Raw genomic sequence first — 52,164 nt, 5'->3', positions numbered from 1 at the left:
AGCACCGGCCATTGGCTTGGCTCGTGGCCGTAGATGAGGGTCGCGCCGGGGGTCATCAGGGCCATGAGGCGGGCGGCGGAAGCCTGCGAGGCGGCGGGGTCCATCGAATCGGCGAAAGCCTCGTCGGGTTCGGAGGCGCGGTTGATGGCGTCGGCGGCCAGGATCACGCGGCGGCCATCGGGCAGGTCGACAAGGGCCGACAGGTGGCCGGGCGTGTGGCCGGGGGTGGGGATGAGGGTCAGGCCCTCGCAGACCGGGGTGTCGGCGTCGATGCAGTGGTAGGTGGCGTCGGGCCAGGGGATCGGGCGGGTGTTGCCAAAGTAGAGCGGCGCAGGCTCGGCCCGCTCGCGGGTGGTGAGGACGATGGGCGCGTGGGCGAACAGGGGCAGGGAGCCGACGTGGTCGATGTGGCCGTGGGTCAGGATGACGAGGTCGATGTCGGCGGGCGCAAGGCCCAGAAGGGCCAGCGCGCCCTCTGCGGTCTGGTCGGCGCTGAAGTCGATCAGGCGGCCAAAGCGGGGGAGGCCGTCCTTGTCGGCGCGGTCGGGGTCGGTCAGGTATTCGGGCGGAAAGCCGGTATCCACGAGGATGTTCGCGCCCCGGTCGGTCTGCATCAGGTAGGCCGGGATGCCGATTATGCGCTCTCCACCCCGGACGTCGAAGAGGCCGAGATCAAGGATGTAAAGGCGGGCGATCTTGCCGGGAAGGATCACAGGGGCAACTCTTCCAGGGTGAAGCCTTCCTTTTGCAGCAGGTTCAGCACGCCGTCCTTTCCAGACAGGTGCAGGGCGCCGAAGGCGGTAAAGACGGGACCCTGGGCGGCGGCCTCGGTCAGCACCGGAATCCAGGCGCGGTTGCGCGAGGAGGAGACGAGTTCCTCCATCCGGGCGAAGTCGGCGTCGATCTGCTCGCGGGTATAGCCCGGCATGTCATAGCTGAGAAAGCGCATCAGCTCCCACGCCTGGCGGCTGTCGCCGGCGAAGTAGCTGTCGACAAGAGTGGTGAAGTAATCCTCGCTCATGTCCTCGATGGACAGGGTGGAGACCAGCATCTCGGTCAGTTCTTCGGGCGTCATGCTGTCGAAGATGGTGAAGAGGGTGTCGAAGGGTTCAAGGCCCCGGACCGGGACGCCAGCCTCCAGGGCGGTGTCGATCACCGCGCCGTCCAGACCCTTGGGCTTTTCCGTCATTCCGGCCATCGCGCAGGGCGGGATCGACAGGAGCGTCAACACGTACCAGGGCTGGAACTTGGCAGTCATGAAGGGCGGGATGCCGCGGTCGGACAGGGCCTCGGACAGAGGATCCCAGACCTCGGGCGGGAGGCGCTGGTTCAGGGGAAGACCCTCGGTGATGACCATGGTCGAGGGGTCCTTGGCGATATGCGCCATGAGGGCCTTTTCCTCGTCGGGGCCAGCTTCGACGAGAACGGCGGTCGCTGCAGTGATGTGCGGGGCAAGTGCGGCGAGGTTCGAGGCGTGGCGACTGTCGTCGAAGTGGTAGGTCCCGGCGATGGTGATGACCTGATCGCCCCGGGTCGCGCGCCAGAAATTGCCCGACGCAAATGGGACCGCAGCGGTGGCGGCCTCGATTTCGGCGCGTTGGACCGGATCCATCTCGGCAAAGAGGTTGCTGCCCGCGCACATGGCCCAGGTCGGGGCCGTGGGCAGGCAGGTGAGGACGAGGGCCGAGATGGCGGAGAGAAGACGGGACATGCGACCTTGCGAGGCTTGGATGGTTCTCCGCATCGTGGCATCGGCAGGCAGAAAGGCAAAGCGAAAAGCCGGGTCAGGGGTGTTGACTCACGCTAGGGCATCGCCTACCTGAGAGCCGTTAGCACTCGGGCAAGCTGAGTGCTAATCAAGATCAAACCTGGAAACTCAAGGGAGTACCCCAGATGGCTTTCAAACCACTGCATGACCGCGTTCTGGTTCGTCGCATCGAAGGCGAAGACAAGACCAAGGGCGGGCTTATCATCCCGGATTCCGCCAAGGAAAAGCCCGCTGAGGGCGAGATCATTTCCGTGGGCGAAGGCGCCCGCAAGGATTCGGGCGAGCTGATCGCCCCGTCGGTCAAGGCTGGCGACCGCGTCCTGTTCGGCAAATGGTCGGGCACCGAAGTGAAGCTGGACGGCGAAGACCTGCTGATCATGAAGGAAAGCGACATCCTCGGCATTATCGCCTGAGCTTGTCCGCATCCGTAACCCATTCAAGGAGCTATCATAATGGCTGCTAAAGACGTCAAATTCGACACCGACGCCCGCGACCGCATGCTGCGCGGCGTGAACATTCTGGCTGACGCTGTCAAAGTGACCCTCGGCCCCAAAGGCCGCAACGTGGTGATCGACAAGTCGTTCGGCTCGCCCCGCATCACCAAGGACGGCGTGACCGTTGCCAAAGAGATCGAGCTTGCCGACAAGTTCGAGAACATGGGCGCGCAGATGGTGAAGGAAGTCGCTTCCCGCACCAATGACGAGGCCGGCGACGGCACCACCACCGCGACCGTGCTGGCGCAAGCCATCATCAAGGACGGCCTCAAGGCCGTTGCCGCCGGCATGAACCCGATGGACCTGAAGCGCGGGATCGATCTGGCCGTGACCAAGGTCGTCGCTGCCATCAAGGCCGCCTCGCGCCCCGTCAAGGACAGCGCTGAAGTGGCGCAAGTCGGCACCATCTCGGCCAACGGCGAAGCGGAAATCGGTCGTCAGATCGCGGACGCGATGCAGAAGGTCGGCAACGAGGGTGTCATCACCGTCGAAGAGAACAAGGGCCTGGAGACGGAAACCACCGTCGTCGAAGGCATGCAGTTCGACCGTGGCTACCTGTCGCCCTACTTCGTGACCAATGCCGACAAGATGGTTGCCGAGCTGGAAGACGCCTACATCCTGCTGCACGAGAAGAAGCTTTCGTCGCTGCAGCCGATGGTTCCGTTGCTGGAAGCCGTGATTCAGTCGCAGCGCCCGTTGATCATCGTGGCTGAAGACGTCGAAGGCGAGGCTCTGGCCACGCTGGTCGTCAACAAGCTGCGTGGCGGGTTGAAGATCGCTGCCGTCAAGGCCCCCGGCTTCGGCGACCGTCGCAAGGCCATGCTGCAGGACATCGCCATTCTGACCGGTGGTCAGGTGATCAGCGACGATCTGGGCATGAAGCTTGAGAATGTCACGCTGGACATGCTGGGCCGTGCCAAGAAGGTCATCATCAAGAAAGACGACACCACCGTCATCGACGGTGCTGGCAACAAGGCCGAGATCGAAGCCCGCGTCGGCCAGATCCGCGCGCAGATCGAGGAAACCACCTCGGACTACGACAAGGAAAAGCTGCAGGAACGTGTGGCCAAGCTGGCTGGCGGCGTTGCCGTCATCCGCGTCGGCGGCATGACCGAAGTCGAAGTGAAAGAGCGCAAGGACCGCGTCGATGACGCCCTGAACGCGACCCGTGCGGCCGTTCAGGAAGGTATCGTCGTCGGTGGCGGTGTTGCTCTGATCCAGGCTGGCAAGGTGCTGGAAGGCATGACCGGCGCGAACAGCGACCAGAACGCGGGTATCGCCATCGTGCGCCGCGCGCTGGAAGCTCCGCTGCGCCAGATCGCCGAGAACGCTGGCGTCGACGGCGCTGTCGTCGCGGGCAAGATCCGCGAATCGAACGACGTGACCTTTGGCTTCAACGCGCAGACCGAAGAGTACGGCGACATGTTCGCCTTCGGTGTGATCGACCCGGCCAAGGTGACGCGGACGGCTCTGGAAGATGCGGCTTCGGTCGCCTCGCTCCTCATCACCACCGAAGCGATGATCGCTGATCGTCCGGAGCCCAAGTCGGGCGCCGGTGCCGGTGGCGGCATGGGCGGCGGCGGCATGGGCGGCATGGACTTCTGATCCACGCCAACCAGACCTTTCGGAAAGGGCGCCTTCGGGCGCCCTTTCTTTTTGTCCGGTGGCTGCGACGTCCCGTGGTAATCTGCGCTTGGGTGGATCGGGGGATGGGATGGGAAGCCTGGACTTCTTCTACTTCTTCGGCAGCGTCTATGCCTACCCGTCGGTCCTGCGGATCGGACCGATGGCAGAGAAGGCCGGGGTGCAGGTGCGCTGGCGGCCGATCAATGTGCGGCCGCTGATGCGTGAGAACAACGTGGCCCTGCGGGATGAGGCGCAGAAGGTGCGCTACATGTGGCGCGACATCCAGCGGCGGGCGGCGTGGCACGGGTTGCCCTTCGTCAAGCCGCCGATCTGGCCGACCGAGCCGGACTTGCTGGCCAGCCATGTGGCAATGGTCGCGGCGACCGAGGGATGGGTCGAGGCCTACAGCGTCGAAAGCTTCCGCGCATGGTTTCTTGCGGGCCTGCCGCTGGGAACTCCGGATAGCCTTGCGGTGATCCTGCCCCGCCTTGGGCAGGAGCCCGAACGGGTGCTGGCATTGGCGCAGGACCCCGCGGCGGCGGCGCGGCTGGACGCAGAGACTGACGCTGCGCGACAGGTGGGCGCGTTCGGGTCACCAAGCTTTGCGGTGGGCGGCGAGCTTTTCTGGGGCGACGACCGGCTGGACGAGGCGGTCGCCTGGGCTGCCGGGACGCATCCAGCGCAGCGCTGACCAAGGCGCACTTGTGGAACCGTGACGAAGCGGCCCATGGTGGCGGCCATGCGCCTGTTCGTTTTGACCGCCCTTACCATGCTGGCCTTCGCGGCCAATTCGGTCCTGAACCGTTGGGCGGTCGGGTCGGGGCATATCGGGGCGGTGGAGTTCGCCTGTGTCCGGGTGCTGGCCGGGGCGGTCATGCTGATGGCGCTGGTCTGGTGGCAGCGCGGCGGCATGGGATGGCCGGGTCTTCAGGGACGTGTCGCAGGGGTGGGCGGGTTGTCAGCCTATCTGATCGGGTTTTCGCTGGCCTACCGGGGGCTTGATGCCGGGACCGGGGCGCTGGTGCTGTTCGGGACGGTGCAGGTGACGATGTTCGCCGGGGCGCTGGTGTCGCGGGAGGTGGTGCCGGCGCGGCGCTGGGCGGGGGCGGGGCTGGCCCTGGGCGGGTTGGCGGTCATCGCGGCACCTGGCGCGGTGGCTTGGGGGCCGCTGGCGCTGATGGCCGTGGCCGGGTTGGGCTGGGGGATCTATTCGCTGGTCGGCCGTGGGGCGGTGGACCCGCTGGCGGCGACGGCGTGGAATTTCCTTTTGTCGGTGCCTCTGGTGCTGGCTTTGGGCGCGGCGGTCGGCGTGGCGCGGCCTGATGCGGTGGGGGTCCTTCTGGCGGTGGTGTCGGGGGCGGTGACCTCGGGGCTGGGATACGCGCTGTGGTATGCGGTGCTGCCCAGACTGGGTGCGGCGCGGGCGGCGGTGGCCCAGTTGACGGTGCCGGTGATCGCGGCGCTGGGCGGGGCGGTGCTGTTGGCCGAACTGCCGGGCCTGCGGTTCTGGCTGGCCTCGGCTCTGGTGCTGGGCGGGGTCGCGTTGGCGAGCCTGCCTTACAGGAGCTTGACCAGCCGGTAGGTCGTGTGGCCGGTCAGTGCGTCCTTGCGCGAAAGGCCGGTGGAGGTGAAACCCTCGCGCTCCCAGAACGCCAAGCCGCGGGGGTTCACGTCCAGCACGGCGAGGTAAAGGCGCGCGGCGTGGCGTTTGCGGGCGAGGGTTTCGACATGGGTCAGGAAGGTGCGGCCATGTCCCGCACCTTGCGCCCAAGGGCCGAGGATCATGAGGCCCAGGTAGGCGTCGTTCGGTTCGGGGAAGCCGTAGGACAGTTCCGCCACGCCCGAGAGGCGCTGGTTCAGGAACAGCCCCAAGCGGTCGCTTTGTGCCGGATCGCAGTTCGGCGGGGCATCGGTGAAGAACTCTTGCGCATGACGTTCGGCGTCGGCGCGACCTTCGGCGAGCAGCCAGTAGTCCGGCGCCTCGCGGTAGAATTGGGTGACGAGCGCGGTCTCCGACGGGAAGAGTTCACGGATGCGCATGGGCGATCCTGACGACTTCCAGCTCGACTGCTCCGGCGGGGCGAGGCCAGGTCACAACGTCGCCGACCTGCGCGCCAAGGAGGGCGCGGGCGAGGGGGGAGTTCGGGGCGATGCGGTGGTGGGGTGCGTCGGCCTCGTCTTCGCCCACGATCTCGTAAGTGGTTTCCTTGCCCGCTTCGTCGGCCACGGTGACGGCAAGCCCGAAGGCGACTTCGGTCAGGTCATGCTGTGCGGGGTCGATCACCACGGCGGCTTTCAGGCGCGCCTCCAGCCAGCGCAGGTCCCTTTCGGCGGCGGCTTCGGGAAGCTTGTCGAGACGGTCGGGCCGGGCCTTGAGGCCGCCCAGGTCAGTCTGGCGCTGGGCGATCTTCGCGTGCAGGGCCGCCAGTCCGCGCGGGGTCACGATGTTCGGACCGGGGGGGACCGGAAGCTCGGGCAGGTCGGGACGGTCGTTCCCGGCATCCTCGTTGACGAAGGCGCGGCTCATTTCAGGATCACTTCCAGGGCGTCGTAATGGGCGCAGGCCGATCCCCAGGCGGCGTCGGGGAGGCTGTCGGGCTTGAACCGGATGTGGCCGGCGGCAAGTTCGGTGCGGCTGAAGAAGCGCCGGTCGGTGACGACGCCTTCGGGGTCCACCCAGGCATCGTCCAGATCGCCGGAGACAAGGGTGCAGCGGAAGAACAGGTCGACCTGGTGAAAGCCGGTCTCGGGGTCGTGGAATTCGTTAACCAGGACCGGGGGGCCGACGGCGATGGTCAGGCCGGTTTCCTCCATCACCTCGCGGACGAGGTTCTGGGGCAGCGACTGCCCCGCCTCGCAACCGCCACCCGGGGCGCACCAAAGGCCGAGATGCGCATCGGGGTAGGCGTTGACCAGCAACAGCCGATCCTGGTGCAGGATCAGCGCGCGTGCAGCGAGGCGGGGTTTGAGGCGGGCCATGCCGGGAAGCCTGTGACGCTGCGTCGGCTTTGTCCAGTGGCGGGAATTCCGGGCTTGCTGCGGGGCCAAGGCGGGCAGAGAGTCGTATCATGTGGCTGACCGGACCGCTTGCCCGCTTCCTGCCCGCCCCCGCGACCGAAGAGGGCGCGGGTGTGGCAGACGTTGTGGTGCTGCTGCATGGCTTAGCACGCACCGATGCCTCGCTTGCCCCGATGGCGCTGGCGTTGAAGGCGGCGGGCTTCCGGGTGGTCAACTGGGCCTACCCCTCGACCAAGGCGGCGCCGGAGGACCTGATCAAGGAGGTGGACCGCGCCGTCGCTGCTGCGGGGCCGGGGCGGGTACATTTCGTCACGCATTCGATGGGCGGCATTCTGCTGCGGGACTGGCTGGCACGCAGCCGACCCGCGCAGTTGGGTCGGGTGGTGATGCTTGCCCCGCCGAACCACGGGTCGGAGCTGGTGGACAAGCTGGGCGACAACCCGGTGTTCAGCATCATGAACGGCAAGGCCGGGCTGACGCTGGGGACCGGGCCGGACAGCTGGCCCAACCGCCTGCCGCCAGCGGATTATCCCTTGGGTATCATCGCGGGGACGCGGTCGCTGAACCCGGTCTGGAACACCATGCTGCCGGGGCCGAACGACGGCAAGGTCACGGTGGAAAGCACCCGGCTGGAGGGGATGGCGGACCATCTGGTCCTTCCGGTCACGCATACCTTCATGATGGTGAACCCGGTGGTCATTCGGCAGGTCCTGGCTTTTCTCCGCGAGGGGCGGTTCGACCCGTCACTAACACTGGCCTCTGTCGTGAAAGAGTCTCTTCAGGCGGTGCAGTCCCGGTAATGACCTCGGGCGTGCCGGTGTCGGGCTTGCCCTTGTCCAGTTGCGCCCGGCCCTTGGCGGCCAGGGCTTCGTATTGGGTGACGAAGGCGGCAAGCTCGCGTTCTTCCAGTTCTTCCAGGTCGAGCAGCGAAAGATGTGCACCTTCGGTCGCGCGGATCAGCTCGTCCAGCTTCAGCTGCATCGCGGTGGTGTCGCGGTTCTGGGTGTTCTGGATCAGGAAGACCATCAGGAAGGTGACGATGGTGGTGCCGGTGTTGATCACCAGCTGCCATGTGTCTGAAAAGCCGAAGATCGGGCCGGTGACCAGCCAGAGGATGATCGAGGCCACGGCCAGCAGGAAGGTGACGGGGCGGCCGGACAGCTGTGCGATCCAGCGGGCGGCGCGGGTGTAGACGGAGGTCTTGTCGTTCATGGCTACCTCGGGGCAAAAATCCCGGGGTAACGCGGAAGTGGGAAAACGGTGCCACAGTGGGGAAAGCGTGACTTTCGTCCCGCCTCGCGGGTGGGGCGCGGAGGCGCTGTCCGAGAAGGAGGGATCAGCCGCGGACGACCCGGTTGACGTGGCCCATCTTGCGGCCGGGACGGGGGGCGCCTTTGCCGTAAAGATGCACGGCGGTATCGCGCGCCTTCAGAAGGTCGGGCACGCGCAGGACATCATCGCCGATCAGGTTCTCCATCACCACGTCGGCGTAGCGATTGCCGTCACCCAAAGGCAGGCCCACCACGGCGCGGATGTGCTGTTCGAACTGGTCGACGGCGCAGCCCTGTTGCGTCCAGTGACCGGAGTTGTGGACACGGGGGGCGATCTCGTTGATCAGAAGGCCCTTCTGGGTGACGAAAAGCTCTACCCCCATGACGCCGACATAGTCGAGTGCGTTCAGGATGCGGGCGGCGATCAGGACGGCGTCGGTGCGCTGGGCGGGGCCCAGTTTGGCCGGGACGGTGGTCGTCCGCAGGATGCCCTCGCGGTGGATGTTCTCGCCGGGGTCGAAGCACGCGACCTGGCCGTCGAGGCTGCGGGCGGCGATAACGCTGACCTCGCGGTCAAAGGCGACGAAGCCTTCCAGGACGGAGGGTGCCTCGTTCATCGCGGCCCAGGCGGCGGGGATGTCTTCCGGCGCGGTCAGCTTGACCTGGCCCTTGCCGTCGTAGCCGAGCCGCGTGGTCTTCAGGATCGCGGGCAGGCCCAGCTGGTCGGCGGCGGCGCGCAGGTCGGCTTCGGAGTTCACGGCGGCCCAGGGGGCGGTTTGCAGGCCGAGGTCGTTCAGGAACGACTTCTCGCTGATCCGGTCCTGGCTGATCGCCAGCGCGCGGCGGTTCGGGCGGATCGGTTTCAGGCTTTCCAGAAGGTCCAGGGCCGAGGTCGGGACATTCTCGAACTCGTAGGTGATGACATCGACCGAGGCTGCGAAGGCGCGGAGGGCGGCTTCGTCCTCGTAGGGCGCGGTTGTCACCTTAAGAGACACGTCCCCGGCGGGGGCGGCACCCGGCTCATAGATGTGGGAGCGATAGCCAAGTCGGCTGGCGGCGACCGAGAGCATCCGGCCAAGTTGCCCGCCGCCAAGGATGCCGATGGTTGCGCCCTGCGGAAGCTCAGTCATCCTTCGGCTCCTCGGGGATCGAGGCGGAGAGGGCGTCGCGCCAGGTGTCCAGCCTTGCGGCCACGGCGGGGTCGGACACGGCCAGGATCGCGGCAGCCATGAGCCCCGCGTTGGCCGCGCCGCCGATGGCCATTGTGGCGACGGGGTAGCCTTTGGGCATCTGGAGGATGGAATACAGCGAGTCGACGCCGGACAATGCCTTGGTCTGGACCGGCACGCCAATCACCGGCACCCGGGTCTTGGAGGCCATCATGCCGGGAAGATGGGCGGCCCCACCGGCGCCCGCGATGATCACCTTCAGCCCGCGCGAAACGGCGGTCTTGCCATAGTCCCACAGCCGGTCGGGCGTGCGGTGGGCGGAGACGATCTTTGCCTCGTAGGGGATGCCAAGCTCGTCCAGGACCTCGGCCGCAGCCTTCATCGTCGGCCAGTCGCTTTGCGACCCCATGATGATTCCGACGGATACGACCATGCGCGGCTCCCTGGTTTCAGGCGCGATTACCGGGAACCGTGGCAAGGGGCAAGCGTCAGGCGATGATATCGGGGATCAGCATATCCTCGATCTTCACGATCTGATCCTTCAGAAACAGCTTCTGCTTCTTCAACCGGCGCAGGGTCAGCTGGTCGGGACGACCCGTTTCCTCAAGCGCATGGATCGCCTGATCCAGGTCGCGGTGTTCGCGACGCAGAACCTCAAGCTTGATGCCGAGCATTTCGTCGTGGCTGAGTTCGGTGGGCGCGTTCATGGTTGGCGAATCAATTCCTGCCTTTGCGCAAGGATATAGGAAAGCACTGCGCTTGCGTGAAGGTTTCTGCCAAGATTCACGCTGTGGATGCGGGGTGCGATGCTGCAGCGGGGCTTGCGAGGCGCGCAGGGGGGCCCCATATTTCTGACATGCGGTGCCTGAATGCGGGGCCGCAATGACCGAACCGTCGCTTATCGCAAGGACTGTCCGATGACGAAACTGAGCTTTGGGGCCCATCCCTATCTTCTGGGGTTCGAGCAGCTGGAACGGCTGGTCGAACGCACTGCCAAATCCGGGGCCGAGGGCTATCCTCCGTTCAACATCGAGGCGGTGGCGGAAAACGTCTACCGGATCACCCTTGCCGTCGCCGGCTTCCGCGAGGAGGACCTGTCGATCACGGTCGAGGACCGGCAGCTGGTCGTCCGCGGTCGTCAGGCCGATGACGTGGGCGAGCGGGTGTTTCTGCATCGCGGGATCGCGGCGCGTGCCTTCCAGCGCAGTTTCGTGCTGGCGGACGGGGTCGAGGTTGCGGGTGCGACGATGGAACACGGGCTTTTGCACGTCGACCTGCGCCGCCATGTGCCGGAGACCGTGGTGCAGACGATCCGGATCGGTCGCAAGGATGCCGCGTCCCAGGGGACGGGCTTTAAGGAAGGGCTGAAGAAATGAACACTCCATTCAATGGGCTGCCGCAAGGGGCCGACCGGATCGTCTATGTCCGGGAAATCGCCGTCATGGACCTGCCGGACGAAGTGCGCGAGCAGATGGACGGGCTGGACGTGATCTGGTCGGTCCACGGGGCGGACGGGCGGCAGCTGGCACTGGTCGCCGACCGGAACATGGCGTTCCACCTGGCGCGCGAGCATGACTTCACGCCGGTCAGCGTGCACTGATCGGCCACGCCGCCGTCGGGCGGCGTCGGGTGCTTCCTTACATTACTGGCCTTTGACGACGGAACGGCTACGCTGTTGCGTAGGTGTTGTGTCGTCAACGGAGGTCATCTTGAAAACCACAACCGGATACTCGGGCATCCAGATTGCCTTGCACTGGCTGATTGCCATCCTGATCGTGACCGCCTGGTTCACGGGTGAGGGTGCCGAAGAAGCGATGGAAGTGGTCGAGGACGGGGGCGTTGCGGGCTTTGTGCCGCATGTCGCCGTGGGGCTGTCGATCCTGGCGCTGGTCGTGGTGCGGGTGCTGGTCCGGCTGACGCGCGGAGCCCCTGCCGCACCGGGGACGCCGGGCAGCCTGACGGCGCGGGCGGCGGACTGGGGACACCGGCTGATCTATCTGCTGATGATCGCGGTGCCTCTGGGGGGTATCAGCGTCTTCTTCCTGGGCCTGGACGTGGGCGAGATCCACGGGCTGGCGGCGAACCTGTTGATGCTGGTCGTCCTGGGCCATGCGCTGATGGCGCTTTACCATCAGTATGTCCTGAAGGACGGGTTGCTGCGCCGGATGATGAAGGCGGGATAAATGACAAAGGCCGCGCCCGAAAGCGCGGCCCTTTTTGATCCGGAGGCCCAGATCAGGCCTTGATCAGGCCCATCTGCTCCAGCTTCAGCAGCACCTGGTGGGCGCAATGGTCGACATCGACATTCTCGGTGTCCACCACAAGCTCGGCCTGGGTCGGGGCCTCGTAGGGGTCGGAGATCCCGGTGAATTCCTTGATCTTGCCTTCACGCGCCAGCTTGTAGAGTCCCTTGCGGTCGCGGCGTTCGCATTCCTCGATCGAGGTGGCAACGTGGGTTTCGACGAAGGCACCGAAGGCTTCGACCATCTCGCGCACGGCGCGGCGGGTCGCGGTGTAGGGCGCGATGGGTGCGCAGATCGCGATGCCGCCGTTCTTGGTGATCTCGGATGCGACATAGCCGATGCGCTTGATGTTCAGGTCGCGGTGTTCCTTGCTGAACCCCAGTTCCGAGGACAGGTGCTTGCGCACGACGTCACCGTCCAGCAGCGTGACGGGACGCCCGCCCATCTCCATCAGCTTGACCATCAGCGCGTTGGCGATGGTGGACTTGCCGCTGCCCGAAAGCCCGGTGAAGAAGACGGTGAAACCCTGCTTGGACCGCGCGGGGCTAGTCTTGCGGAGTTCGTTGACGACCTCGGGGAAGGAGAACCATTCCGGGATGTCCAGGCCTTCGCGCAGGCGGCGGCGCAGTTCGGTGCCCGAGATGTCAAGGACGGTGGAGCCTTCCGGGATCTCGTTCGCGGGGTAGTACTGGGCCTTTTCGGCCACGTAGACCATGTGCTTGAAGTCGACCATTACGATGCCGATTTCGGCGGCGTGCTGGGCGAACAGCTCTTGCGCGGCGTAGGGGTCGTAGAAGTCCTTGCCCGCGCTGTTCTTGCCGGGACCGGCGTGGTCGCGGCCGACGATCATGTGGGTGCAGCCGTGGTTCTTGCGGATGATGCCGTGCCACACAGCCTCACGCGGGCCAGCCATGCGCATGGCAAGGTTGAGGAGGGAAAGGGCGGTGGTCTGGGCCGGATACTGGTCCAGAACCGCCTCATAGCAACGGACGCGGGTGAAGTGGTCGACGTCACCGGGTTTGGTCATGCCGACGACGGGGTGGATCAGGAGGTTCGCCTCGGCTTCGCGTGCGGCGCGGAAGGTCAGTTCCTGGTGCGCGCGGTGGAGCGGATTGCGGGTTTGGAAGGCCACGATCTTGCGCCAGCCCAGCTTGCGGAACAAGGCGCGGAGTTCGTTTGGCGTATCGCGGCGGGCCTTGAAGTCGTAGTGGACGGGCTGCTGGATACCGATCACCGGGCCACCGAGATAGACCTTGCCGGCCGTGTTGTGCAGGTAGTTGACCGCCGGATGCGCCAAGTCGTCGGCACCGAAGACGCCCTCGGCCTCGACCGCCTTGTTTGGCACCCACTTGTCGCTGATCGACAGGATCGCGAGGATCACGCCTTCCTGATCGCGCAGCGCGATGTCCTGACCCGGCTCGACCTTGTCGGCAAAAGCCTCGGAGACGTCCAGAGTGATCGGGATCGGGAAAAGGGTGCCGTCCGCGGTGCGCATGTTGGCCACCACGCCGTCGTAGTCCGCCTCGCTCATGAAGCCTTTCAGGGGCGAGAACCCGCCGTTCATCAGCAACTCGAGGTCGCAGATCTGGCGTGGGGTCAGGTCCCAGGAGGGGAGCTGCCCGGCCTCGACCTTCAGCTTCTGGGCCGAGTCGTAGGAGACGTAAAGCTCGGGGATCGGGGCGTGGTTCTGCAGGTACATCGGACAACCTTTCAGCACGGACTGGGCCGCATTTGCGCGGGTCCGTAACGCGGGAAAGGGGCGGAATTCAAGCGATCCCCGGAAGAAGGTCCGGAGAAAAGGCGGAAATGCCGCGTGGTGCAAAGGCCAAGGGTCAGAGTTCCGTGAAGCGGATGGCGGCTGGATGGATTTCCCAAAGGAGTTGCCCGCAGGTTGGATTCCAGGAACGGAATCCTGTTTTGCCAAATCTGACCGCGTCAGCTGCGCAAGAGCCGGACGACGATCAGGCCGGACAGGGGCAAGGAGATGCTGGCCGCAACGATACCACTGGCCGCGTCCTGCCAGGTGTAGTCCGGTCCCATCCCGAGGCCGATTTCGTGGAAGAAGAACATGACCCACCAGAAGAAGGTGTAGGTCCAGATCCGTTCGACCTGGTCATACCGGATCATCAGCCAGAGGCCGACGAACGCCACCGCGGTCCCCAGCCTGGACAAGGCCAGGCCCGAGAAGAAGCCGACAGAACTGGAAGCCGCGCCCGGGACATCCGACATGGCGATCATCGCGCCATGCGACGCGATTTCGATCAGCAGCAGCACTCCGAACACAAAGGCGATGGACAAGGCGATATGCATGGATGCTCCCACGGCTGATCACGTCGTCATTCTGCGCCCGATGTTCAAGGTGTCCTTGCGCTGGGTCAAGCGGGCACTCAGGCCAGGTAGGCCCGGAAGCTGCGGATGACCTTATCGTAGACCGCGCGCTTGAAGGGGACGATGCTTTCGACCATCTCGTCCGCCAGGATCCAGCGCCAGGTCGAGAACTCCGGATGTTCGGAGGCGATCTTGATGTCGCTGTCGGTGCCCTTGAAGCGGAACAGGAACCATTTCTGCCGCTGGCCCCGGAACTTGCCGCCCCAGACCTTGCCCAGAAGCTCGGTCGGGAGGTCGTAGGTCACCCAGCCGTGGGTCTTGGCGACGAACTCCACCTTGTCCCGGGTCACGCCGGTTTCTTCCCACAGCTCGCGGTAGGCGGCTTCACGGGGCTTTTCGCCGTCGTCGATCCCGCCCTGCGGCATCTGCCACGCGGGCGAGGGGCTGTCGATCCGCTGGCCTGCGAAGACCATGCCGCGGGCGTCGATCAGCACGACGCCCACGCAGGGCCGGTAGGGCAGGCTTTCGACGTCGACCATCGAGCGCTTACTGCTCTTCCAGGGCGATGGCGGTCAGGCCCTTGATGATGTCGACGGCATAGGCAAGCTGGTAATCCTCGTCGCGAAGCTTGGCGGATTCCTCGGCGCGCTGCTGCTCTTCCTGGTAAAGCCGCTTCTCCTCGTCGGTCATCGAGTCGTTGGTGATCGCACCGCGCAGGTCGGCTTCGGACCGCTCGCGCTTGGCTGCCGATTGCTCCTCGTCCTCGGCGGCGTCCTCGGGGGGCGGGGGGGCAGGCTGCTGAACGACGATGTCGGGCGAGATGCCAAGGGCCTGGATCGACCGGCCCGAGGGCGTGTAATAGCGCGCGGTGGTCAGGCGCATGGCGCCGTCGCCCCGGAGCGGGATCAGGGTCTGGACCGATCCCTTGCCAAAGCTTTTGGTGCCGACGACGATGGCGCGGCGGTGATCCTGCAAGGCGCCGGCCACGATCTCGGAAGCCGAGGCGGAGCCGCCGTTGATCAGGACAACGATCGGCTTGCCTTCGATCAGATCGCCGGGCTGGGCATTGTAGCGTTCGCCGCTTTGCGGGTCGCGGCCCCGGGTCGAGACGATCTCGCCCTTGTCGAGGAAACTGTCCGAAACGGTGATCGCCTCGTTCAAGAGGCCGCCGGGGTTGTTGCGCATGTCGACGACAACACCGTCGAGGTTCTCCATGCCGCCAAGCTCTTCAAGGCCCTTCTTCAGCTCTTCGGCCAAGCCGCTGGTGGTCTGGTCGTTGAACGTGGTGATGCGAAGCACGACGGTCTTGCCGACGACCCGGCCGCGCACGGCGGTCAGCTTGATCGTGTCGCGGATGATCGAGACGTCGAAGGGTTCGGGCGTGCCTTCCCGGACGATGGTGATGATGATCTCGGACCCGATGGGGCCGCGCATCTTTTCAACGGCGTCGTCCAGCAGAAGGCCCGAGACCGGCTCGGCGTCGACATGGGTGATGAAGTCGCCCGCCAAGATCCCGGCCTTGTCGGCAGGGGTGTCGTCCATCGGGGCGATGACCTTGATGAAGCCTTCTTCCTGCGTGACCTCGATCCCGAGACCCCCGAACTCGCCGCGGGTCTGGACCTGCATGTCCTCGAAGTCCTTGGCGGAGAGGTAGGACGAATGGGGGTCAAGCGAGGTCAGCATCCCGTTGATCGCCGCTGTCACCAGCTTGTCGGTCGGGACCTCTTCGACATATTGCGAGCGAACCCGTTCGAAGATGTCGCCGAAGAGGTCAAGCTGGTCATAGACCGAACTGTCCTGCACCGCTTCCTGCGCGACGAGGGGACCGGCGATCTGCGTGGTCGCGAGGACCCCGGCAACGGTTCCCACCAGCGCGGCGATCACATGTTTCTTCATCCTCGTCAGTCTCCTGTGCGGGCCAGTCCGGTGAACCACGGGATCGGGTCCACGGGGGCGGCCCCCTGTCTGAGTTCCATATAAAGCGTTTCCGTGTCGCGCCCACCAGAGCGATCTGGCGACCCGGCCAGGAAATCCGCCGCCGCGCCCGGTGATCCACCCATCAGGCCAAGGGGCGTTTCAGCGGCAACAACTTCTCCCACTTCGCCATACAGGGTTTCCATGCCTGCAAGAACCAGGAGATAGCCGTCGCCGGGCTCAAGGATCATCACATTTCCGTAGTCGAGAAGCGGTCCCCGGTAGCGGATGGTGGCGGGCCAGGGCGCGGTGACGAGTGCGCGGGGCTGGGTCGCCAGCGTGATGCCGGGTCGGCGGACCCCGGTGGCATCGGCCTCGTCCGGGCGGCGGAGGATCGTGCCGAGTGCGGGAAGCGGCAGGCGGCCCTTCTCGGTGGCAAAGGAGGTTCCACTTTCGGCATCGGGCGACAGGCCGGCGGCGAAGGCGTCCAGCGTGTCGGCGCTGTCCAGAAGGCCTTTCAGCACCTCGGGGTCTTCGGTGAAGCGTTTCGGCAGGTCGGTGCGGTCCGAAATGGCCTGCGACAGTTCGGTGCGGGCCTCCTGCGCGGAGGCAAGGCCGGTCTTCAGCACCTCGCCCGCCGACAGTTGCAAGGCCCGCAGGTCGGCCAGTTCCTGCAGTTCGGCCTTCAGCGCGGCGGCTTCTGATTGCAGCGCCGGGGTCACGTCCGCAAGGATCATCCCCGACCGGGCCGAGCCGACCGCGCCGTCAGGATGCAGCAACAGAAGCGGACCGGGGTTCGCCTCCATCGTCGCCAGCACACCCAGCAGCCGCCCGATCCCGTCGCGCTTGGCGTCGAAGGCGCGGGTCAGCGTCGCCTCCCGCAAGGCGGCCTCGCGCAGCGCGCCGCGCAGGGCGGCAAGGCCCGCCTCGTAAGCGCGGATGGTCTGGCTTAGCGCCGAGACCCGGTCGCGCGCCTCGGTCGCGGCGTCCAGTGCGGCCACTGCCTCTTGCAGCGCGGAGGAGGCGCGGGCGGCTTGTTCGGCCACGGTTTCAGCCTGCAAGGGCAGGGCAAGGAGACAAAGCAGGGCGGCGGTGCGGATCATGCGAAAAGGGTCTGGCCTATCAGGCTTTGGCCGGTCATCTGTGGTGGCTGGGGCAGGCCCATGAGCTGCAACAGCGTCGGGGCCAGGTCGGCCAGCCTGCCGCTGCGCAGGGTCGCGCCGGGGGGGCCGCCGACCAGGATGACCGGAACCGGATTCGTGGTATGCGCGGTATGCGGGCCGCCGGTGACGGGATCGACCATCACCTCGCAGTTGCCGTGGTCGGCGGTGACGATCATCGCGCCGCCCGCGGCTTGCAGAGCGGCCAGTGCGCGGGTCAGGCCACGGTCCACCGCCTCGCAGGCCTTGATCGCCGCTGGAAGCGACCCGGTATGGCCCACCATGTCGGGGTTGGCGAAGTTGACGACGATCAGATCGTAGCCCTTTTCGATGGCGGCAACGAGGTGGCCGGAGACCTGGTCCGCGCTCATCTCGGGCTGCAGGTCATAGGTCGCGACCTTGGGTGAGGACGGCATGGCGCGTTCTTCGCCGGGATAGGGTGCCTCGCGCCCGCCGTTCAGGAAGAAGGTGACGTGGGGATACTTCTCGGTCTCGGCCAGGCGGAACTGGGTCAATCCGTGGCTGGCAACCCATTCGCCAAGGGTGTTGATCAGCACGCGCTTGGGGAAGGCGGTGCCCATGTAGGCGTTGTGGAGGTCGGAGTATTCGACCATCCCCAGCAGAACCGACCACTGCGGCCGGGTCCCGGTGTCGAAGGCGGTGAAGGTCGCATCGCCGATGGCCGCCAGGATTTCGCGCGCGCGGTCGGCGCGGAAGTTCAGGCAGAAGACCCCGTCGCCGTCCTTGGCGCCGTGGTAGCCGTCGATCACCGTGGGGGCGAGGAATTCGTCCGTCTCGCCCTTGCCGTAGCTGTTCGAGACTGCGGTCAGCGGGTCGGGCGCGGTTTCGCCCTTCGCGTGGATCATCGCGTCAAAGGCGCGGCTCACACGCTCCCAGCGGTTGTCGCGGTCCATCGCCCAGTAGCGGCCCGTCACCGTGGCGATGCTGGCGCCATAGGGGAGGCGTTTGACCAGCGCCTCGACGAAGTTCTGGGCCGAGGAGGGCGCGACGTCGCGGCCGTCGGTGATTGCGTGCAGCGCGACCGGAACGCCAAGGGCGGTGATGGCGCGGCAGGCGGCAAGGATGTGGTTGACGTGCCCATGCACCCCGCCATCCGAGACGACGCCCATCAGATGCGCGGTGCCCCTTGCGGCTTTCACCTTCGCGGCGAAGTCCAGGATCGCGGGGTTCTTGGCAAAGCTCCCATCCTCGACCGCCAGATCAATGGCACCCAGGTCCATCGCCACCACGCGGCCCGCGCCGATGTTGGTATGCCCGACTTCGGAGTTGCCCATCTGCCCGGTGGGCAGGCCCACGTCCGGGCCGAAGGTGGTCAGCGTGGCATGGGGGCAGGTGGCCCAGAGGTGGTTGAAGGTCGGCACATGCGCCTGGGCCGGGGCGCTGGTGTCGGGGTTCGGACCGATGCCCCAGCCGTCGAGGATGCAGAGGACGACGGGTTTCGGGGCGGGCATTGGCAGTCTCCTACTTCGCTGGAAGGCTTTTACGCGCCGCCCGGTGGCAGAGCAACCGTCACGCCTGGCGCAAGGCCGCCTTCTCCCGCACGCGCTGGCGCCACAGGGTGAAGACGCCTGCCGCCACGACGATCCCCGCGCCGACGGCGACGTTGATCCGCAGGGTTTCTCCGAAGATGAAAAGACCGATGGCCGACGCCCAGACCAGTTGCAGATAGGCGAAGGGCTGGATCGCCGACGCCTCGGCCACGGCGTAGGACTTGATGAGAAGCCAGTGGCTGAGGGCGGCGGTGCAGCACAAAAGCAGCATCCAGCCCCAGTCCGCAGGCGTCATCCAGGTCCAGTGCATCAGACCGAAGGGTGTCATCGCGATGGCGCCGACGACCCCGGTGTAGAAGAAACTGACCGAGGCGCTGTCCTTCTGCGCGACATAGCGGGTCAGGAGGCCGTAGACCGCGAACATCGTGGCGGACAGAAGTGGCACCAGCGCCCAGGGCGTGAAGACACCGAAGCCGGGTTGCAGGATGATGAGGACACCCGCGAAACCGACCAGGATCGCCGCCCAGCGCCGCCAGCCGACCTTTTCGCCCAGGATCGGACCGGAGAGCGCCGCGACCAGAAGCGGGTAGCAGGTGAAGACCGCATGCGCCTCGATCAGGCCCAGCTTGACGAAGGCGACCAGCATGACGGCGATCTCGGCCACCAGGATCACGCCGCGGGCGATCTGGACCTTGGGGAAGGCGGACCGGCTGGCCGCGCGAAGGCCGCCCTCGGACCGGGCGGCGAGGGCGACGACGAAGAGGGCGAAGAACCAGAAGCGGACCATCACCACCATCGTGACGTTGTAGGTCGACCCCAGGTGGCGCGAGATGCCGTCCTGCACCGCGAAGACCAGCGTCGTTGCGATCATCAGCCAGATGCCGAGTTTGGTGTTCTGAACGGCCTGGTGGGTCATGCGGCTTTCCGTTCCAGCGACAGGGCGTAAAGGCCCGCGGCGACCACGATCAGGCTGCCAAGGGCGACGGGCAGTTCAAGCACCTCGCCATAGACGGCCATGCCGATGATCGTGACGAAGACCAGCTGCAGGTAGGCATAGGGCTGCACCCGCGCGGCCTCGACCTGTTCGTAGCACTTCAGAAGGAGCCAGTGCGACAGGATCGACAGCCCGCAGTAGACCGCCAGCAGCGCGCCGTCCTGCGGCAGCATCGGGGTCAGGGAGGGCAGGCCGATCCCGGTGATCAGCCCCGCGCCGATGACGCCGGGCCAGAAGAAGGCGGGGAAGGTCGCCTCGACCCGGGTGGTGAGGCGCGTCAGCACGGAGTAAAGCGCGAACATGAAGGCCGCCGCCAGGGGCAGGATCGCCGCCCAGGAAAAGACGCCCATGCCGGGGCGCAGGATCACCAGCACGCCCAGAAGGCCCGCCGCGACGGCGGCCCAGCGTTGCCAGCTGATCCGTTCGCCCAGGATGGGACCGGACAGGGCGACGATCAGCAGCGGGCAGACCGAGAAGATCGCCAGCGAGTTGATTAGCCCGATCTGGGTATAGCCCCAGACGATCAGGCAGATCTCGGCCACCAGAAGGCAGGACCGCACCAGATGCGTGGGCAAGCGGGTCGACTGGATCGCGGCGCGGAACCCCTCGGGCTGACGCAGAGCCAGAAGGATGACGAACCCGGCAAAGACCCAGTAGCGGATCATGATGATCATCTGGGTGGAATAGGTCCCCGCCAGGTGCTTGGCGAAGGCGTCCTGCGCCGCAAAGGTGGCGACGGCGGCCACCATGAGCCAGATGCCCAAAGTCGGATTGCGCGAGGAGGTCATGTCGCGGGCTGGCTATCATCTGCGACGGCTGGGCGGAAGGGGCGCGACGCCAGCTTGACGCATGGCCGGACTCTGCGCACAGTTGGCGCGTCATAAGGGAGCGTCTGCGTGATCTTGCGCGCCAACCACCACCATACGACCGGCCCTGTCCGTGCCCCGCATCTGATCGTGCGGGGCTGATCGGGGCCACACGACGTCTCTGATCTGCCCGAACGGCAGCGCGTCTGCCATGTCCGGACCGGAGACTCCCATGTCCCTTCTCGCCCTGAAAGCCGCTGGCATCACGCTTGGCGCGCCGCTGTTTTCCCAGCTTGATCTGACCCTTCACCCCGGCGACCGGCTGGCCATCGTGGCCCCGAACGGCCGCGGCAAGTCCACGTTGCTGCAAGCCGTGGCGGGCTTTGCCGACCTGACGGCCGGTGAAATCACCCGGCGGAGGGGGCTGGTTACCGGGTATCTGCCGCAGGACACGCCGCAAGCCCTTTCCCGGCTTTCCAGCCGCGACGCCGTTCTGGCGGCCGCCCCCGAGGGCGATCACTGGCGCGCCGATATCGCGCTGGATGATCTGGAGATTCCCCAGGACCTGCGCGACCGGCGCATGGCAGAGCTGTCCGGCGGGTGGCAGCGCCTGGCGATGCTGGCCAGCGTCTGGGTCGCAGAGCCAGACCTTCTCCTCCTGGACGAGCCGACGAACCACCTTGATCTCTCGCACATCGGGCTGGTGCAGCGCTGGATCACCGCCCTGCCGCGCGCGACGGCGCTGATGGTGGTGTCGCACGACCGGGCGTTCCTGGACGACATCTGCACCCGGACCCTGTTTCTGCGCGAAAGCCAGTCGCAGGTGTTCGCGCTGCCCTACTCCCGTGCCCTTGTCGCGCTGGAGGAGGTCGACGCCGCAACCGGTCGTCAGCATGACCAGGACCTGCGCGCGGCGCGGCAGTTGCGCAGGCAGGCGGCAAAACTGAAGAACATCGGCATGAACTCGGGCAGCGATCTGCTGGTGGTAAAGACCCGGCAGCTTACCGAGCGTGCCGCGAAGATCGAGGCCTCTGCCACCCCAGCTTACAAACCACGCAGCGCGGGCGAAATCCGGCTGGACATCACCGAGGCCCGTGCCCGCGCGCTGATCTCGGTCGCGCCTTGTGCCGTCACGGCGCCGGGCGGGCGGGTGCTGTTTCACTGCCCGCAGCTATGGATCGCGCCCGGTGACCGTATCGTGCTGCTGGGGGCGAACGGGGTCGGCAAGTCGCGCTTTGTGGCCCTTGTGGAAGCGGCGCTGCGCGGGGGTGATGGCCCGGTTCGGGTGGCACCGACCGTGGTCGCGGGGATCGCCGATCAGAGGCTGCGTAGCCTTGACCCCGACGCCACGGCACACGGGCTGGTGACCCGCCGCTTCGACCTGGGGGACCAGCCTGCCCGGACGGCCCTGGCGGGGGCTGGCATCGCACTTGCCCTGCAGACTACCCCGATCCGCGCGCTTTCGGGCGGCCAGCGCGCGCGGCTGCAACTGCTGGTGCTGCGCCTGACCCGGCCCAATTTCTTCCTGCTGGATGAACCCACCAACCATCTGGACATCGAAGGTCAAGAGGCGCTGGAGGACGAGCTGGTCACGAAATCCACGGCGACTTTGCTGGTGTCGCATGACCGCAGCTTGATCCGCGCGGTCGGAACCCGGTTCTGGTGGATCGAGCCTGGTGGCAAGAACGGGGGCCGGTTGACCGAAGTGGGCAGCCCCGAGCCTTTCATCGACGGGATGCTGAAACCTGTGGTCAGCGGATGGTGAAGGCCACCTCGTTCCGGCGGTTCCACGGCAGGGTCATCGGCGCGTCGTAGAAGTAGTAGTGCGGCCCGTCGATGACTTCGTGGCCCTGCGCCTCGGCCCAGTCGCGCAGGGCGTTCGCACGCTCGGCCAGGCCCGCGCTGCCGGGCAGGCCGGAGAAGCGTTCGACCAGTTGGCGCGACGGCCCGGCGGGCACGAAACGGATGCGGTCGTCGCGGGGGGCGGGGAGAGTCTCGGCGGTGTAGCGCGCGGGCATCATGAAGCTGACCGTCCAGAAATCCCGCTCGGCCGTCTGGGCGACGGGGACGGTCATCGCGATCTTCTCGCCCGTGTCATTGCCGCCGAAGATGTAGCCCGCCAGCATCCGGAACCCGGCCTGGATCGCGCCGGTCCGTCCGCCGGTGACCTTCACCTCGGCCAGAAGATGCGGGCCGTAGGTGCGAATCTCTCGGGCGCCGTCGGACCATTCGACGCTGTAGGGCGGCATTTCATAGCCCTTGTGGGTCGCCTCGGCCCCTGCCATCCCCGCCATCGCTACCCCCAAGACCGCTGCCATAACCAGTTTGCGCATCGAAACACCTCTGCTTTCAAGGGGAGCTAGCTTGCCCGACGCGGATTTCGAGCGTATATCGCGCCCATGTCCGGGTTCATCTACTTCAACATCACCGATCACGCGCGGCTTCCGGCCCGCTTCTTCGGCATGACCCGCAGTGTCCTTGCCCGCGCCTGACGGATTGCCGTCCTGCGCGCCCGCGCCCCTTCGCCTATCCCGCCATCCCTTGAACAGGTGAGAGCCATGACCGCTCCGCGTACGCTTTATGACAAGATTTGGGACGACCACGTTGTCCATCAGGCCGAGGACGGCACCTGCCTCCTCTATATCGACCGGCACCTGGTCCATGAAGTGACCAGCCCCCAAGCCTTCGAGGGCCTGCGGATGACGGGTCGCAAGGTCCGCGCGCCGGAAAAGACCATCGCGGTGCCGGACCACAACGTGCCGACGACCAAGGGCCGGGAAAACCCCGACCAGATGCCCGAGGAAAGCCGCATCCAGGTGGCGGCGCTGGACAAGAACGCCAAGGACTTCGGGATCAACTACTATCCCGTTTCCGACATCCGCCAGGGCATCGTCCACATCGTCGGGCCGGAACAGGGCTGGACCCTTCCCGGCATGACCGTGGTCTGCGGTGACAGCCACACTGCGACGCATGGGGCATTCGGCTCCCTGGCGCATGGGATCGGGACGTCCGAGGTGGAGCACGTGCTGGCCACCCAGACGCTGATCCAGCGCAAGGGCAAGAACATGAAGGTCGAGATCACGGGGTCGCTTCGCCCCGGCGTCACGGCCAAGGACATCACCCTGTCGGTCATCGGCGAGACCGGGACGGCCGGCGGTACGGGCTATGTCATCGAATACTGCGGCCAGGCGATCCGCGAGCTGTCCATGGAAGGCCGGATGACCGTTTGCAACATGGCGATCGAGGGCGGCGCGCGTGCCGGTCTGATCGCGCCCGACGAGAAGACCTTTGCCTATGTCATGGGCCGTCCGCATGCTCCGAAAGGCGCGAAGTGGGAGGCGGCGCTGGCCTACTGGAAGACGTTGTACACCGACGAGGGCGCGCATTTCGACAAGGTGGTGACGATCAAGGGCGAGGATATCGCGCCGGTCGTGACCTGGGGCACCTCGCCCGAGGACGTGTTGCCGATCACCGGGGTGGTACCTGCGGCGGAGTCGTTCACGGGCGGCAAGGTCGAAGCGGCGCAGCGGTCGCTGGACTACATGGGCCTGCAGCCCGGCCAGAAGCTGACCGACATCCAGATCGACACGGTCTTCATCGGGTCCTGCACCAACGGCCGGATCGAGGATCTGCGCGCTGCGGCGGCGATCCTGAAGGGCAAGAAGATCAAGGTGAAGCGCGCGATGGTCGTTCCGGGCTCGGGCCTGGTCCGGGCGCAAGCCGAGGAAGAGGGTCTGGCGCAGATCTTCATCGACGCCGGGATGGAATGGCGGCTTGCCGGGTGCTCGATGTGCCTGGCAATGAACCCCGACCAGCTCGCTCCGGGTGAACGCTGCGCGGCCACCTCGAACCGCAACTTCGAGGGCCGACAGGGCCGCGGCGGTCGCACGCATCTGATGTCACCCGCGATGGCGGCGGCAGCGGCGATCACCGGGCACCTGACCGACGTTCGTGAACTGATGGGCGAGGAGGTCTGATGACCGATGCGGCATCTTTGGGTGCCGCAACCAGCGGGGCCGCGGGTCGGCCCCGCGTTCTGGTCATTGCGGAAGCCGCGAACCCGGAATGGGTGTCCGTCCCGCTGATCGGCTGGTCCCTGGCCGAGGCGCTGCGTGGGGTGGCCGATGTTCACCTGGTAACGCAGGTCCGCAACCGCGATGCCATCCTGCGAGCGGGTTGGGTCGAGGGGGTGGACTTCACCGCTATCGACACCGAGGCCATTGCGGCCCCAGCGTGGAAGTTGTCCCAGGTGCTGCGGATGGGTGAAAGCCGGGGCTGGACCATCGTGCAGGCGGTCAGCAGCCTGACCTACCCCTGGTTCGAACGGAAGGTGTGGCAAGCCTTCGGCCCGGCGCTGAAACGCGGCGATTACGACCTTGTCCACCGCATCACGCCCTTGTCGCCTGCCGCGTCCGGCCCTCTGGCCGTGAACTGCCGCAAGGCGGGGGTGCCCTTCGTCCTTGGCCCTCTCAACGGCGGGGTGCCTTGGCCCAAGGGGTTCGAGGCTGAGCAGAAGCAGGAAGGCGAATGGCTGAGCCGCGCCCGTGGCCTGCTCCGCATCTTCCCCGGACGCCGCCGGATGCTGCAGGCTTGCAGCGCGATCCTTTACGCCTCGAAGTTCACCCGCAAGGACATCCCCGAATCGCTGGTAGACCGCGCCATCTACCTGCCGGAAAATGCGATCGATCCGGCCCGCTTCTTCCGTCAGGCCTTGCCCGAGCCGGGGGTGCTGAAAGCCTGCTTCATCGGTCGCTTTGTCCCTCTGAAGGGACTTGGCATGCTGATCGAAGCGGCCCGGCCCCTGGTTGATGCCGGGAAGCTGGAGCTGCACCTTGTCGGCGACGGCCCGCTGACCCCGGCGCTGAAGGATCAGGCCAAGGGGCTGGCGGCGGTGCATTTCCACGGCTGGCTGAAGCACGAACAGGTGCAGGATGTGGCGGCCGGGTGCCACGTGCTGGCCTTCCCCTCGATCCGCGAATTCGGTGGTGGCGCGGTGCTGGAGGGGATGGCGCTGGGCCTTGCACCCCTGGTCATTGACTATGGCGGGCCGGCCGATCTGGTGACGCCCGAGGTCGGGATCAAGGTTCCGCTCACCACCCGTGAGGAAACCACCCTGGCCCTGCGCCAGGCGCTGGAGCGCATGGCCGCCGACCCCGAGGGGACCGCGCGCATGGGTCAGGCCGCCCGCCAGCGTGTGACCGAGCTTTTCACCTGGCCCCGCCGGGCCGAGCAGATCCTGACCATCTACGACTGGGTGCTGGGTCGTCGCCCGACCCGCCCCGAACCGATCAAGCATTCCTGACAGCAAGGCAGACGAACATGGACAAGTTCACCACTCTCACCGGCATTGCGGCCCCGATGCCGCTGGTCAACATCGACACCGACATGATCATCCCCAAGCAGTTCCTGAAGACCATCCAGCGGTCGGGCCTGGGCAAGAACCTGTTCGACGAGATGCGCTTTACGCCCGAAGGCAAGGAAATCCCGGACTTCGTGCTGAACCAGCCCGCCTACCGCAATGCCGAGATCATCGTCGCGGGTGACAACTTCGGCTGCGGCTCGTCGCGCGAACACGCGCCCTGGGCGCTGCTGGATTTCGGTGTGCGCTGCGTGATCTCGACCTCGTTCGCCGACATCTTCTTCAACAACTGCTTCAAGAACGGCATCCTGCCCGTCGTCCTGCCGCAAGAGGCGGTGGATCACCTGATGGACGACGCCCGGAAGGGCGCGAATGCCAGGATGACGGTGGATCTGGACAGCCAGACGGTCACGGCATCGGACGGCACGACCTTCGCCTTCGAGGTGGACCAGTTCAAGAAGCACTGCCTGATGAACGGCCTCGACGACATCGGCCTGACGCTGGAGAAGGTCTCGGCGATCGACACCTACGAGGCGAAGAACGCCACGCTGCGCCCCTGGGCCTGATCCAGTAAGCCGAGGTCCGGCCCCCAAGGCCGGGCCTTTGGCATTGCGCGGCACCCCAGCGCGGGGGTAGCCTTCCGCCCATGCTTTCACCCTTGTCCAACCCGATCTTCCGCCGGCTTTTCGCCGCGCAGGCCGTGGCGCTGACGGGCACGGGTCTGGCCACGGTGGCGCTTGGACTGCTGGCCTATGACCTTGCCGGTGACAACGCCGGAGCGGTCCTGGGCACGGCGCTGGCGATCAAGATGGTGGCCTATGTCACCCTTGCCCCGCTGGCCGCCGCGCTGGCCGCGGGACTGCCGCGGCGGGCGTTCCTTGTGGCGCTGGACCTGATCCGCGCGGTGGTGGTCTGCGCCCTGCCGTTCGTCGACCAGGTCTGGCAGATCTACGTGCTGATCTTCCTGCTGCAAGCCGCCTCGGCCGGGTTCACCCCCGCCTTCCAAGCGACGATCCCCGAAGTCCTGCCCGCGGAGAAGGACTATACCGAAGCCCTGTCGCTGATGCGGCTGGCCGAGGATCTGGAGCAGATCGCCTCGCCGCTGATCGCCGCGGCTCTGCTGACGGTGGTGTCGTTCCCCGTTCTGTTTGCCGGCACGGTCGCGGGGTTCTTGCTGTCTGCGGCGCTGGTCGGCACGTCGCGCCTGCCGGTCCGGACGCCGTTTCCCGCCGAGTCCTTCCTGGCCACCGCGACACGGGGCCTGCGCATCTATGCCGCCACGCCGCGTCTGCGCGGGCTGCTGGCGCTGGAGGCTGCGGTCGCTGCCACGGGGGCGATGGTCTATGTGAACACCGTGGTTCTGGTGGAAACCCGGCTTGATCTTGGCCCGCCGCAGGTGGCGCTGGCCTTTGCCGGGTTCGGGGCCGGATCGATCCTTGCGGCACTGCTGCTGCCCCGGTTGCTGGAGCGGCTGGAGGACCGCCCGGTGATGCTGGGCGGTGCCGGGCTGATGATCCTGTCGGTTGCAGTGCTTCCGCTGGTCGGCGGCCTTGCGGGGCTGATCGCGCTTTGGGCGCTGGCTGGCTTCGGCTTTTCGCTGACCCAGACGCCCATCGGGCGCATCCTGAACCGCTCGGCGGACGAGGCGGACCGGCCCGCCCTGTTCGCCGCGCAGTTCGCGCTCAGCCATGCCTGCTGGCTGGTGACCTATCCGCTGGCAGGCTGGCTGGGGGCGCTGGCGGGGCTGTCCACGGTGGCGCTGGTGCTGGCCGCTGTCGGTGCCGTGGCGCTGGCCCTGACCTTGCGGCTCTGGCCCGCGCGCGACCCCGAGACCCTGGCGCATGATCATCCCGAGCTTCCCCCCGGCCACCCCCATCTGACGGCACACGGGCACGAGGGGGGCCACCGGCACCGCTTTGTCGTCGATGCGCTACACCATCGCTGGCCCAACCCGGCGCGCTAGCCTTCGCGGTCCAGCATCGCCTGCAAGGTGGACAGGTGGTCGGCCTCGATCGCGGGTTTGTCGTCGCGGATGCGGTTGATCCTGGGGAAGCGCATGGCGACGCCGGACTTGTGGCGGGTGGAACGGTTGAGGCCCTCGAACGCGACCTCGACCACCTTGGTGCGGGCGACCGAGCGGACCGAGCCGAAGCGTTCGACCGTATTGTTGCGGACAAAGCGGTCAAGGTCCTTCAGCTCGGCATCGGTGAAGCCGAAGTAGGCCTTGCCGACCGGCACCAGTTCGTCGCCGTTCCAGACCCCGAAGGTGAAGTCGGAATAGTAGCCGGACCGCTTGCCGTGACCGCGCTGGGCATAAAGGAGGACCGCGTCGATCAGGTGCGGGTCGCGCTTCCACTTGAACCAGGGGCCCTTCATCCGTCCGCCCAGATAGGGGCTGTCGCGCCGCTTGATCATCACGCCTTCGATCACCGTCGCTGGCGGGTTCAGGCGCAGGGCGGCAAGGTCGTCCCAGGTCTGGAACGGCAGTTCCGGCGACAGGTCGATGCGAGGTCCCAGCTGTGCCACCGCTTCGGCCAGCACGGCGCGGCGCGCGTCGTAGGGCTGGTCGCGCAGGTCCTGGCCGTTCCAGATCAGCACGTCGTAAAGCCTGAGGCCCGCCGGGTGGGACCGAAGCATCGCGGGCGTCACCGTCTTGCGGTTCAGCCGTTGCTGGAGGTCGCCGAAGCTGGCGATCTCGGCATCGCGGCGAACCAGAAGCTCGCCGTCCAGGGTGCCGTCAAAATCCATCAGGTCGACGATGTCTGGGAAGGCCGCGCTGATGTCTTCCCCGGTCCGGGAATAGAGCCTGCGGGTCCCGCCATCGCTGACGGCCTGGATGCGGATGCCGTCCCATTTCCACTCGGCGGCATAGGCGGCGGGGTCCAGGGCGGATAGCTGATCGAGGTCGGTGGGGGTGGACAGCATGACGGGGCGGAAGGGCGCGCGGGCGGCGGCTTCGGGGCGGGGGGAACCTGCGGCCCAAGCGAAGAGGTCAAGGTAGGGCGGCTGCAGGGCGTGCCAGATTTCCTCGACCTCGTTCACCGGCAGGTTGGCCCAGGTGGCAAAGGCTGTGCGGGCGAGGCGGGCCGAGACGCCGACCCGCAGCGCGCCGGTGGCGAGCTTAAGATAGGCGTAGCGCTCTGACGGCCCAAGGCTGTCGAGCCGCGAGATGATGAGGGCGGGCAAGCGCGTTTTGGGAGTGGTGGCCAGTTCTTCGACCACTTCGGACAGCGGCGGATCGGACTGCGTGCCCTCGGGCCAGATCAGTGCGATGGTCTCGGCCAGGTCGCCGACAAAGTCGTAGCTGGCGGCAAAAAGCTGAGCGTCTACTCGCGTTTCGGTCAGGCCGCGCAAGAGGCTGGGTGTGACCTGCCGCAGCTTCAGGTCGCCGGTGATCGCAGCCAGCATCAACCCTCGCTGGGGGTCGGGGTTTTCGGAAAAGGCGGTAGCGAGCAACCGTTCCTTGCCCAGCCGTTGCGGCGTGAAGGCCAGGCGTTCCAGAAGCGTGGCGAAGGCGGCAAGGCTCATTCCGCTTCGTCCTCGTAGCCGATCAGGTGCAGTTGGCGGGCTTTGCGCTGGTTCAGCTCGCACCAGCGCATCAGGGCATCCTCGCGGCCGTGGGTGATCCAGACCTCGGCCGGGTTCAGCTCGGTGATGGTGTCGGTGAGGTGCGGCCAGTCGACGTGGTCCGAGATGATCAAGGGCAGTTCGACGCCCCGCTGCCGGGCGCGGGCGCGGACCTGCATCCAGCCGGAGGCGAAGGAGATGACCGGATCGGGAAAGCGCTGCGCCCAGGTGGCGGCGAAAGCCGAGGGCGGAGCGATGATGATCGCTCCGGCGAAATCGGCCTTGGTCCCCCCGGTCGCGGGGCGCAGGTCGCCCAGGTCGATGCCTTCGGCGATGTGGTAGTCGCACAGCCGCTGCAACGCGCCGTGGATGTAGATCGGCGCGTCCCAGCCCGCCTGGCGCAAGGCCCCGATCAGCCGCTGCGCCTTGCCCAGGGCGTAGGCCCCGATCAGGTGCGACCGTTCCGGGAAGGCTGCGACCGAGGCGAGGAGGCGGGCGATTTCCACCTCGGGCGGGGGGTGGCGGAAGACGGGCAGGGCGAAGGTCGCCTCGGTCACAAAGATGTCGCAGGGGACGGGTTCGAACGGGGCGCAGGTTGGGGTGGCGACCCGGGCATAGTCGCCGGAAAACACGATCCGGCAGCCCCGCGCCTCGACCGCGATCTGCGCCGAGCCAAGGACATGTCCTGCCGGGTGGAAGCTGACCTTTGCTTCGCCCAGCGTGACCGGGCCGTCATAGGCCTGACGGCTGCTGGCGAAATCCTCACCGTAGCGGATCGCCATGATGTCCAGAGTCTGCCGGGTCGCCAGCACCGCGCCGTGGCCGGGGCGGGCGTGGTCGGAATGGCCGTGCGTGATCAGCGCGCGGGGAACGGGGCGCAGCGGGTCGATGAAGAAGTCCCCCGCCGGGCAGTAAAGCCCCTCGGGGCGGGGAAGAAGAAGCGGCTCGCGGGCCATGCTGCATCCTGACTGGCTGTCCCGGTGATATGTGGCGACAACGCCTTTGTCCAAGTCGGGATCCGGTGCGGGGTGAAGCCTGCAGATCGGGGGAACGATCGTGGGGGGAACAATGTAGGCGGGCCGGCGTTGCAGGTTCATGGGCCCGGATACGGGCGATGAAACGCAAAGGAGAACTGCAATGGACGAACGTACACTGGGAGCCGTCGTGTTCCTGATCCTGCTCGCCATCTCAATCGTCGGCCTTTTCTGGTCCTCGCGCCAGGCCGAGCGGCTGGACGGAGAGCGTCGCCAGCGGACGACGCAGGTGCGCCAGGACGGCACGGTGCTTGTCACCCGGCTTTAAGGTGTGAGCAGTCCCAACCGGAACCGGGGCGTTCCCGACCGGCCCAGCTGGTAGAGCGGCTGGTAGCCGGGCCCGGTCTCCGGTTCCGGGTCGCCGATATCGAAGGCGACGTCGGCTTGCAGGGTTCCCTTCTGGAACGGGAAGAGCGCCGTCACGCCGCGCTCGCCGAGCCGCGAGATCTGGAATTCGTGGCTGCGGCCTGACCGGAACAGCGGCACAAGCTGGTCGCGCCGCAGGTCGAGGACGGCCTTGGTCACCGCCAGCCACAGACCGGCGTCCCGGGGTTCCGGCGGGGCATAGGGCCAGGCCATCTGGTGGGTCGCGGGATCGAAGGGGTCGAGCATTTCCTCGCCCTTGCCCGGAAGATCCTCGAACTGCTTGACGCGGCCTTCGCGCATCTTCTTCGCGGTCTTGCCGCTGTAGTCCGCAAACCAGGGAAACCGCCGGGTCGAGCCGATTTCCTCACCCATGAAGATCAGTGGCGTATAGGGGGCGGCAAGCAGGAAGGCGTGGGCCACAAGCGCCCGGTCGGCCCCGATCAGCGAAATCAGCCGCTCGCCTTTCGGCCGGTTGCCGGCGTGATCGTGGTTGAGGTTGAAGTTGACGAAGCAGCGCGGCGGCAGGTGGCCCGAAGGCTCGCCCTTTTCCTCCAGCCCGGCGTGGCGCGGCTGACCCTGCAGCGCCTGCCCGTCGCGAAGGGCAAGCCGCAGGTCTGCATGCGGGTCCTTCACGAAATCCTTGTAGTAACCGAAGCTTTCCCCGGTCAGCAGGACGTGCAGCGCGTGGTGGTAATCGTCATCCCAGGCCGCATCGAACAGCCCTGCCGCCGGTTCATACCAGCCGACCCTGTTCGAGCTGTCCTCGGCGACCAGCTGGATCGGACGACCGGAGCGGGCCTGACGGAGGGTCCGTGCCAGTTCGACGACAATATGCGGGTCGGTCTCGTCTTCCATCGAATGGGCGGCGTCCAGGCGCAGGCCGTCAAAGCCATAAGCCTCCAGCCAGTGCAGCGCGCAGCCGATGAAATAGGAACGAACCTCGGGCCGGCTGTAGTCGATCTTTCGACCCCAATCATTGCAGTCGTCGAGGAAGAACTCCGGGCTGATCTCGGTCAGCATGCTGCCTTTGGGACCGAAGTGGTTGAAGACGACGTCGAGAAAGACCGACAGCCCCAGACGGTGTGCCGCGTCCACCAGCTCCGTCAGGTCTTCCGGCGTGCCGTAGCTGTGCTGCGGAGCCCAGGGCAGAACACTGTCATAGCCCCAGCCGCGCGAACCGGGAAATTGCCCAACGGGCATGATCTCGATGGCGGTGATCCCGAGATCCGCCAGCCGCTGCAATTCGGCCGAACCGGCCGCGGCGCGGAAGGTGCCCTCGGGCGTGAAGGTGCCGATGTGCAACTCGCAGAACACCATCTCGTCGAACGGCCGGCGCGGGGCGTCGGTCGCACCGCTGCGAAAGCGCGCGGAGTCACGCAGGATGGACCAACCCTCCACCCCGTCCTGTTGCTGCAGGGACGCCGGGTCCGCGAATGGGGCGCCGGTGGTGGAGAAGGCATAGCGGGTGCCCTCGGTGGCCGGGACCCGGGCGCGGTGGACGCCGTCCGCGCCGCGCGTCATCGCCTGGGGCGGCTCGGTCCCCACGTGCAGCGTCAGGCCTTCCGTCGAGGGTGCCCAAAGCGCGATGTCCCACATGCCTTTGCCGGACGGCCGCGCACCCCAGGACTGGGTGGAGGCGGGGACGGGTTTATCTTGAACTGTCATCTACTTCGCTCTGGGATGGTTTCAGTCTAGGCGGGGCAGGACATTGGCGCCGAAGGTGTCCAGAAAAGCCTCCTGGTTCCGACCGACGCAATGAAGGTGGACGGTCGCGTCCAGAGCAGCGAGGGCCGCAATGTCAGCGGTGTGCCGGCCAAGGTCCTCCGAGATCGGCAGGCGGTCCGCCATCGCGCTTTCCGATGCCGCGTCGGAAGCCGTGTCGAAGTCCGCGGGCCGCCGGAGATCCCACATCGCCTCGCCGCCAAGGACCGCGTGGCGCCACTGATGCATCGCCTCGGCCATCGCGGTCGCGCGATCGGGGGCCCAGGACAGCGCGTGCTGGATATGGACCGGCTTGCCTGCCCCGCCATTGTCGCGGAAAGCCTGCAACACCGGGGCGACATTCTCGACCTTGCCGCCGACGGTCAGGAGCCCATCGGCCCAGGTGGCGACATGGGCGGCAGTCTCTTTGCTGACGGCGGCCGCGAAGAGCGGGATCCGTGCTTCGGGCCGGGAATAAAGCTTTGCCCCGATCACGTTCACCCGGCCCCGGTGGGTCACTTCCTCGCCATCGAAAAGCGCGCGGATGATCTCGGCGCATTCCTTCAGCCGGGCATTGCGCTCGGCCTTCTCGGGCCAGGGCAGGCCGGTGATCGCCTCGTTGATCGCCTCGCCGCTGCCGAGCGCCAGCCAGAAGCGACCGGGGAACATCTCGGCCAGGGTCGCGGCGGCCTGGGCCAGAACGGCAGGGTGCGTACGGTAGCCCGGCGCGGCGATGGACCCGAACGGAAGCGCGCTGGACTGCATCGCAGCACCCAGCCAGGCCCAGGAAAACCCGGACTGCCCCTGACGTTCGCTCCACGGATGGAAGTGGTCCGAGCACTTGATCACGCCAAAGCCCGCCTCCTCTGCCTTGCGGCAGAGGGTCAGCAGGCGGGAGGGCGCGAATTGCTCGTGCGAGGCATGAAAACCGATGCGCTCCATGATCAGGCGCAGCCGTTCAGGGACGTCTGTTGCGGCATGACGCGCTTAAGCCCGGCGTCGCGAGCGACCGGGTACATCGGGCGCGTCGCTGGTATCTGCACTTTCGCCCAGTTCGGCAGAACTGGCATTCCGGGCCTCGGCCATGTCCTGACCCTCGGTCCCCTCGAAAAGCTCGGCTTCGGCCTGCTGCCAGTGGCGGTCGGCACAGCCATCGGGGCAACCCTCGGCCTCCCACAGGCTGTAGGCCCGTTCGCGAATGCTGTCGTCATGGATGCGGGGTTTATCCATTGGTCCCTCCCGTTTCGGTCCTGCGTGACCGTCGAAAGGGAAAACTGCCGGGAACGCAAAATGTTCCCCCGGGGAACCATGGCGCCACAAGCTCTGCCGGTGGTGGAACCGGGCATAGACGCAGCGCAAGTCAGAGGCTATCACTGTCCGCCCAGCCAGGAGAATGACAGATGCAGCTTGCCGCCAGTGACGTGCTTCCCACAGACGCAGGCCAGGCGATTCTGGTCGGTCGCGTCTGGTCCGAGGCGGCCGGTGGCCCCTGTCCCGTCCTGGTGCGGGGTGGCCGACTGCTGGACCTGACCTCGTTGTCGGCGACCGTCTCGGGACTGATGGAGATCGACGGGCTGGCGAACTGGCTTGCCCAGGCCGAGGGGCTGACAGACCTGGGTTCGGTCGACGACGCGCTGGCGGGACGTGGTCTGAACCTGCTTGCCCCGATTGACCTGCAGGCGGTGAAAGCCGCTGGCGTCACCTTCGCGGACAGCATGGTCGAGCGGGTGATCGAAGAGCAAGCCAAGGGCGACAGTGGCCGCGCGCAGTCGATCCGCGACCGTCTGGCCCCGGTGATCGGCCAATCCCTGCGCGGCGTTCCTGCCGGATCGGAGAAGGCGCAGGAGGTCAAGCGGGTGCTGCAGGAGATGGGTCTCTGGTCGCAGTACCTGGAGGTCGGCATCGGCCCGGATGCCGAGATCTTCACCAAGGCGCAACCGATGGCCTCGGTCGGCTGCGGCGCAGATGTGGGGATCCACCCGATTTCCGAATGGAACAACCCCGAGCCCGAGATCGTGCTGGTGGTCCGCTCGGACGGTACGGTCCTAGGCGCGACGCTGGGCAATGATGTGAACCTGCGCGACGTCGAAGGCCGGTCGGCGCTGCTTCTGGGCAAGGCCAAGGACAACAACGCCTCATGTGCGGTCGGACCGTTCCTGCGCCTTTTCCACGGTGCCTTCGACATGGCGGCGCTGGAGCAGGTGCGGGTATCGCTGCGGGTGACGGGCGAGGACGGGTTCGAGATGACCGGCGAAAGTGCGATGGCCGCGATCAGCCGGAAGCCTGCCGATCTGGCGCAGCAGATGCTGAACCGCAACCACCAGTATCCCGATGGGGCGGTCCTGTTCCTGGGGACGATGTTCGCCCCGGTGAAGGACCGGCGCGGCGCGGGTCAGGGCTTTACGCATGAAGTGGGCGATGTGGTCGAGATCGCGACTCCGCTGCTGGGACGACTGGTGAACCGGGTGCTGCGGACTGACGCCTGCGCGGAGTGGACCTTCGGGACCCGTGCGCTGATGCGGAACCTGGCCGTCCGAGGGCTGGCCGACCGGATCTGAGGGAACCTGCACGTGGGCGGGGGGGTTTCTTCCTGAGGCAGCTTAGGGAGAAAGCCGATGTCCGCTCCGAGAACCAACCTGGAAACCGAAAAACGCCGCCACCGGGGGCCCCTTATCGGCATGGCGCTGGTGGTGATCTTTGGCGTCGGGCTGATTGTCTTCTGGCAATTCGAAGAGGCGGCCGAGGGGAATTCGCCGACGCCCGATACGGTGCAGCCAGCCGAGACTGGCACTGACCCCGCTGCGGCCCCGGTCGCCGAGGAATAGATATGGCGAAGCCCGGCCGTCTGGCCGGGCTTCCTGTCACGCAAGGCAACGCATCATAAAGTCGGGGGGACGTGATGCCCTGGCCCCTGCGTGCAGTCCGTATTCCGTGCGATGCGGCCCGATCCGGGCCGCACCGTCGTGTGATCAGCGCTGCTGACCTTTCTGGTCGTTCTGGCCGCCCTGACCACCTTGGCCCGATTGACCACCCTGGCCCGACTTGCCACCCTGGCCCGATTGACCGCCTTGGCCGCCGGACTGACCGCCCTGGCCACCCTGGCCGCCGGACTGACCGCCCTGGCCACCTTGACCGGACTGGCCACCCTGCTGGGTCTTGTTCTGTCCGCCCTGGTTGTCGTGCTGTCCGCCCTTCTGGTCCTGCTGGCCTTGTTGGCCACCCTGCTGGTTGTTCTGGTTGTTCGCCATCGGTCGTCTCCTGTTGCATTGGGACCGCCGTGCGAGGCGGCTGAACTGAAACAACCGGAGGATTGGGGATTTGTTCCGGCGCGGGGAACCCGCCTGTGGCCTGGCCGGTTGACCGGGACCGGATAGGAGAATCGCCGTGCCGCCACGCACATTCTGGAAGGGCTACCTCAAGCTTTCGCTCGTCACCTGCCCGGTGGCGATGCTGCCGGCCGTCAGCGAGGGCAACCGGCTGCGCTTCCACACGCTGAACCGCAAGACCGGCAACCGTGTGCAGCGACAGTATGTCGATGCGGAAACCGGCAAGCGGGTCGAGGACGAGGATCAGGCACGCGGCTATCCGCGTGGCGAGGACGACCACGTGATCCTGGAAGAAGAGGAACTGGACGAGGTCGCTCTGGAAAGCACGCGGACCATCGACATTCAGGAATTCGTGCCGGCTGACCGGATCGGCTGGATCTGGTTCGACCGCCCGCACTTCCTGGTGCCGGATGACGCCGTGGCGGAAGAGGCGTTCTCGGTCATCAGGGACGCGATGCGGTCCACCGGAACGGTTGGGGTCGCGCGTCTGGTGATGTATCGCCGCGAACGGGCGGTGATGCTGGACCCGCGCGGCAAGGGGATTGTCCTTTGGACGCTGCGCTACGGCGACGAGGTGCGGGACGAGCGCGATTACTTCGGCGAGTTGCGTGAAAAGAAGCCGGACAGCGAGGCGCTGAAACTGGTGTCGAAGCTGATTGAGAGCCGCACCGCCGACTGGGACCCGAAGATGGTCGAGGACCCGGTGCAGGATCGGCTGCTTGAACTGATCGAGTCGAAGCGGAAGGGTCGCAAGCCCGCCAAGAAGTCGAAGGCTGACGAGCCGCGCGAGACGGGTCAGGTCATCAGCATCATCGACGCCCTGAAGCGCAGCATTGCAGCGGAAAAGCCCGCCTCGCGGAAGCGCTAGGCCTTCAGCGGGCGCGCGGCCTCGGCAAAACCCTCCCAAGGATCGGCGCGCAGGTTGGCCAGCCGCGTGGGCATCGTCGGGACGGTGAAGTCCGACGGCGTGATCCCCGACGACAGCTCCTCCCAGGTCACGGGGGCCGAGACGTGCGCGCCGGGTCGGGCCCGCGTCGAGAAGGCGGCCACGGCCGTCGCCCCCCGCTGGTTGCGCAGATAGTCGATCAGGATCTTTCCCTGCCGCTTCGCCTTGGTGATGGTCGAAACGTAGCGCGCGGGATCGTCTGATGCCATCTCGCGGGCAAGATCGCGGCAGAAGGTCTTGACCTCGGGCCACTGGGCCTTGGGCTTCAGGGGGGCCACCACGTGCAGCCCCTTTCCGCCCGAAGTCTTGACAAAGCCCGCCAGGCTCTTGGACTGCAGCTTTTCCCGCACGTCCTGCGCGGCACTGACCAGATCCGCCCACTCCACCCCGTCGCCGGGGTCTAGATCGATGACGATCCGGTCGGGGCGTTCCCAGTCCTGCAGCGTGCTGCCCCAGGGATGGATCTCCAGCGCGGCGGACTGGGCCAGCGCGATCAGCCCATCGAGGTCGGCGATGGCAAGCGAAGGGGCGTCCGTCGGCTCGGCCGGGTCCTGCACCTTCAGGATGGCCGCGTTCATGCCCTTCCATTCGTGCTTCTGGAAGAACTGCTGCCGCCCGCCGACCCCATCGGGCAGGCGCAGCAGCGCGAGCGGTCGGCCCACGATATGCGGGGCGATCCAGGGCCAGACTTCGGTGTAGTAGTCTGCGAGGCCCGCCTTGGTGACACCTTCGTCCGGCCAGTAGACCCTCTCGGGGTGGGTCAGCTTGATCCGGCGCACGGGCAAGGGTTCGGGTTCCACCTCGGCGACCTGGGCGGGAAGCCCCTCGCCCGTCACCTCGCGCGGGTCCTTGTCCTCGCGCAGGCCCTTGAAGGACGCATGGCGCAGGTTGCCGTCGCCGGTCCAGGCGCGGAAGTCCACCTCGGCCACCAGTTCGGGCCGCACGAACCGCACGCCGCGCGCCTCGGCCCGGGGCAGGGGCGGCTGGAAGGGCTGGGTGTCCGTCTCCAGCGCCGCAAGCGTGGTGTAAAGCTGTTCGGCAAGTGACGACGAGAACCCGGTGCCGACCCGCCCCACCGACTTCAGCTTGTCGCCGTCATAGACCCCCAGCACCAGCGAGCCGATGGCACGCGGCGAGACGGTCGAGGGCAGGAAGCCCGCCACCACGAACTCCTGCCGGGCGGAACACTTCGACTTTACCCAGGCCTTGCCCCGCCCCGGCTGATAGGGGCTGTCGCGCAGCTTGGAGATGATGCCCTCCAACCCAAGCCGACAGGCGTGGCGCAACACGACCTCGCCCTTGTCCGACAGATGCTCGCTGATCCGCACCGCACCCGAGGCTGGGGCCAGCAACCCCTCCAGCAGACGCTTGCGGTCGACCAGCGGCAGGCCGGTCAGATCGCGGCCATCCAGGTGGAGAAGGTCGAAGGCATAGTAGACCATCCGGTCCGTCCGCCCGGTAGCGAGGTCCGCCTGCAAAGCCGAGAAGTCCGAGGAGCGTCCCGCGGATTCGACCACGACCTCGCCATCCATCACGGCCTGCCTGGTGGGGAGTGCCGCCAGCGCGCCGCCGATCTGGTCGCCGAACCGTTCCGTCCAGTTGCGGCCCGAGCGGGTGAAAAGCTGCACCTTGCCGTCCGCGACCTGCGCCTGGATGCGGTAGCCGTCGAACTTGATCTCGTGCAGCCAGCGTTCGTCCCCGGGGGTCGACTTGACCAGCGTTGCCAGCATCGGCGGAACGAAGCCGGGAAGCCTCGCCGGTGGCGCAATCGGTTCTTCAGCGGTGGGCGTCGTCGGTTCCTCGGCCTTCGCGGCCTTGCGCGCCTTCGTCTTGCGCGGGGGATTGCCCCCGATCTCCTCGATCGTGCGACCGGTCTTCACCGACTCCGGCCGTTCCTCAAGGATATCCGGCGCGGTTTCGTCCCGGGCGCTGGCATCCTCGCCCTTGATGAAAAGCCAGTTCTCGCGTTTTTCCCGGGGTTTGCCGCGCATCCGGATCAGGTGCCAGCGGCCGGAAAGCTTCTCGCCTTTCAGCTCGAATTCGATGTGACCCTTGGCATAGCCCTTGTGCGCGTCGAAGACCGGGGTCCAGGTGCCCCGGTCCCAGACGATCACCGAGCCCGCGCCATATTGGCCTTCCGGAATGGTCCCCTCGAAGTCGCCATAGTCCATCGGGTGATCCTCGACATGGACCGAAAGGCGCTTTTCGCCTGGCACCAAGCTTGGTCCCCGAGTCACCGCCCAGCTTTTCAGGACCCCGTCCATCTCCAGCCGCAGGTCGTAGTGCAGGCGGGTGGCGGCGTGCTTCTGGATCACGAAGACCGGGTCGCCCTTCGATGCCTTCTTGCGGCCCTTCGGTTCCGGCGTCGCCCCGAAGTCGCGCATCGACTGGTAGGTTTCCAGCACCATGTCAGCCTGCCTTCCGCCGCGGAGCCTTGTCCTTCGTCCCAGTCTTGGCCGCCTCCTTCGCCGCGTCCTTGGCGGGCGCCTTCCGGCCCGCCGCCGCCTTGGCGCTTTCGCGCAGCGCTGCCATCAGGTCCACGACCTTCTCGCGCGGGGGCTCTGTCCGGCGGGGGGGAGCGCGGCCTTCCAGCTTGGCCTTGACCAGGTCCGCCAGCGCGGCCTCGTACCGGTCGTCGAAGGAGGACGGGTCGAACTCTCCCAGCTTGGTCTTGATGATATGCTCGGCAAGGTCCAGCATCTCGCCTTCGATCCGCAGCTCCGGAATGTCTGCGAAGGACCGGTCGGCGGAGCGGACCTCGTAGTCGAAGTTCAGCGTGTTGGCGATGAACCCCGCGCCGTGGGGACGGATCATCACGGTGCGAAGGCGGCGGAAAAGGACCGTCCGGGCCAGCGCCGCGACCTTCTCGCGCTCCATCCCTTCACGCAGCAGGGTATAGGCCTCGACCGAGGCGGCATCGGACGGCCCAAGATAGTAGGGCCGGTCGAAGTACAAAGTGTCGATGTCGCCGCAGCGGATGAAGGCTTCGATCGGCATCGTCTTGTCCGAGGCGGGAACGGCGGCGGCGATCTCCTCCTGCTCCAGCAGCAGGTAATCGCCCGAGTCCACCTCGTAACCCATCACCTCGTCTTCCTTTTCCACCGGCTTGCCGGTCTCGGAATCCACGAGTTCGTTCTTCAGCCGATTGCCGGTGCGTCGGTTGATCATGTGCAAGGCGACGCGGTCCGACGTGGTGGCGGCGGTGTAAAGCGCCACGCCGAAGCTGATTTCGCCCAGCCGGATCCGGCCCTTCCAGTTTGCCCTGGGTGCCATCGGTCTACTCCAACTCCAGCGTGAAACCTCGACCGCGATCCGGCCCCAGTCGAGAAACCGTTACCGCCAGCGCCGGTTCCCTCGGCCGCCGTTCGTCTCGGCTGGAACCTGCCAAGGCTTGATCAGAGGCCGCGAAAGACAGGAACCGCGTCCGAAATGCCGCATTAACCCCGGCAGTCAGGAGGAGCCCCACTTAAAATGTCCGATGATGTGCTCAGTCATATCCCGGCGCTGCGCCTCTTTGCTCGGTCGCTGACCGGGCGATACGGCGATGCGGATGACCTGGTACAAGACACGCTGGTGCGCGCCATCGCCAGCGCCCAGTCCTATACCCCCGGTACCAACATGCGGGCGTGGTTGTTCACCATCATGCGCAACCGGTTCTACAACGACCGCGTGAAGCTGGCCCGCGAACGTCCAGGGGCCGAAGATTGCATCTCTTCGGTGCCGACGTCCCCGGACAACCAGTACTGGCACGTCCGCGGCCGCGAGATCGAGGCGGCGCTGATGGGCCTGCCGCAAGCCTACCGCGAGGCGGTGATGCTCGTCCTCGTGACGGGCGAAAGCTACCAGTCCGCCGCCGAAATCCTGGGCTGCGACATCGGCACGATCAAGAGCCGGATCAACCGCGGACGCAAGCTGCTCCAGACCTCCCTTGGTGAAGAGGTCTGACCCAAGGGGGAACTTATGTCCCGCTGTCCGGTTAAGCCTCGGGACCTCGACACACAGTAACGCAAGGAGAGCGACATGAAGACGAAGACCCTGGATGACCTGTTTCACGAGACGCTCAAGGACATCTACTACGCCGAACGCAAGATCCTTCGCGCCCTGCCGAAGATGGCCCGTGGTGCCAAGTCGCCCGACCTGAAGGCCGCCTTCCAGAAGCACGAGGAAGAGACCCAGATGCAGGTCGAACGCCTGCAACAGGTGTTCGAACTGATCGGCAAGCCCGCTCGCGGCAAGACCTGCCCGGCCATCGACGGCATCATCGAGGAAGGCGAAGAAGCGCTGCAGGCGTTTGCCGACAGCCCTGCGCTGGACGCCAGCCTGATTGCCGCCGCTCAGGCGGTCGAGCACTACGAGATCGCCCGCTACGGCACACTGCGCCGCTGGGCGGAAGTCATGGGCATGAAGGACGCCGCCAAGCTTCTGGACCAGACGCTGCAGGAAGAGGGGATGACCGACGAGTCGCTCACCCAGCTTGCTGACGGTTCGATCAACCAGGCGGCCCTCGAAGCGGCCTGACCACTGCCAGCACCCGGCGTCGTCACTCCCCTTTGCCGGGTGTTGCAGGCGGCCCCGCGCCCGGATCGCGGGGCCGCTCCTTCATTCAAAGGAGCGCCTAATGTCCAATACCTCCGACCACCAGCCCGGCCCGACCAACGAAAAGCTGCGCCGGCCCGCGCCGAATGTCATCGACCAGCGCCAGCAGCAGATCGACCCGGCGGGCAAGCATCGTGAGGACCCCGACGCGCGCCCTGACGAGAACCGCAAGCAGCCCGGTGGAAGCATCCACGACGGGGAGCGCATCGAGAAGGACACCCAGGCATGACCGACTATCCGAAGCCCCCCTTCCCGGAACAGACGCAGGAGGCTCCGGGCAGCTTTGTCCCGATGCAGCCGCGACCGGACCACGGCGAGACGACCTGGGTCGGTGCAGGCCGGTTGCAGGGCCGGGTCGCCCTGATCACCGGGGCGGACAGCGGCATCGGGCGTGCGGTGGCCATCGCCTTTGCCCGCGAAGGGGCCGACATCGCGCTGTGCTATCTGAATGAGACCGAGGACGCCAAGGACACCGCCAAGCTGATCGAGGACGAGGGCCAAAGCTGCGTCCGCATCCCCGCGGATCTGGGCGATCCCGACGAATGCCGCCGGGTGGTCGACAAGGTGATCCAGGAATGGGGCCGGATCGACATCCTGGTCAACAACGCCGCGCATCAGCAGGTGTTCGAGAAATTCGAGGACATCCCCCCGAAGGAATGGGACCGGACCTTCGCGGTCAACATCGACGCGATCTTCCATCTTTGCCAGGCGGCGGTGCCGCACATGGGGGCGGGAAGCTCGATCATCAACACGACCTCGATCAACGCCGACAAACCGAACCCGACCCTCCTGGCCTATGCGACCACCAAGGGGGCGATCCAGAACTTTACCGTGGGGCTGGCGCAACTGCTGGCCGAGAGGGGCATCCGGGTGAACTGCGTCGCGCCGGGGCCGGTCTGGACGCCGCTGATCCCGTCCAGCATGGACGGCGAGAAGGTCTCGAAGTTCGGGCAGGACAGCCCGATGAAGCGGCCCGCGCAGCCGGTGGAGTTGGCTTCGGCCTACGTGATGCTGGCCGAGCCGATGTCGAGCTACATCTCGGGAGCGACCATCGCGGTGACCGGTGGGCAGCCGATGATGTGACGCGCCACCGTGGGCGCGTTCCAACATGCGTTTGCGGTCAATGGGTTGGCCGCGGGCGTTTACGCTTTCTTAAGATATTGCCTGGGGCATGCGGGCCGTGACGGACGGAACAATCCCGCTGCTGCCCTGTTGAGGAGGTCGGGAGACTTTTCGTCAGAAAGGAAACACCATGACAGATGTTCCGCCCCCCAGACCCACTCCGCCCCACACCGACGGCCGGAGGGTCCCGGAAACGTCGCGCACGTCGCAGGCCAGCATGTGGCTGGTCTTCCTGGTGCTTGCCGCCGTGATCCTGGCCGCTATCGCCTTCAGCGTCGATCGGTCCAGCAGCGTGGTCGATACGGCACCGACCGAGCCTGCGGCCACCGACATGCCGGATGCGACCGAGACTGTCCCGGCCGAGCCTGCTCCGGCCACGACCGGCGGCGACAATGAGACCGGGAACACGACAGGTGCGACCGACGGCGCTGCGACCGGAGATGCGACGGATGGCACCACGGGCGGCACCACCGGTGGAACCGGCACCACCACCGGCGGCACCACGACCACCAGTCCCTGATCTGGCATCAGGCACAAAGACAAAGGCCGCGCCCGGTATCTGGCGCGGCCTTTTTCACGTCTGCTGCCGACTGGTGGACAGCACGTCACCGATGTGCCGGCATGTCCAGTTCAGCGCGGCTGAGAAAGCTGCGGGTGATACCGGGGGAGTGATCGGCCAGCCATTCGGCCATTGCCTCTTCCTGTTTCAGGCAGCGGGTGAACACCGCGACCGCCTCGGCGTCGCCCATTTGTTCGGCAGCGGTGATCAGGATCCGGTAGGATGCGATCTCCATGTTCTCGAAGGCGAAGCCTGCCAGCGTCCCTTTGACCACATTGTCGTCGGTGAACATGCCGGACAAGGACTGCGCGAAGGCCGTCATCTTGCCCAGCGTGTCCTTCACCAGCGAAGTTCCGCTTCCCTTTCGCTGCAGAAGCGTGGCCAGCGCCGCAGCCTGCTCCCGGGTTTCGGCGATGTGGCTTTCGATCCTGACGCGAAGTTGCGGGTAGTTCTCCAGACGCGATGCCATGCCCTGCATCATCGTCAGCGCCTGTTCTTCCATCGCATGCGCATCGCGCAGCCAGGCGAGATAATTCTCACGGGTCTTTTCCATGGGTTGTCCTTTGCTGAGGTGCACGACCAGCCGCGAATGCGGAGCGGTCGCGGAGGGGCGGGACACGGCGTGCCGGTCCAGCCGAAAGCTCTAGAACCTTGGAAAGGTGGCTTTGTTCCCCGCTGCCGACCTAGTCGGACGCAGCTTCGATCATGCGCCGCAGCACCTGGACTTCGTCGGCACGGGCCAGTTCCAGTTCGATCCCGTCGCCAAGGGCTGCCCCCGAATCTTCCTGATCCGTGCGGTAGAGGCGGTTGTCGTCCAGCCAGGTCAGCATCTCTTCGTAGCGCTCTTTGGGGAGGGCGCGCAAAAGTTCGACCAGCAAACGTCGGTGCGCCAGAATTCGCCCTTCGAGAGGAAGGGCAAACGGTGCGACGGGTCTAAATGATCTGAATTCGGACATGTTCATTCCTGCTGCGCAGGTGATGACGCACAAGTTAAATTCCTGCTGCGTGGGTCATAACATACAATTGTGGCAAAGGTTCCAACATCTGGAACATTCTTTCGTTTTGGCGCTTGGCTCTGGAACGCGGCTGCATCCCGCCGCAAGGTCGTTCCATGCCCCTTCAGTTTGATCAGGACATCGTCACGCTGGCGCGCCGTCTGGTTGGCGCGCGGCTTCTGGTGCGCGGGGTAGGTGGCACGGTGCTGGAGACCGAGGCCTATGGTCGGGACGACCCCGCCTCGCACAGCTTCCGGGGGCCGACATTGCGGAACGCGGCGATGTTCGGCCCGGCCGGCACGGTCTATGTCTACATGTCCTATGGCTGCCATCTGTGCCTGAACGTCGTCGGCAGACCCGGCGAGGCCGTGCTGATCCGGGCGGTGCTGCCCGAGGTCGGAGTTGAGGTAATGGTGGCGCGGCGCGGGTCGGCGCAGAACATCGCCGCGGGTCCCGGCCGGCTGGGGCAGGCGCTGGGCGTCTCGCTTGCCGATAGCGGCAAGTGCTTTGACGGGGGTGAATTCCGGCTGGACCCAGGTGCGGCAGAGGCTGGACTGCTGGTCGGACCGCGGATCGGGATCACCAGGGCCGCTGAACGGCCCTGGCGCTTCGGGCTTGCCGGGGCGTCGGGGCTGAGCCGACCGTTTCCCCCTGCTGCGGACGTGCCGCGCTTGCCCTGATATGCGGTCAGCGCAGGCCGAAGAAGGACAGGATGACCAGGACGACGACGACCAGTCCGATAATGTAGACGATGTTGTTCATTAAGTTTCCTCACGGTTTCGGTTCGTGGACCAACTGATGGCGGGACAGTTCAGTTCCCGAGGGCAGCGGATGGGAACAAATCGGCTGCCGGTGGATTGGGTCCCCGCAGCGAATGGAGGAGCCAATGCCGAACGAACCCGGACCCGCCGCCGACAAGCGGACCCCACCCCTCGATCGTCGGAATGCCCAGGACGACCATGAAGGTTCGGCCCATCGGCCCGAGGAGTTTGACCAGGCAAACCCCGCGACGCAGGTACCCAAGTCCCGGAAGGAGACCTGACCGATGCCCGCAAAATCCAAGGCGCAGCAGAAGGCTGCCGGTGCCGCCCTTGCCGCCAAGCGGGGCGAGGCGGACAAGGACGATCTCTTTGGCGCGTCCAAGGAGATGGTGCAGTCGATGACCGAGGACGAGTTGGAAGAGCTTGCCAGCACCCGGCGCAAGGGCCTGCCCGCAAAGAAGGACTGACCTAGTCGCGATCGGTGAGGTTCATCACCGCGACGCACATGCCGAAGGTGCCGAACAGAAGCGCGGTGTGGCCGAAGAACAGTGCGGTCAGGACCGCGTCATGCTTGCTCGCGGCCAGAAGCCGCGCCACTTCGCCAAGGTCGGACCACAGGATCGCCAGACCTACGGCAAGCCCCAGCACCGCGCCGTCGACGAAGCGCGAGAGCAGGAAATGGATCAGGCGGGGTACCTTGAGGCGTGGCATCGGACTTCCTTTTCCGACCAACCGGGACCCGGGGGATTTGTTCCGGGGAACAACAAGGCGCTGAAGGGGTTGAGGTGAGGTAGGCCGGAGATCCCTCCGGCCCTGATGGAAGGAGATCTTGCAATGGATCATACCACCCACACCCGGCTGAGCCCGGCGGAACTGACCGAATCCAATCTGGTCGGCGCCACGATTTACGGCGCCGATGATGAGAAGGTCGGCACCATCTCGCACCTGCACCATTCCGGCGCAGTCCCGCAGGCGGTGGTGGATGTCGGGGGCTTCCTTGGCATTGGATCGAAGCCGGTCCTCGTTGGTCTGGGCGAGCTGAACATGATGCGCGACCACACCGGATCGGTCCACGGGATGACGTCCTGGACCAAGGACCAGCTGAAGAACTTCCCGGAACACCGGCACTGACAGGCAAGGCCCGGGCCGCTGCGGCAGGCCCGGGCCGCCGCCGCTTGGGGAACCTTTCGCCCTGGGGCGCGTTAACGTTGGCACTGGCGGTCCCGTACCCCGTGCAGAAAGGATCCCGACATGCCAGACCTATTCCTCGGCCGTCCCGAGACCCCCGACCTGCCCCCTACCGGGCCCGATCTGCCGGTACCCGGAGACCCGGTGCAACCGGACGTGCAACCCGATCCGATGCCCGATCCGCAGCCGATACCGACGCAGGACCCGCAGCAGACCCCTCCTGGCGAAATCACGCCTCCAATACATGGGTAAAGCGGCCAGGGATTGTTCCCGGCCAGAAGCAGGCGGTCAGACCTGGCTGCCTGCCTTGCGCTTGGCGCGGAGGGTCCGATCAAGTTCATGCGCGAGGTCGCGAATCGAATCCGGCACCGGCTCGGCCTTCACCTCGTCCAGAATCCGAGCCGCAGCGGCGGAGATGTCTGATTCCTTCTTGGACTCTGGTCCCGAATCCTGCGGCATTTCGTATCTCCGGCTATCCCGCTGCACAGTGTATCCTACCGGATCGGTTCACACGACGACCAAATTTGGTCATTTCCGTGAAAGTGATCCCCTAGGAGTTGTGCAGCCGATGCTTTTGACCAATGGTAGCGTTGCGCCGGGATCCTTCCACCAGGAAATCTGCAACCGGATGCAAAATTCGCGGATTGCAGGCAGCTGCCGCCCGACGCTTCGTGCTCTGGCAAAGCGAAAAAAGTTCTGCAAAACTGTGTATATCAGTGTCATCAGTCACGTGTTGGTTGCAGGGGAATGGCATGTCCCAAGGCTTACGGGCCGCACATGCCCAAGTCCAAACTATCTCGATGGAGATGCGCCATGCGAAACAATCTGAGCGGGAAACGTGTTTTGGTGGTCGAGGACAATTACATTCTGGCAATGGAGCTTGCCGATGAGCTGGAGGCCGCCAATGCGGTGGTCGTCGGCCCGTGCAGCAACCTCAGCGATGCCAGCCTGCAGGTGGCGCACAGCGATCTTGCGGTGCTGGACGTGAACCTGAGCGGCCAGAACACCTTTCACCTGGCCGACCGGCTGCAGGCGCTGGACGTGCCCTATGTCTTCTTCACAGGCTATGACAAGGAAGTGTTGCCGGAACGCTTTGCCGGTGTCGACTGCATCACCAAGCCGCTTCCGCCTTCGACCGTGGTGCGCCAGCTCGACATCCGATCGCGCGAGATCGACAGCGGAAACATCATCGATCTGATCCCGATGCTGCGCGCCCGGGCCCGCAGTTTCCTGGCCGATCCGCAGGCGGCCGACCGGCTGTTGGAGATGACGCTTCAAAGCGCAATCGACGATCCGGCACCCATGCCATCGGGGGCCGCCGTCGCGCCTTGGTTGATCCATCTGATGGACGACCTCATGCAATATGGCAGCCGCCACTTCATGAACTGACCCAAATCCGGGAACAAACCCGCGGACTGACGGTTCACCTTTCACAGGCGATATTCTGGCCAAGCGCCGGCTGCACCCTTTGCGGCCTGACGGCCATCGCGCAATGAGAGAGAGGACTACCCCATGAAACATGCACTTCTTGCCGTGCCCGCCGTGGCCCTGTTTGCCGCTGGCGCCCTGGCCCAGACGGACACGACGACGGGCGCCACGACGGGCACCGATGCCAGCACGACGGCTGGCGCCGATGCCCAGACCTACGGCACCAACTGGCCGCTGTCGGTCGGGACGACCTTCTTTACCGACGCGGAAAGCAGCACCCTGCGGACCACCGAGGAGATGACGGGTGGGTGGCAGTCGCTGTCGCAGGAAGACCGCGACATGATCAAGGCCGACTGCGTGACCTTCATGGCTGCGCATGGTGATGCGGCGACGGGCACCTCGACGGATGCCTCGACCAGCACCGCGACCGACACGACGGCAGGTGCCTCGACTGACACCGGTGCGGCGGCTTCGACCGATACCACCGCAGGGGCGTCCACCGACACCGGTGCGGCAGCGTCAACCGACACTACCGCTGGCGCTGCGACCGAAACCGGTGCGGCGGCCTCGACCGACACCACCGCTGGCGCTTCGACCGACACCACGGCGACCGACACCACTTCGACTGGCACCGCGTCGACCGAGGGAACCATTGCGACCGCAGTGGGTTATGACCTTACGGAGATGAAGGCCATCTGCGAGGCGGTCGGCACTCTCTGACGTCTATCCATCCACTGTCGGCAGACTTGCCGATAGTACTGAACAACCGACTGGGCAGACGTCCCTCTTGCCCAGTCGGCACCGGTGGTTGCGGGCGTAAGCTCTGCGACCACCGGTTTTTTTGTGCCTGAGCAACGCTTGGCCGATCCGGAAGGTCGGCCTGCAGCGGCCCCCTCGCTTTGGAACATTCAAGTGAAACCCCGGTTGAATCCCTGTCCGTAAAGGATGTCCCGCAACGACGGGAAGTTCTGATGGCGACCAACTGGAGAGAACAATGGCACAGAAATACGAAGACGATGATTACGACCGCGGTGGTCAGAGCGGTCGCAGCCGCTCCTCTGCCAGCCGCGGGGGCTATGAGGACGACATGGAGCGCGGCTATGGCCGGCGCGGCGGGTTGAGCTCTTCCCGCGGGTCGTCCGGTTCCTCCCGTCAGGAGGATGACGACGATTACGGCAGCTCGCGCGCCGACTGGTCCGAAAGCGGCAGCCGCAGCGGTTCGCAAGGTCGTGGCCGGGGCGAAGGCCTTTATGCCGGTCAGGGCTATGGTGGCGAAAGCGGCCAGGGCTACGGTCAGGGTGGCTATGGCGGAGGCCAGGGCGGCTATGGCCAGAGCGGTGGCTACGGCCAAGGCGGCATGAGCGGCCAAGGTGGCTATGGGCAGGGCGGCCACGGCGGAAGCCAGGGCGGCTACGGCCAGGGCGGCATGAGCGGCCAGGGCGGTTACGGCGGAAGCCAAGGTGGCTATGGCCAGGGCGGAATGGGCGGCTTTGGTCAGGGCGGTTATGGCGGAAGCCAGGGCGGCTATGGTCAGGGCGGCATGAGCGGCCAGGGTGGCTACGGCGGAAGCCAAGGCGGCATGGGCGGCTCGCAGGGCAGCAGCGGCCAGGGCGGTTCGGGCCATGACCCGCACTACCACACCTGGCGCGAGCGGCAGATGCAGTCGCACGACGAGGACTATCAGGCGTTCAACCAGGAGCGCCAGAAGAAGTTCGAAAGCGAGTTCGAAGAGTGGCGGAAGAACCGCAGCTCGCGTTCCGGCGGTGGTTCCGGTTCGGCCTCGGGGTCGGGCTCCGGCTCGCAGGGCGGTAGCGGATCCAGCATGAGCGGCAGCTCGGGCTCCGGCTCTGAAAGCGGGTCTTCGTCCAAGAAAAGCTGACCCATGCTTCAAACACCGGCTGGTACCCCCAGCCGGTGTTTTTCTTTCAGGATGAACGGGATGCGGGAACTTTGGGAACAATCTGGCCCGGCCCCGGTTCCAAATACAGCGCGCGGCAGTACCGCCGCACCAGCAGCAACGGAGATGCAGCATGGACAGGAATTCGAATGAACGGGAGCGTGACGAGTTTGGCCGGTTTGTAAGCGAGGACGACGACCGCGGCGGGCGTTCGTCGCGTGGCAGCAGCCGGTCCTCGTCGCGGGATGACGACGATGATCGCCGCAGCTCGAGCAGCAGCCGTGGTGGTCAGAGCAACAACAACAACAACAACAACAGCAACGACCGCGAGCGCGACCGTTTCGGCCGCTTCATGAGCGAGGACGATGACCGCGGCGGGCGTTCGTCCGGCGGTGGTCGTGGTGGCCGCGACGATGACGATGACCGTGGCGGACGTTCCGGCGGTTCCTCGTCGGGCGGTGGCCGGTCTTCGAGCAGCGGACGTGGCGGCAGCGACGACCGCGAGCGTGACCGTTTCGGCCGGTTCATGAGCGAAGACGATGATCGCGGCGGGCGTTCCGGCGGGTCGTCGTCGGGTGGTGGCCGGTCTTCAGGCGGCGGGTCTTCGAGCGGCGGACGTGGCGGCAGCGACGACCGCGAGCGTGACCGTTTCGGCCGGTTCATGAGCGAAGACGATGATCGCGGCGGACGTTCCGGCGGGTCGTCGTCGGGCGGTGGCCGGTCTTCGGGCGGGTCATCGGGCGGCGGACGTGGCGGCAGCAGCGATGACCGCGAGCGTGACCGCTTCGGCCGGTTCATGAGCGATGACGATGATCGTGGCGGGCGTTCCGGCGGGTCTTCGTCGGGCGGTGGCCGGTCGTCCGGTGGCGGGCGTGGCGGCAGCGATGACCGCGAGCGTGACCGCTTTGGCCGGTTCATGAGTGACGACGACGATCGGGGCGGACGCTCCGGCGGGTCGTCGGGCGGTGGTCGTTCCTCATCGCGCGATGATGACGATGACCGTCGCTCCGGCGGTGGGCGTTCGTCGCGCGGTGGCGATGACGGGCGCGGCTGGTTCGGCGACTCCGAAGGCCATGCCGAGGCGGCCCGCAAGGGCTGGGAAACCCGCGATGAAGATGATCGTGGTGGCCGGTCTTCGGGCGGTCGGTCCTCCTCGTCGCGCGATGACGATGACCGCCGTTCGGGTGGTGGCCGCTCGTCCGGCGGCTCGTCCGGTGGACGTGGCGGCAGCGATGACCGCGAGCGTGACCGGTTCGGCCGGTTCATGAGCGACGACGATGACCGTGGCGGGCGTTCCGGCGGGTCCTCGTCGGGTGGTGGTCGTTCCTCGTCGCGCGATGATGACGATGATCGTCGGTCGGGCGGCGGGCGTTCGTCGCGCGGTGGCGATGACGGGCGCGGCTGGTTCGGCGATGCCGAAGGCCATGCCGAAGCGGCCCGCAAGGGCTGGGAGACCCGCGATGACGACGACCGTGGTGGTCGTTCCTCGGGCGGTCGCTCCTCGTCGCGTTCCGACGACGATGACCGGCGCAGCAGCTCGCGCTCGTCCTCGTCGCGCGGTGGCAGCGACCGCTGATCCAAGACCGATACTGGCCCCGGCAGTGCGCTGCCGGGGCCAATTTCATGTGCAAACCCTTTGCGAGGAGCCCGAGGAATGAAGACCCAGCTGCAGAACGGAACCGATGGCGGACCGGCCGAAGTACACCAGACCGCCGCGACCGGCGGTGAAGTGCTAACGACCTCGCAAGGGGTGGCGATTGCCGACAACCAGAACAGCCTGAAGGCCGGCGTGCGCGGCCCGACGCTGCTGGAAGACTTCGTCTTGCGCGACAAGATCTTCCACTTCGACCACGAGCGTATTCCGGAACGGGTCGTCCACGCCCGGGGCTTCGGGGCGCATGGCACCTTCGAGTGCACCCGTGACCTGTCCGACATCACCCGCGCCGCCCCGTTCCAGAAGGTCGGCAAGCTGACCGAGACCTTTGTGCGGTTCTCGACCGTGGCAGGGAACAAGGGCTCGCCGGATCTTGCCCGCGACGTGCGCGGCTTTGCCGTCAAGTTCTACACCGACGAAGGCAACTGGGACCTTGTCGGCAACAACATCCCGGTCTTCTTCATCCAGGACTCGATGAAGTTCCCCGACCTCGTGCACGCGGTGAAGGACGAGCCGGACCGTGGCTTTCCGCAGGCCTCGTCGGCGCATGACAACTTCTGGGACTTCATCTCGCTGACGCCGGAATCGATGCACATGATCATGTGGCAGATGTCCGACCGCACCATCCCCCGGTCCTTCCGGACCATCGAGGGGTTCGGGGTCCACACCTTCCGGCTGGTGAACACGGCGGGAGAGGCGACCTTCGTCAAGTTCCACTGGAAACCCCGGCAGGGTTTGCAGTCGGTGCTCTGGGATGAGGCGGTGAAGATAAACGGTGCCGATCCCGACCACCACCGCCGCGACCTGTGGGAGGCGCTGACCACCGGTGACCATCCGCAGTGGGATCTGTGCCTGCAGATGTTCGACCAGGACTTCGCCGACAGCTTCGACTTCGACGTGCTGGACCCGACGAAGATCATCCCGGAAGAGCTGATCCCGGTCGAGCCGGTGGGCACCCTGACCCTGGACCGCGCCGTCGACAACTTCTTCGAGTTCACCGAGCAGGTCGCCTTCTGCACCCAGCACGTGATCCCCGGCATCGACTTCACCGAGGACCCTTTGCTGCAGGGCCGCAATTTCAGCTACCTCGACACCCAGCTCAAGCGGCTGGGCAGCCCGAACTTCAGCCAGCTGGAAGTGAACAAGCCGCGTGGCTGTCCGATGAACAACTTCCAGCAGGACGGGCACATGCGGAGAGATAACCGCAAGGGCCGCGTCAACTATGAGCCCAACGGGTTCGAGGAAGGCCCGCGCGAGGACCCGCTGGCGGGTTATGTCAGCTACCGCGCGCCGGTCGAGGGGACCAAGGTGCGCCTGCGGCCGGAAAGCTTTGCCGACCACTACAGCCAGGCGCGGCAGTTCT

Annotated in this window: 62 protein-coding genes (3 of these 62 only partly in view); 32 read left to right on the top strand and 30 right to left on the bottom strand. The window is 66.3% G+C overall.

What is annotated here, in order from left to right; genetic code table 11:
• On the bottom strand, nt 1-12 hold the start of the coding sequence (locus Q0C42_RS02900; protein WP_295071695.1) for a DMT family transporter. It extends 879 nt beyond the left edge of the window; 12 of the gene's 891 nt are visible here — the first part of the coding sequence; its start codon is at nt 10-12; the stop codon falls past the left edge of the window.
• A protein-coding gene (locus Q0C42_RS02895; protein WP_295071692.1) for an MBL fold metallo-hydrolase crosses the window boundary here: on the bottom strand, nt 1-713 show its 5' portion. The gene continues 25 nt to the left of window position 1, outside the view; the window shows 713 of its 738 coding nt (coding positions 1-713); the start codon lies at nt 711-713; the stop codon falls past the left edge of the window. The genes Q0C42_RS02900 and Q0C42_RS02895 overlap by 37 nt, the downstream gene beginning before the upstream one ends.
• On the bottom strand, nt 710-1,711 hold the full coding sequence (locus Q0C42_RS02890) for a TraB/GumN family protein (protein ID WP_295071689.1): 1,002 nt from the start codon (nt 1,709-1,711) through the stop codon (nt 710-712). The genes Q0C42_RS02895 and Q0C42_RS02890 overlap by 4 nt, the downstream gene beginning before the upstream one ends.
• A gap of 182 nt (nt 1,712-1,893) precedes the next feature.
• On the opposite strand from Q0C42_RS02890, the gene Q0C42_RS02885 reads away from it, so the two are divergent.
• From Q0C42_RS02885 to Q0C42_RS02870, 4 genes are all read left to right on the top strand, one after another.
• Nucleotides 1,894-2,181, top strand: coding sequence for a co-chaperone GroES (locus Q0C42_RS02885; protein WP_295071686.1), 288 nt, complete (start codon nt 1,894-1,896; stop codon nt 2,179-2,181).
• A gap of 39 nt (nt 2,182-2,220) precedes the next feature.
• Nucleotides 2,221-3,867, top strand: a complete 1,647-nt coding sequence (gene groL / locus Q0C42_RS02880; RefSeq protein ID WP_295071684.1) for a chaperonin GroEL — start codon at nt 2,221-2,223, stop codon at nt 3,865-3,867.
• Nucleotides 3,868-3,976: 109 nt separating this feature from the next.
• A complete protein-coding gene (locus tag Q0C42_RS02875; RefSeq protein ID WP_295071682.1) occupies nt 3,977-4,579 on the top strand; it encodes a 2-hydroxychromene-2-carboxylate isomerase in 603 nt (200 codons plus the stop codon).
• Nucleotides 4,580-4,627: 48 nt separating this feature from the next.
• Nucleotides 4,628-5,470, top strand: coding sequence for a DMT family transporter (locus Q0C42_RS02870; RefSeq protein ID WP_295071679.1), 843 nt, complete (start codon nt 4,628-4,630; stop codon nt 5,468-5,470).
• On the opposite strand, the gene Q0C42_RS02865 is transcribed toward Q0C42_RS02870, so the two are convergent.
• From Q0C42_RS02865 to Q0C42_RS02855, 3 genes are read right to left on the bottom strand one after another with little or no spacing between them, the layout of a single operon-like run.
• Entirely contained in the window at nt 5,446-5,928 is a 483-nt protein-coding gene (locus tag Q0C42_RS02865; RefSeq protein ID WP_295071676.1) for a GNAT family N-acetyltransferase, read from the bottom strand. The two genes, Q0C42_RS02870 and Q0C42_RS02865, sit on opposite strands and share 25 nt — an antisense overlap.
• Complete coding sequence (locus Q0C42_RS02860; protein WP_295071673.1) at nt 5,915-6,415, bottom strand: GreA/GreB family elongation factor; 501 nt, start codon at nt 6,413-6,415, stop codon at nt 5,915-5,917. Before Q0C42_RS02860 ends, Q0C42_RS02865 begins: the two co-directional genes overlap by 14 nt.
• Entirely contained in the window at nt 6,412-6,867 is a 456-nt protein-coding gene (locus Q0C42_RS02855; RefSeq protein ID WP_295071670.1) for an NUDIX hydrolase, read from the bottom strand. Before Q0C42_RS02855 ends, Q0C42_RS02860 begins: the two co-directional genes overlap by 4 nt.
• Nucleotides 6,868-6,956: 89 nt before the next feature.
• Between Q0C42_RS02855 and Q0C42_RS02850 the strand changes: the two genes are divergently transcribed.
• Nucleotides 6,957-7,706 (top strand): alpha/beta fold hydrolase, encoded by a 750-nt coding sequence (locus Q0C42_RS02850; protein ID WP_295071667.1) that lies wholly within the window; start codon nt 6,957-6,959, stop codon nt 7,704-7,706.
• On the opposite strand, the gene Q0C42_RS02845 is transcribed toward Q0C42_RS02850, so the two are convergent.
• From Q0C42_RS02845 to Q0C42_RS02830, 4 genes are all read right to left on the bottom strand, one after another.
• Nucleotides 7,603-8,118 carry a low affinity iron permease family protein gene (locus Q0C42_RS02845; RefSeq protein ID WP_295071664.1) on the bottom strand — a complete coding sequence of 172 codons (516 nt, stop codon included), beginning with the start codon at nt 8,116-8,118 and terminating at the stop codon, nt 7,603-7,605. The genes Q0C42_RS02850 and Q0C42_RS02845 overlap by 104 nt on opposite strands.
• A 124-nt stretch (nt 8,119-8,242) precedes the next feature.
• Nucleotides 8,243-9,307 carry a 5-(carboxyamino)imidazole ribonucleotide synthase gene (locus Q0C42_RS02840; protein WP_295071662.1) on the bottom strand — a complete coding sequence of 355 codons (1,065 nt, stop codon included), beginning with the start codon at nt 9,305-9,307 and terminating at the stop codon, nt 8,243-8,245.
• Nucleotides 9,300-9,779, bottom strand: a complete 480-nt coding sequence (gene purE, locus Q0C42_RS02835; RefSeq protein ID WP_295071659.1) for a 5-(carboxyamino)imidazole ribonucleotide mutase — start codon at nt 9,777-9,779, stop codon at nt 9,300-9,302. The genes Q0C42_RS02840 and purE overlap by 8 nt, the downstream gene beginning before the upstream one ends.
• Nucleotides 9,780-9,834: 55 nt before the next feature.
• Nucleotides 9,835-10,053, bottom strand: a complete 219-nt coding sequence (locus tag Q0C42_RS02830; RefSeq protein WP_295071656.1) for a DUF465 domain-containing protein — start codon at nt 10,051-10,053, stop codon at nt 9,835-9,837.
• A gap of 210 nt (nt 10,054-10,263) precedes the next feature.
• Here Q0C42_RS02830 and Q0C42_RS02825 point away from each other — a divergent pair, with 210 nt between their 5' ends.
• The 3 genes from Q0C42_RS02825 to Q0C42_RS02815 all read left to right on the top strand — a co-directional run bounded on the left by Q0C42_RS02825 (nt 10,264) and on the right by Q0C42_RS02815 (nt 11,529).
• Nucleotides 10,264-10,722: an Hsp20 family protein gene (locus Q0C42_RS02825; protein WP_295071653.1), complete on the top strand. Its 459-nt coding sequence runs from the start codon at nt 10,264-10,266 to the stop codon at nt 10,720-10,722.
• Entirely contained in the window at nt 10,719-10,946 is a 228-nt protein-coding gene (locus tag Q0C42_RS02820; RefSeq protein ID WP_295071650.1) for a DUF1150 family protein, read from the top strand. The genes Q0C42_RS02825 and Q0C42_RS02820 overlap by 4 nt, the downstream gene beginning before the upstream one ends.
• 109 nt (nt 10,947-11,055) lie before the next feature.
• Nucleotides 11,056-11,529 carry a cytochrome b/b6 domain-containing protein gene (locus Q0C42_RS02815; RefSeq protein WP_295071647.1) on the top strand — a complete coding sequence of 158 codons (474 nt, stop codon included), beginning with the start codon at nt 11,056-11,058 and terminating at the stop codon, nt 11,527-11,529.
• A gap of 52 nt (nt 11,530-11,581) precedes the next feature.
• On the opposite strand, the gene Q0C42_RS02810 is transcribed toward Q0C42_RS02815, so the two are convergent.
• The 8 genes from Q0C42_RS02810 to Q0C42_RS02775 all read right to left on the bottom strand — a co-directional run bounded on the left by Q0C42_RS02810 (nt 11,582) and on the right by Q0C42_RS02775 (nt 20,284).
• Entirely contained in the window at nt 11,582-13,288 is a 1,707-nt protein-coding gene (locus tag Q0C42_RS02810) for a bifunctional sulfate adenylyltransferase/adenylylsulfate kinase (protein WP_295071644.1), read from the bottom strand.
• Between the two features lie 236 nt (nt 13,289-13,524).
• On the bottom strand, nt 13,525-13,899 hold the full coding sequence (locus Q0C42_RS02805; RefSeq protein ID WP_295071641.1) for a hypothetical protein: 375 nt from the start codon (nt 13,897-13,899) through the stop codon (nt 13,525-13,527).
• A 77-nt stretch (nt 13,900-13,976) separates the two neighbouring features.
• Complete coding sequence (locus Q0C42_RS02800) at nt 13,977-14,456, bottom strand: RNA pyrophosphohydrolase (RefSeq protein WP_295071638.1); 480 nt, start codon at nt 14,454-14,456, stop codon at nt 13,977-13,979.
• 7 nt (nt 14,457-14,463) lie between these two features.
• Nucleotides 14,464-15,813, bottom strand: a complete 1,350-nt coding sequence (locus Q0C42_RS02795) for a S41 family peptidase (RefSeq protein WP_295071635.1) — start codon at nt 15,811-15,813, stop codon at nt 14,464-14,466.
• 5 nt (nt 15,814-15,818) lie between these two features.
• Complete coding sequence (locus Q0C42_RS02790) at nt 15,819-16,934, bottom strand: peptidoglycan DD-metalloendopeptidase family protein (protein WP_295071632.1); 1,116 nt, start codon at nt 16,932-16,934, stop codon at nt 15,819-15,821.
• Complete coding sequence (gene gpmI, locus Q0C42_RS02785; protein WP_295071629.1) at nt 16,931-18,463, bottom strand: 2,3-bisphosphoglycerate-independent phosphoglycerate mutase; 1,533 nt, start codon at nt 18,461-18,463, stop codon at nt 16,931-16,933. Before gpmI ends, Q0C42_RS02790 begins: the two co-directional genes overlap by 4 nt.
• A gap of 58 nt (nt 18,464-18,521) precedes the next feature.
• Entirely contained in the window at nt 18,522-19,418 is an 897-nt protein-coding gene (locus Q0C42_RS02780; RefSeq protein ID WP_295071626.1) for a DMT family transporter, read from the bottom strand.
• Nucleotides 19,415-20,284 carry a DMT family transporter gene (locus Q0C42_RS02775; protein WP_295071623.1) on the bottom strand — a complete coding sequence of 290 codons (870 nt, stop codon included), beginning with the start codon at nt 20,282-20,284 and terminating at the stop codon, nt 19,415-19,417. The genes Q0C42_RS02780 and Q0C42_RS02775 overlap by 4 nt, the downstream gene beginning before the upstream one ends.
• A 250-nt stretch (nt 20,285-20,534) precedes the next feature.
• Between Q0C42_RS02775 and Q0C42_RS02770 the strand changes: the two genes are divergently transcribed.
• On the top strand, nt 20,535-22,067 hold the full coding sequence (locus tag Q0C42_RS02770) for an ABC-F family ATP-binding cassette domain-containing protein (RefSeq protein WP_295071620.1): 1,533 nt from the start codon (nt 20,535-20,537) through the stop codon (nt 22,065-22,067).
• Here Q0C42_RS02770 and Q0C42_RS02765 read toward each other — a convergent pair.
• A complete protein-coding gene (locus Q0C42_RS02765) occupies nt 22,054-22,635 on the bottom strand; it encodes a heme-binding protein (protein ID WP_295071617.1) in 582 nt (193 codons plus the stop codon). The two genes, Q0C42_RS02770 and Q0C42_RS02765, sit on opposite strands and share 14 nt — an antisense overlap.
• A 225-nt stretch (nt 22,636-22,860) precedes the next feature.
• Here Q0C42_RS02765 and leuC point away from each other — a divergent pair, with 225 nt between their 5' ends.
• The 4 genes from leuC (at nt 22,861) to Q0C42_RS02745 (ending at nt 27,624) form a co-directional block, all read left to right on the top strand.
• The gene (leuC, locus tag Q0C42_RS02760; RefSeq protein ID WP_295071614.1) at nt 22,861-24,279 is read left to right on the top strand and encodes a 3-isopropylmalate dehydratase large subunit; all 1,419 of its coding nucleotides are present in this window, start codon (nt 22,861-22,863) and stop codon (nt 24,277-24,279) included.
• The gene (locus tag Q0C42_RS02755) at nt 24,279-25,604 is read left to right on the top strand and encodes a glycosyltransferase family 4 protein (protein ID WP_295071611.1); all 1,326 of its coding nucleotides are present in this window, start codon (nt 24,279-24,281) and stop codon (nt 25,602-25,604) included. The genes leuC and Q0C42_RS02755 overlap by 1 nt, the downstream gene beginning before the upstream one ends.
• A 17-nt stretch (nt 25,605-25,621) precedes the next feature.
• Nucleotides 25,622-26,227 (top strand): 3-isopropylmalate dehydratase small subunit, encoded by a 606-nt coding sequence (gene leuD, locus Q0C42_RS02750; protein ID WP_295071609.1) that lies wholly within the window; start codon nt 25,622-25,624, stop codon nt 26,225-26,227.
• 80 nt (nt 26,228-26,307) lie between these two features.
• Nucleotides 26,308-27,624 carry an MFS transporter gene (locus tag Q0C42_RS02745; protein WP_295071606.1) on the top strand — a complete coding sequence of 439 codons (1,317 nt, stop codon included), beginning with the start codon at nt 26,308-26,310 and terminating at the stop codon, nt 27,622-27,624.
• Here Q0C42_RS02745 and Q0C42_RS02740 read toward each other — a convergent pair.
• Nucleotides 27,621-29,189, bottom strand: a complete 1,569-nt coding sequence (locus Q0C42_RS02740) for a cisplatin damage response ATP-dependent DNA ligase (protein WP_295071603.1) — start codon at nt 29,187-29,189, stop codon at nt 27,621-27,623. The genes Q0C42_RS02745 and Q0C42_RS02740 overlap by 4 nt on opposite strands.
• On the bottom strand, nt 29,186-30,184 hold the full coding sequence (locus tag Q0C42_RS02735) for a ligase-associated DNA damage response exonuclease (protein ID WP_295071600.1): 999 nt from the start codon (nt 30,182-30,184) through the stop codon (nt 29,186-29,188). Before Q0C42_RS02735 ends, Q0C42_RS02740 begins: the two co-directional genes overlap by 4 nt.
• A 181-nt stretch (nt 30,185-30,365) precedes the next feature.
• On the opposite strand from Q0C42_RS02735, the gene Q0C42_RS02730 reads away from it, so the two are divergent.
• Nucleotides 30,366-30,530 carry a hypothetical protein gene (locus Q0C42_RS02730; RefSeq protein WP_295071598.1) on the top strand — a complete coding sequence of 55 codons (165 nt, stop codon included), beginning with the start codon at nt 30,366-30,368 and terminating at the stop codon, nt 30,528-30,530.
• Here the strand turns inward: Q0C42_RS02730 and Q0C42_RS02725 are convergent.
• Genes Q0C42_RS02725 through Q0C42_RS02715 form a run of 3 tightly spaced genes read right to left on the bottom strand, consistent with a single transcriptional unit; the run spans nt 30,527 to nt 33,559 of the window.
• Nucleotides 30,527-32,293: an alpha-amylase family glycosyl hydrolase gene (locus Q0C42_RS02725; RefSeq protein WP_295071595.1), complete on the bottom strand. Its 1,767-nt coding sequence runs from the start codon at nt 32,291-32,293 to the stop codon at nt 30,527-30,529. The genes Q0C42_RS02730 and Q0C42_RS02725 overlap by 4 nt on opposite strands.
• Nucleotides 32,294-32,314: 21 nt before the next feature.
• Nucleotides 32,315-33,271: a TIGR03885 family FMN-dependent LLM class oxidoreductase gene (locus tag Q0C42_RS02720; protein ID WP_295071592.1), complete on the bottom strand. Its 957-nt coding sequence runs from the start codon at nt 33,269-33,271 to the stop codon at nt 32,315-32,317.
• Between the two features lie 45 nt (nt 33,272-33,316).
• A complete protein-coding gene (locus tag Q0C42_RS02715) occupies nt 33,317-33,559 on the bottom strand; it encodes a DUF2934 domain-containing protein (RefSeq protein ID WP_295071590.1) in 243 nt (80 codons plus the stop codon).
• A 170-nt stretch (nt 33,560-33,729) separates the two neighbouring features.
• Between Q0C42_RS02715 and Q0C42_RS02710 the strand changes: the two genes are divergently transcribed.
• The 4 genes from Q0C42_RS02710 to Q0C42_RS02695 all read left to right on the top strand — a co-directional run bounded on the left by Q0C42_RS02710 (nt 33,730) and on the right by Q0C42_RS02695 (nt 36,523).
• A complete protein-coding gene (locus tag Q0C42_RS02710) occupies nt 33,730-34,887 on the top strand; it encodes a fumarylacetoacetate hydrolase family protein (protein WP_295071587.1) in 1,158 nt (385 codons plus the stop codon).
• Nucleotides 34,888-34,944: 57 nt separating this feature from the next.
• Nucleotides 34,945-35,154, top strand: a complete 210-nt coding sequence (locus Q0C42_RS02705) for a hypothetical protein (protein ID WP_295071585.1) — start codon at nt 34,945-34,947, stop codon at nt 35,152-35,154.
• Between the two features lie 198 nt (nt 35,155-35,352).
• Nucleotides 35,353-35,703 (top strand): hypothetical protein, encoded by a 351-nt coding sequence (locus tag Q0C42_RS02700; RefSeq protein WP_295071582.1) that lies wholly within the window; start codon nt 35,353-35,355, stop codon nt 35,701-35,703.
• A gap of 10 nt (nt 35,704-35,713) precedes the next feature.
• Nucleotides 35,714-36,523, top strand: a complete 810-nt coding sequence (locus Q0C42_RS02695) for a Ku protein (protein ID WP_295071580.1) — start codon at nt 35,714-35,716, stop codon at nt 36,521-36,523.
• Here Q0C42_RS02695 and ligD read toward each other — a convergent pair.
• Together ligD and Q0C42_RS02685 are read right to left on the bottom strand one after the other, a co-directional pair.
• Nucleotides 36,520-39,009: a DNA ligase D gene (gene ligD / locus Q0C42_RS02690; RefSeq protein WP_295071577.1), complete on the bottom strand. Its 2,490-nt coding sequence runs from the start codon at nt 39,007-39,009 to the stop codon at nt 36,520-36,522. The two genes, Q0C42_RS02695 and ligD, sit on opposite strands and share 4 nt — an antisense overlap.
• A gap of 1 nt (nt 39,010) precedes the next feature.
• Nucleotides 39,011-39,874 (bottom strand): Ku protein, encoded by an 864-nt coding sequence (locus Q0C42_RS02685; protein ID WP_295071574.1) that lies wholly within the window; start codon nt 39,872-39,874, stop codon nt 39,011-39,013.
• A 198-nt stretch (nt 39,875-40,072) separates the two neighbouring features.
• Between Q0C42_RS02685 and Q0C42_RS02680 the strand changes: the two genes are divergently transcribed.
• From Q0C42_RS02680 to Q0C42_RS02660, 5 genes are all read left to right on the top strand, one after another.
• The gene (locus tag Q0C42_RS02680; RefSeq protein ID WP_295071572.1) at nt 40,073-40,546 is read left to right on the top strand and encodes a sigma-70 family RNA polymerase sigma factor; all 474 of its coding nucleotides are present in this window, start codon (nt 40,073-40,075) and stop codon (nt 40,544-40,546) included.
• A 75-nt stretch (nt 40,547-40,621) separates the two neighbouring features.
• Nucleotides 40,622-41,119 carry a ferritin-like domain-containing protein gene (locus tag Q0C42_RS02675; protein ID WP_295071569.1) on the top strand — a complete coding sequence of 166 codons (498 nt, stop codon included), beginning with the start codon at nt 40,622-40,624 and terminating at the stop codon, nt 41,117-41,119.
• Between the two features lie 100 nt (nt 41,120-41,219).
• Nucleotides 41,220-41,426 (top strand): hypothetical protein, encoded by a 207-nt coding sequence (locus tag Q0C42_RS02670; protein WP_295071566.1) that lies wholly within the window; start codon nt 41,220-41,222, stop codon nt 41,424-41,426.
• Nucleotides 41,423-42,280 (top strand): SDR family oxidoreductase, encoded by an 858-nt coding sequence (locus Q0C42_RS02665; RefSeq protein ID WP_295071563.1) that lies wholly within the window; start codon nt 41,423-41,425, stop codon nt 42,278-42,280. The genes Q0C42_RS02670 and Q0C42_RS02665 overlap by 4 nt, the downstream gene beginning before the upstream one ends.
• Before the next feature lie 169 nt (nt 42,281-42,449).
• Nucleotides 42,450-42,839, top strand: a complete 390-nt coding sequence (locus Q0C42_RS02660; protein ID WP_295071560.1) for a hypothetical protein — start codon at nt 42,450-42,452, stop codon at nt 42,837-42,839.
• Nucleotides 42,840-42,924: 85 nt separating this feature from the next.
• Here the strand turns inward: Q0C42_RS02660 and Q0C42_RS02655 are convergent, their stop codons facing one another.
• Nucleotides 42,925-43,431, bottom strand: coding sequence for a DUF892 family protein (locus Q0C42_RS02655; protein ID WP_295071557.1), 507 nt, complete (start codon nt 43,429-43,431; stop codon nt 42,925-42,927).
• 130 nt (nt 43,432-43,561) lie between these two features.
• Nucleotides 43,562-43,756 (bottom strand): hypothetical protein, encoded by a 195-nt coding sequence (locus tag Q0C42_RS02650; protein ID WP_295071555.1) that lies wholly within the window; start codon nt 43,754-43,756, stop codon nt 43,562-43,564.
• A gap of 233 nt (nt 43,757-43,989) precedes the next feature.
• Between Q0C42_RS02650 and Q0C42_RS02645 the strand changes: the two genes are divergently transcribed.
• The 3 genes from Q0C42_RS02645 (at nt 43,990) to Q0C42_RS02635 (ending at nt 45,101) form a co-directional block, all read left to right on the top strand.
• Nucleotides 43,990-44,553: a DNA-3-methyladenine glycosylase gene (locus tag Q0C42_RS02645; protein ID WP_295071552.1), complete on the top strand. Its 564-nt coding sequence runs from the start codon at nt 43,990-43,992 to the stop codon at nt 44,551-44,553.
• Nucleotides 44,554-44,759: 206 nt separating this feature from the next.
• Entirely contained in the window at nt 44,760-44,915 is a 156-nt protein-coding gene (locus Q0C42_RS02640) for a hypothetical protein (RefSeq protein WP_295071550.1), read from the top strand.
• 3 nt (nt 44,916-44,918) lie between these two features.
• Nucleotides 44,919-45,101 (top strand): DUF3008 family protein, encoded by a 183-nt coding sequence (locus Q0C42_RS02635; protein ID WP_295071547.1) that lies wholly within the window; start codon nt 44,919-44,921, stop codon nt 45,099-45,101.
• 1 nt (nt 45,102) lies between these two features.
• Here Q0C42_RS02635 and Q0C42_RS02630 read toward each other — a convergent pair whose 3' ends face one another.
• Nucleotides 45,103-45,345 carry a hypothetical protein gene (locus Q0C42_RS02630; RefSeq protein ID WP_295071545.1) on the bottom strand — a complete coding sequence of 81 codons (243 nt, stop codon included), beginning with the start codon at nt 45,343-45,345 and terminating at the stop codon, nt 45,103-45,105.
• A gap of 123 nt (nt 45,346-45,468) precedes the next feature.
• Here Q0C42_RS02630 and Q0C42_RS02625 point away from each other — a divergent pair, with 123 nt between their 5' ends.
• The gene (locus tag Q0C42_RS02625) at nt 45,469-45,765 is read left to right on the top strand and encodes a PRC-barrel domain-containing protein (protein ID WP_295071543.1); all 297 of its coding nucleotides are present in this window, start codon (nt 45,469-45,471) and stop codon (nt 45,763-45,765) included.
• A gap of 345 nt (nt 45,766-46,110) precedes the next feature.
• On the opposite strand, the gene Q0C42_RS02620 is transcribed toward Q0C42_RS02625, so the two are convergent.
• Nucleotides 46,111-46,281 (bottom strand): hypothetical protein, encoded by a 171-nt coding sequence (locus tag Q0C42_RS02620; RefSeq protein ID WP_295071541.1) that lies wholly within the window; start codon nt 46,279-46,281, stop codon nt 46,111-46,113.
• 354 nt (nt 46,282-46,635) lie between these two features.
• On the opposite strand from Q0C42_RS02620, the gene Q0C42_RS02615 reads away from it, so the two are divergent.
• The 5 genes from Q0C42_RS02615 to Q0C42_RS02595 all read left to right on the top strand — a co-directional run.
• Entirely contained in the window at nt 46,636-47,211 is a 576-nt protein-coding gene (locus tag Q0C42_RS02615; protein WP_295071538.1) for a response regulator, read from the top strand.
• Nucleotides 47,212-47,334: 123 nt separating this feature from the next.
• The gene (locus Q0C42_RS02610; RefSeq protein ID WP_295071535.1) at nt 47,335-47,970 is read left to right on the top strand and encodes a hypothetical protein; all 636 of its coding nucleotides are present in this window, start codon (nt 47,335-47,337) and stop codon (nt 47,968-47,970) included.
• A gap of 274 nt (nt 47,971-48,244) precedes the next feature.
• Nucleotides 48,245-49,129: a hypothetical protein gene (locus tag Q0C42_RS02605; protein ID WP_295071532.1), complete on the top strand. Its 885-nt coding sequence runs from the start codon at nt 48,245-48,247 to the stop codon at nt 49,127-49,129.
• Nucleotides 49,130-49,499: 370 nt separating this feature from the next.
• Nucleotides 49,500-50,723 (top strand): hypothetical protein, encoded by a 1,224-nt coding sequence (locus Q0C42_RS02600; RefSeq protein ID WP_295071530.1) that lies wholly within the window; start codon nt 49,500-49,502, stop codon nt 50,721-50,723.
• A gap of 78 nt (nt 50,724-50,801) precedes the next feature.
• Nucleotides 50,802-52,164: the 5' portion of a catalase gene (locus Q0C42_RS02595; RefSeq protein WP_295071527.1), read on the top strand. Its footprint extends 725 nt past the window's final position; only the first 1,363 of its 2,088 coding nucleotides appear in the window; its start codon is at nt 50,802-50,804; its stop codon lies off the right edge, out of view.

The sequence above is a fragment of the Tabrizicola sp. genome, assembly GCF_022842145.1.
Classification (GTDB): Bacteria; Pseudomonadota; Alphaproteobacteria; order Rhodobacterales; family Rhodobacteraceae; genus Tabrizicola.
The sequence above is the reverse complement of the archived record's forward strand: the minus strand, read 5'-3'. Positions and strand labels throughout refer to the sequence as shown.

What these genes read in the sequence shown, in the direction of transcription:
- Q0C42_RS02890 (WP_295071689.1), bottom strand. Translation starts at nt 1,711, where the DNA reads ATGTCCCGTCTTCTCTCCGCCATCTCGGCCCTCGTCCTCACCTGCCTG.
- Q0C42_RS02885 (WP_295071686.1), top strand. Translation starts at nt 1,894, where the DNA reads ATGGCTTTCAAACCACTGCATGACCGCGTTCTGGTTCGTCGCATCGAA.
- groL (WP_295071684.1), top strand. Translation starts at nt 2,221, where the DNA reads ATGGCTGCTAAAGACGTCAAATTCGACACCGACGCCCGCGACCGCATG.
- Q0C42_RS02875 (WP_295071682.1), top strand. Translation starts at nt 3,977, where the DNA reads ATGGGAAGCCTGGACTTCTTCTACTTCTTCGGCAGCGTCTATGCCTAC.
- Q0C42_RS02870 (WP_295071679.1), top strand. Translation starts at nt 4,628, where the DNA reads ATGCGCCTGTTCGTTTTGACCGCCCTTACCATGCTGGCCTTCGCGGCC.
- Q0C42_RS02865 (WP_295071676.1), bottom strand. Translation starts at nt 5,928, where the DNA reads ATGCGCATCCGTGAACTCTTCCCGTCGGAGACCGCGCTCGTCACCCAA.
- Q0C42_RS02860 (WP_295071673.1), bottom strand. Translation starts at nt 6,415, where the DNA reads ATGAGCCGCGCCTTCGTCAACGAGGATGCCGGGAACGACCGTCCCGAC.
- Q0C42_RS02855 (WP_295071670.1), bottom strand. Translation starts at nt 6,867, where the DNA reads ATGGCCCGCCTCAAACCCCGCCTCGCTGCACGCGCGCTGATCCTGCAC.
- Q0C42_RS02850 (WP_295071667.1), top strand. Translation starts at nt 6,957, where the DNA reads ATGTGGCTGACCGGACCGCTTGCCCGCTTCCTGCCCGCCCCCGCGACC.
- Q0C42_RS02845 (WP_295071664.1), bottom strand. Translation starts at nt 8,118, where the DNA reads ATGAACGACAAGACCTCCGTCTACACCCGCGCCGCCCGCTGGATCGCA.
- Q0C42_RS02840 (WP_295071662.1), bottom strand. Translation starts at nt 9,307, where the DNA reads ATGACTGAGCTTCCGCAGGGCGCAACCATCGGCATCCTTGGCGGCGGG.
- purE (WP_295071659.1), bottom strand. Translation starts at nt 9,779, where the DNA reads ATGGTCGTATCCGTCGGAATCATCATGGGGTCGCAAAGCGACTGGCCG.
- Q0C42_RS02830 (WP_295071656.1), bottom strand. Translation starts at nt 10,053, where the DNA reads ATGAACGCGCCCACCGAACTCAGCCACGACGAAATGCTCGGCATCAAG.
- Q0C42_RS02825 (WP_295071653.1), top strand. Translation starts at nt 10,264, where the DNA reads ATGACGAAACTGAGCTTTGGGGCCCATCCCTATCTTCTGGGGTTCGAG.
- Q0C42_RS02820 (WP_295071650.1), top strand. Translation starts at nt 10,719, where the DNA reads ATGAACACTCCATTCAATGGGCTGCCGCAAGGGGCCGACCGGATCGTC.
- Q0C42_RS02810 (WP_295071644.1), bottom strand. Translation starts at nt 13,288, where the DNA reads ATGTACCTGCAGAACCACGCCCCGATCCCCGAGCTTTACGTCTCCTAC.
- Q0C42_RS02805 (WP_295071641.1), bottom strand. Translation starts at nt 13,899, where the DNA reads ATGCATATCGCCTTGTCCATCGCCTTTGTGTTCGGAGTGCTGCTGCTG.
- Q0C42_RS02800 (WP_295071638.1), bottom strand. Translation starts at nt 14,456, where the DNA reads ATGGTCGACGTCGAAAGCCTGCCCTACCGGCCCTGCGTGGGCGTCGTG.
- Q0C42_RS02795 (WP_295071635.1), bottom strand. Translation starts at nt 15,813, where the DNA reads ATGAAGAAACATGTGATCGCCGCGCTGGTGGGAACCGTTGCCGGGGTC.
- Q0C42_RS02790 (WP_295071632.1), bottom strand. Translation starts at nt 16,934, where the DNA reads ATGATCCGCACCGCCGCCCTGCTTTGTCTCCTTGCCCTGCCCTTGCAG.
- gpmI (WP_295071629.1), bottom strand. Translation starts at nt 18,463, where the DNA reads ATGCCCGCCCCGAAACCCGTCGTCCTCTGCATCCTCGACGGCTGGGGC.
- Q0C42_RS02780 (WP_295071626.1), bottom strand. Translation starts at nt 19,418, where the DNA reads ATGACCCACCAGGCCGTTCAGAACACCAAACTCGGCATCTGGCTGATG.
- Q0C42_RS02775 (WP_295071623.1), bottom strand. Translation starts at nt 20,284, where the DNA reads ATGACCTCCTCGCGCAATCCGACTTTGGGCATCTGGCTCATGGTGGCC.
- Q0C42_RS02770 (WP_295071620.1), top strand. Translation starts at nt 20,535, where the DNA reads ATGTCCCTTCTCGCCCTGAAAGCCGCTGGCATCACGCTTGGCGCGCCG.
- Q0C42_RS02765 (WP_295071617.1), bottom strand. Translation starts at nt 22,635, where the DNA reads ATGCGCAAACTGGTTATGGCAGCGGTCTTGGGGGTAGCGATGGCGGGG.
- leuC (WP_295071614.1), top strand. Translation starts at nt 22,861, where the DNA reads ATGACCGCTCCGCGTACGCTTTATGACAAGATTTGGGACGACCACGTT.
- Q0C42_RS02755 (WP_295071611.1), top strand. Translation starts at nt 24,279, where the DNA reads ATGACCGATGCGGCATCTTTGGGTGCCGCAACCAGCGGGGCCGCGGGT.
- leuD (WP_295071609.1), top strand. Translation starts at nt 25,622, where the DNA reads ATGGACAAGTTCACCACTCTCACCGGCATTGCGGCCCCGATGCCGCTG.
- Q0C42_RS02745 (WP_295071606.1), top strand. Translation starts at nt 26,308, where the DNA reads ATGCTTTCACCCTTGTCCAACCCGATCTTCCGCCGGCTTTTCGCCGCG.
- Q0C42_RS02740 (WP_295071603.1), bottom strand. Translation starts at nt 29,189, where the DNA reads ATGAGCCTTGCCGCCTTCGCCACGCTTCTGGAACGCCTGGCCTTCACG.
- Q0C42_RS02735 (WP_295071600.1), bottom strand. Translation starts at nt 30,184, where the DNA reads ATGGCCCGCGAGCCGCTTCTTCTTCCCCGCCCCGAGGGGCTTTACTGC.
- Q0C42_RS02730 (WP_295071598.1), top strand. Translation starts at nt 30,366, where the DNA reads ATGGACGAACGTACACTGGGAGCCGTCGTGTTCCTGATCCTGCTCGCC.
- Q0C42_RS02725 (WP_295071595.1), bottom strand. Translation starts at nt 32,293, where the DNA reads ATGACAGTTCAAGATAAACCCGTCCCCGCCTCCACCCAGTCCTGGGGT.
- Q0C42_RS02720 (WP_295071592.1), bottom strand. Translation starts at nt 33,271, where the DNA reads ATGGAGCGCATCGGTTTTCATGCCTCGCACGAGCAATTCGCGCCCTCC.
- Q0C42_RS02715 (WP_295071590.1), bottom strand. Translation starts at nt 33,559, where the DNA reads ATGGATAAACCCCGCATCCATGACGACAGCATTCGCGAACGGGCCTAC.
- Q0C42_RS02710 (WP_295071587.1), top strand. Translation starts at nt 33,730, where the DNA reads ATGCAGCTTGCCGCCAGTGACGTGCTTCCCACAGACGCAGGCCAGGCG.
- Q0C42_RS02705 (WP_295071585.1), top strand. Translation starts at nt 34,945, where the DNA reads ATGTCCGCTCCGAGAACCAACCTGGAAACCGAAAAACGCCGCCACCGG.
- ligD (WP_295071577.1), bottom strand. Translation starts at nt 39,009, where the DNA reads ATGGTGCTGGAAACCTACCAGTCGATGCGCGACTTCGGGGCGACGCCG.
- Q0C42_RS02685 (WP_295071574.1), bottom strand. Translation starts at nt 39,874, where the DNA reads ATGGCACCCAGGGCAAACTGGAAGGGCCGGATCCGGCTGGGCGAAATC.
- Q0C42_RS02680 (WP_295071572.1), top strand. Translation starts at nt 40,073, where the DNA reads ATGTCCGATGATGTGCTCAGTCATATCCCGGCGCTGCGCCTCTTTGCT.
- Q0C42_RS02675 (WP_295071569.1), top strand. Translation starts at nt 40,622, where the DNA reads ATGAAGACGAAGACCCTGGATGACCTGTTTCACGAGACGCTCAAGGAC.
- Q0C42_RS02670 (WP_295071566.1), top strand. Translation starts at nt 41,220, where the DNA reads ATGTCCAATACCTCCGACCACCAGCCCGGCCCGACCAACGAAAAGCTG.
- Q0C42_RS02665 (WP_295071563.1), top strand. Translation starts at nt 41,423, where the DNA reads ATGACCGACTATCCGAAGCCCCCCTTCCCGGAACAGACGCAGGAGGCT.
- Q0C42_RS02660 (WP_295071560.1), top strand. Translation starts at nt 42,450, where the DNA reads ATGACAGATGTTCCGCCCCCCAGACCCACTCCGCCCCACACCGACGGC.
- Q0C42_RS02655 (WP_295071557.1), bottom strand. Translation starts at nt 43,431, where the DNA reads ATGGAAAAGACCCGTGAGAATTATCTCGCCTGGCTGCGCGATGCGCAT.
- Q0C42_RS02645 (WP_295071552.1), top strand. Translation starts at nt 43,990, where the DNA reads ATGCCCCTTCAGTTTGATCAGGACATCGTCACGCTGGCGCGCCGTCTG.
- Q0C42_RS02640 (WP_295071550.1), top strand. Translation starts at nt 44,760, where the DNA reads ATGCCGAACGAACCCGGACCCGCCGCCGACAAGCGGACCCCACCCCTC.
- Q0C42_RS02635 (WP_295071547.1), top strand. Translation starts at nt 44,919, where the DNA reads ATGCCCGCAAAATCCAAGGCGCAGCAGAAGGCTGCCGGTGCCGCCCTT.
- Q0C42_RS02630 (WP_295071545.1), bottom strand. Translation starts at nt 45,345, where the DNA reads ATGCCACGCCTCAAGGTACCCCGCCTGATCCATTTCCTGCTCTCGCGC.
- Q0C42_RS02625 (WP_295071543.1), top strand. Translation starts at nt 45,469, where the DNA reads ATGGATCATACCACCCACACCCGGCTGAGCCCGGCGGAACTGACCGAA.
- Q0C42_RS02620 (WP_295071541.1), bottom strand. Translation starts at nt 46,281, where the DNA reads ATGCCGCAGGATTCGGGACCAGAGTCCAAGAAGGAATCAGACATCTCC.
- Q0C42_RS02615 (WP_295071538.1), top strand. Translation starts at nt 46,636, where the DNA reads ATGCGAAACAATCTGAGCGGGAAACGTGTTTTGGTGGTCGAGGACAAT.
- Q0C42_RS02610 (WP_295071535.1), top strand. Translation starts at nt 47,335, where the DNA reads ATGAAACATGCACTTCTTGCCGTGCCCGCCGTGGCCCTGTTTGCCGCT.
- Q0C42_RS02605 (WP_295071532.1), top strand. Translation starts at nt 48,245, where the DNA reads ATGGCACAGAAATACGAAGACGATGATTACGACCGCGGTGGTCAGAGC.
- Q0C42_RS02600 (WP_295071530.1), top strand. Translation starts at nt 49,500, where the DNA reads ATGAGCGAGGACGATGACCGCGGCGGGCGTTCGTCCGGCGGTGGTCGT.